The 55632-nt window shown below is 62.3% G+C and carries 59 protein-coding genes (1 of these 59 running past the window's edge); 20 read left to right on the top strand and 39 right to left on the bottom strand.

Features of this window, described 5'->3' with window-relative positions; all coding sequences use genetic code 11:
* Positions 1-1000, bottom strand: partial view of a carboxy terminal-processing peptidase gene (locus PVZ80_RS06195; protein WP_164485204.1) — the beginning only. The gene continues 1085 nt to the left of window position 1, outside the view; only the first 1000 of its 2085 coding nucleotides appear in the window; it begins with the start codon at positions 998-1000; the stop codon falls past the left edge of the window.
* A 138-nt stretch (positions 1001-1138) separates the two neighbouring features.
* Here PVZ80_RS06195 and PVZ80_RS06190 point away from each other — a divergent pair, with 138 nt between their 5' ends.
* Positions 1139-2101, top strand: coding sequence for a zinc-binding dehydrogenase (locus PVZ80_RS06190; protein ID WP_009050232.1), 963 nt, complete (start codon positions 1139-1141; stop codon positions 2099-2101).
* Between the two features lie 112 nt (positions 2102-2213).
* On the opposite strand, the gene PVZ80_RS06185 is transcribed toward PVZ80_RS06190, so the two are convergent.
* The 6 genes from PVZ80_RS06185 to PVZ80_RS06160 all read right to left on the bottom strand — a co-directional run bounded on the left by PVZ80_RS06185 (position 2214) and on the right by PVZ80_RS06160 (position 7603).
* Positions 2214-2867 carry an HAD family hydrolase gene (locus PVZ80_RS06185; RefSeq protein WP_009045076.1) on the bottom strand — a complete coding sequence of 218 codons (654 nt, stop codon included), beginning with the start codon at positions 2865-2867 and terminating at the stop codon, positions 2214-2216.
* Positions 2868-2987: 120 nt separating this feature from the next.
* On the bottom strand, positions 2988-3977 hold the full coding sequence (locus PVZ80_RS06180; RefSeq protein ID WP_016704401.1) for an ABC transporter ATP-binding protein: 990 nt from the start codon (positions 3975-3977) through the stop codon (positions 2988-2990).
* Positions 3974-4774: an ABC transporter permease gene (locus PVZ80_RS06175; RefSeq protein ID WP_009050230.1), complete on the bottom strand. Its 801-nt coding sequence runs from the start codon at positions 4772-4774 to the stop codon at positions 3974-3976. The genes PVZ80_RS06180 and PVZ80_RS06175 overlap by 4 nt, the downstream gene beginning before the upstream one ends.
* Positions 4761-5624, bottom strand: coding sequence for an ABC transporter permease (locus PVZ80_RS06170; RefSeq protein ID WP_164485203.1), 864 nt, complete (start codon positions 5622-5624; stop codon positions 4761-4763). The genes PVZ80_RS06175 and PVZ80_RS06170 overlap by 14 nt, the downstream gene beginning before the upstream one ends.
* Entirely contained in the window at positions 5603-6409 is an 807-nt protein-coding gene (locus PVZ80_RS06165; RefSeq protein WP_016704398.1) for an alkaline phosphatase family protein, read from the bottom strand. The genes PVZ80_RS06170 and PVZ80_RS06165 overlap by 22 nt, the downstream gene beginning before the upstream one ends.
* 126 nt (positions 6410-6535) lie before the next feature.
* On the bottom strand, positions 6536-7603 hold the full coding sequence (locus PVZ80_RS06160; RefSeq protein ID WP_180922271.1) for an ABC transporter substrate-binding protein: 1068 nt from the start codon (positions 7601-7603) through the stop codon (positions 6536-6538).
* A 352-nt stretch (positions 7604-7955) separates the two neighbouring features.
* Here PVZ80_RS06160 and phnR point away from each other — a divergent pair, with 352 nt between their 5' ends.
* Positions 7956-8669 (top strand): phosphonate utilization transcriptional regulator PhnR, encoded by a 714-nt coding sequence (gene phnR / locus PVZ80_RS06155; RefSeq protein ID WP_273863530.1) that lies wholly within the window; start codon positions 7956-7958, stop codon positions 8667-8669.
* Positions 8670-8727: 58 nt separating this feature from the next.
* Here phnR and PVZ80_RS06150 read toward each other — a convergent pair whose 3' ends face one another.
* The 9 genes from PVZ80_RS06150 to minC form a co-directional block, all read right to left on the bottom strand.
* Positions 8728-10074 carry an amidohydrolase gene (locus PVZ80_RS06150; protein WP_124314212.1) on the bottom strand — a complete coding sequence of 449 codons (1347 nt, stop codon included), beginning with the start codon at positions 10072-10074 and terminating at the stop codon, positions 8728-8730.
* A 107-nt stretch (positions 10075-10181) separates the two neighbouring features.
* Positions 10182-12338 (bottom strand): mechanosensitive ion channel family protein, encoded by a 2157-nt coding sequence (locus tag PVZ80_RS06145; RefSeq protein ID WP_029527109.1) that lies wholly within the window; start codon positions 12336-12338, stop codon positions 10182-10184.
* 79 nt (positions 12339-12417) lie between these two features.
* Complete coding sequence (locus PVZ80_RS06140; protein ID WP_007927853.1) at positions 12418-12594, bottom strand: hypothetical protein; 177 nt, start codon at positions 12592-12594, stop codon at positions 12418-12420.
* A 202-nt stretch (positions 12595-12796) separates the two neighbouring features.
* Positions 12797-14086: a M18 family aminopeptidase gene (locus PVZ80_RS06135; RefSeq protein WP_007928670.1), complete on the bottom strand. Its 1290-nt coding sequence runs from the start codon at positions 14084-14086 to the stop codon at positions 12797-12799.
* Positions 14087-14191: 105 nt separating this feature from the next.
* Positions 14192-15028 (bottom strand): hypothetical protein, encoded by an 837-nt coding sequence (locus tag PVZ80_RS06130; protein WP_009050223.1) that lies wholly within the window; start codon positions 15026-15028, stop codon positions 14192-14194.
* A gap of 157 nt (positions 15029-15185) precedes the next feature.
* Positions 15186-15821, bottom strand: a complete 636-nt coding sequence (locus tag PVZ80_RS06125) for an RluA family pseudouridine synthase (RefSeq protein WP_007928667.1) — start codon at positions 15819-15821, stop codon at positions 15186-15188.
* A gap of 117 nt (positions 15822-15938) precedes the next feature.
* The gene (minE, locus tag PVZ80_RS06120; RefSeq protein ID WP_007928666.1) at positions 15939-16193 is read right to left on the bottom strand and encodes a cell division topological specificity factor MinE; all 255 of its coding nucleotides are present in this window, start codon (positions 16191-16193) and stop codon (positions 15939-15941) included.
* Positions 16194-17006 carry a septum site-determining protein MinD gene (gene minD, locus PVZ80_RS06115; protein WP_009050222.1) on the bottom strand — a complete coding sequence of 271 codons (813 nt, stop codon included), beginning with the start codon at positions 17004-17006 and terminating at the stop codon, positions 16194-16196.
* Positions 17007-17174: 168 nt separating this feature from the next.
* The gene (gene minC, locus PVZ80_RS06110; protein WP_009045065.1) at positions 17175-17912 is read right to left on the bottom strand and encodes a septum site-determining protein MinC; all 738 of its coding nucleotides are present in this window, start codon (positions 17910-17912) and stop codon (positions 17175-17177) included.
* 121 nt (positions 17913-18033) lie between these two features.
* On the opposite strand from minC, the gene PVZ80_RS06105 reads away from it, so the two are divergent.
* Together PVZ80_RS06105 and PVZ80_RS06100 are read left to right on the top strand one after the other, a co-directional pair.
* The gene (locus PVZ80_RS06105) at positions 18034-18966 is read left to right on the top strand and encodes a lipid A biosynthesis lauroyl acyltransferase (RefSeq protein ID WP_009050221.1); all 933 of its coding nucleotides are present in this window, start codon (positions 18034-18036) and stop codon (positions 18964-18966) included.
* Between the two features lie 50 nt (positions 18967-19016).
* Positions 19017-20189: a patatin-like phospholipase family protein gene (locus PVZ80_RS06100; protein WP_009050220.1), complete on the top strand. Its 1173-nt coding sequence runs from the start codon at positions 19017-19019 to the stop codon at positions 20187-20189.
* Positions 20190-20279: 90 nt separating this feature from the next.
* Here PVZ80_RS06100 and PVZ80_RS06095 read toward each other — a convergent pair whose 3' ends face one another.
* The 9 genes from PVZ80_RS06095 to puuE form a co-directional block, all read right to left on the bottom strand.
* Positions 20280-21134 carry a pirin family protein gene (locus PVZ80_RS06095; protein ID WP_016704393.1) on the bottom strand — a complete coding sequence of 285 codons (855 nt, stop codon included), beginning with the start codon at positions 21132-21134 and terminating at the stop codon, positions 20280-20282.
* Positions 21135-21276: 142 nt separating this feature from the next.
* Positions 21277-22062: an outer membrane protein OmpK gene (locus PVZ80_RS06090; protein ID WP_009050218.1), complete on the bottom strand. Its 786-nt coding sequence runs from the start codon at positions 22060-22062 to the stop codon at positions 21277-21279.
* A 385-nt stretch (positions 22063-22447) separates the two neighbouring features.
* Positions 22448-23233, bottom strand: coding sequence for an outer membrane protein OmpK (locus PVZ80_RS06085; protein WP_110175708.1), 786 nt, complete (start codon positions 23231-23233; stop codon positions 22448-22450).
* Positions 23234-23378: 145 nt separating this feature from the next.
* Positions 23379-24737, bottom strand: a complete 1359-nt coding sequence (locus tag PVZ80_RS06080; RefSeq protein WP_009050216.1) for a nucleobase:cation symporter-2 family protein — start codon at positions 24735-24737, stop codon at positions 23379-23381.
* A 151-nt stretch (positions 24738-24888) separates the two neighbouring features.
* Positions 24889-26208: a urate hydroxylase PuuD gene (locus PVZ80_RS06075; RefSeq protein ID WP_273863529.1), complete on the bottom strand. Its 1320-nt coding sequence runs from the start codon at positions 26206-26208 to the stop codon at positions 24889-24891.
* Positions 26209-26259: 51 nt separating this feature from the next.
* A complete protein-coding gene (locus PVZ80_RS06070; protein ID WP_009050214.1) occupies positions 26260-26763 on the bottom strand; it encodes an ureidoglycolate lyase in 504 nt (167 codons plus the stop codon).
* A 148-nt stretch (positions 26764-26911) separates the two neighbouring features.
* The gene (gene alc, locus PVZ80_RS06065) at positions 26912-27907 is read right to left on the bottom strand and encodes an allantoicase (RefSeq protein ID WP_101283145.1); all 996 of its coding nucleotides are present in this window, start codon (positions 27905-27907) and stop codon (positions 26912-26914) included.
* 78 nt (positions 27908-27985) lie between these two features.
* Positions 27986-28501 carry a 2-oxo-4-hydroxy-4-carboxy-5-ureidoimidazoline decarboxylase gene (gene uraD, locus PVZ80_RS06060; RefSeq protein ID WP_009050212.1) on the bottom strand — a complete coding sequence of 172 codons (516 nt, stop codon included), beginning with the start codon at positions 28499-28501 and terminating at the stop codon, positions 27986-27988.
* Positions 28498-29424, bottom strand: coding sequence for an allantoinase PuuE (gene puuE / locus PVZ80_RS06055; protein WP_023966466.1), 927 nt, complete (start codon positions 29422-29424; stop codon positions 28498-28500). Before puuE ends, uraD begins: the two co-directional genes overlap by 4 nt.
* 421 nt (positions 29425-29845) lie before the next feature.
* Between puuE and uraH the strand changes: the two genes are divergently transcribed.
* Positions 29846-30199, top strand: a complete 354-nt coding sequence (gene uraH, locus PVZ80_RS06050) for a hydroxyisourate hydrolase (protein ID WP_009050210.1) — start codon at positions 29846-29848, stop codon at positions 30197-30199.
* A 183-nt stretch (positions 30200-30382) separates the two neighbouring features.
* Here the strand turns inward: uraH and PVZ80_RS06045 are convergent, their stop codons facing one another.
* The 3 genes from PVZ80_RS06045 to PVZ80_RS06035 form a co-directional block, all read right to left on the bottom strand.
* The gene (locus PVZ80_RS06045; RefSeq protein ID WP_009050209.1) at positions 30383-31009 is read right to left on the bottom strand and encodes a LysE family translocator; all 627 of its coding nucleotides are present in this window, start codon (positions 31007-31009) and stop codon (positions 30383-30385) included.
* 63 nt (positions 31010-31072) lie between these two features.
* Positions 31073-32422 (bottom strand): NCS2 family permease, encoded by a 1350-nt coding sequence (locus PVZ80_RS06040; RefSeq protein WP_009050208.1) that lies wholly within the window; start codon positions 32420-32422, stop codon positions 31073-31075.
* 328 nt (positions 32423-32750) lie between these two features.
* Positions 32751-33185 carry a MarR family transcriptional regulator gene (locus tag PVZ80_RS06035; RefSeq protein WP_009050207.1) on the bottom strand — a complete coding sequence of 145 codons (435 nt, stop codon included), beginning with the start codon at positions 33183-33185 and terminating at the stop codon, positions 32751-32753.
* An 82-nt stretch (positions 33186-33267) separates the two neighbouring features.
* Between PVZ80_RS06035 and PVZ80_RS06030 the strand changes: the two genes are divergently transcribed.
* Both PVZ80_RS06030 and PVZ80_RS06025 read left to right on the top strand, forming a co-directional pair.
* Positions 33268-34434, top strand: coding sequence for an aminotransferase-like domain-containing protein (locus PVZ80_RS06030; protein ID WP_273863528.1), 1167 nt, complete (start codon positions 33268-33270; stop codon positions 34432-34434).
* A gap of 12 nt (positions 34435-34446) precedes the next feature.
* The gene (locus PVZ80_RS06025) at positions 34447-35049 is read left to right on the top strand and encodes a glutathione S-transferase family protein (protein ID WP_023966454.1); all 603 of its coding nucleotides are present in this window, start codon (positions 34447-34449) and stop codon (positions 35047-35049) included.
* Positions 35050-35223: 174 nt separating this feature from the next.
* Here the strand turns inward: PVZ80_RS06025 and PVZ80_RS06020 are convergent, their stop codons facing one another.
* The 5 genes from PVZ80_RS06020 to PVZ80_RS06000 all read right to left on the bottom strand — a co-directional run bounded on the left by PVZ80_RS06020 (position 35224) and on the right by PVZ80_RS06000 (position 37993).
* Positions 35224-35595: a glutathione S-transferase N-terminal domain-containing protein gene (locus PVZ80_RS06020; protein WP_009050204.1), complete on the bottom strand. Its 372-nt coding sequence runs from the start codon at positions 35593-35595 to the stop codon at positions 35224-35226.
* 100 nt (positions 35596-35695) lie between these two features.
* On the bottom strand, positions 35696-36241 hold the full coding sequence (folE, locus tag PVZ80_RS06015; protein ID WP_003204506.1) for a GTP cyclohydrolase I FolE: 546 nt from the start codon (positions 36239-36241) through the stop codon (positions 35696-35698).
* A 77-nt stretch (positions 36242-36318) separates the two neighbouring features.
* The gene (locus tag PVZ80_RS06010) at positions 36319-36876 is read right to left on the bottom strand and encodes a Smr/MutS family protein (RefSeq protein ID WP_273863527.1); all 558 of its coding nucleotides are present in this window, start codon (positions 36874-36876) and stop codon (positions 36319-36321) included.
* Positions 36877-36951: 75 nt separating this feature from the next.
* Complete coding sequence (locus tag PVZ80_RS06005; protein WP_007932271.1) at positions 36952-37272, bottom strand: hypothetical protein; 321 nt, start codon at positions 37270-37272, stop codon at positions 36952-36954.
* 130 nt (positions 37273-37402) lie between these two features.
* On the bottom strand, positions 37403-37993 hold the full coding sequence (locus PVZ80_RS06000) for a cysteine hydrolase family protein (RefSeq protein WP_009050202.1): 591 nt from the start codon (positions 37991-37993) through the stop codon (positions 37403-37405).
* 237 nt (positions 37994-38230) lie between these two features.
* Here PVZ80_RS06000 and prmB point away from each other — a divergent pair, with 237 nt between their 5' ends.
* Positions 38231-39139, top strand: a complete 909-nt coding sequence (gene prmB, locus PVZ80_RS05995) for a 50S ribosomal protein L3 N(5)-glutamine methyltransferase (protein WP_009050201.1) — start codon at positions 38231-38233, stop codon at positions 39137-39139.
* A 126-nt stretch (positions 39140-39265) separates the two neighbouring features.
* On the opposite strand, the gene PVZ80_RS05990 is transcribed toward prmB, so the two are convergent.
* A complete protein-coding gene (locus tag PVZ80_RS05990) occupies positions 39266-40054 on the bottom strand; it encodes a hypothetical protein (protein ID WP_028683100.1) in 789 nt (262 codons plus the stop codon).
* A 98-nt stretch (positions 40055-40152) separates the two neighbouring features.
* Positions 40153-41106 (bottom strand): alpha/beta hydrolase, encoded by a 954-nt coding sequence (locus PVZ80_RS05985; protein WP_038634212.1) that lies wholly within the window; start codon positions 41104-41106, stop codon positions 40153-40155.
* 141 nt (positions 41107-41247) lie between these two features.
* Between PVZ80_RS05985 and aroC the strand changes: the two genes are divergently transcribed.
* From aroC to mtnC, 5 genes are all read left to right on the top strand, one after another.
* Positions 41248-42339 carry a chorismate synthase gene (gene aroC, locus PVZ80_RS05980; RefSeq protein ID WP_007932265.1) on the top strand — a complete coding sequence of 364 codons (1092 nt, stop codon included), beginning with the start codon at positions 41248-41250 and terminating at the stop codon, positions 42337-42339.
* 34 nt (positions 42340-42373) lie between these two features.
* Positions 42374-43522: an MFS transporter gene (locus PVZ80_RS05975; RefSeq protein WP_101283135.1), complete on the top strand. Its 1149-nt coding sequence runs from the start codon at positions 42374-42376 to the stop codon at positions 43520-43522.
* Positions 43519-44139: a methylthioribulose 1-phosphate dehydratase gene (locus tag PVZ80_RS05970; RefSeq protein ID WP_028683097.1), complete on the top strand. Its 621-nt coding sequence runs from the start codon at positions 43519-43521 to the stop codon at positions 44137-44139. Before PVZ80_RS05975 ends, PVZ80_RS05970 begins: the two co-directional genes overlap by 4 nt.
* 97 nt (positions 44140-44236) lie before the next feature.
* Positions 44237-44782, top strand: coding sequence for a 1,2-dihydroxy-3-keto-5-methylthiopentene dioxygenase (locus PVZ80_RS05965; protein ID WP_053269685.1), 546 nt, complete (start codon positions 44237-44239; stop codon positions 44780-44782).
* A gap of 4 nt (positions 44783-44786) precedes the next feature.
* Complete coding sequence (gene mtnC, locus PVZ80_RS05960; RefSeq protein ID WP_273863526.1) at positions 44787-45470, top strand: acireductone synthase; 684 nt, start codon at positions 44787-44789, stop codon at positions 45468-45470.
* Between the two features lie 95 nt (positions 45471-45565).
* On the opposite strand, the gene PVZ80_RS05955 is transcribed toward mtnC, so the two are convergent.
* Positions 45566-45844, bottom strand: a complete 279-nt coding sequence (locus PVZ80_RS05955) for a DUF3509 domain-containing protein (RefSeq protein ID WP_009045039.1) — start codon at positions 45842-45844, stop codon at positions 45566-45568.
* A 612-nt stretch (positions 45845-46456) separates the two neighbouring features.
* Here PVZ80_RS05955 and PVZ80_RS05950 point away from each other — a divergent pair.
* From PVZ80_RS05950 to PVZ80_RS05930, 5 genes are all read left to right on the top strand, one after another.
* Positions 46457-48289 carry a long-chain-acyl-CoA synthetase gene (locus tag PVZ80_RS05950; protein ID WP_009050193.1) on the top strand — a complete coding sequence of 611 codons (1833 nt, stop codon included), beginning with the start codon at positions 46457-46459 and terminating at the stop codon, positions 48287-48289.
* 97 nt (positions 48290-48386) lie between these two features.
* The gene (locus PVZ80_RS05945) at positions 48387-48905 is read left to right on the top strand and encodes an ankyrin repeat domain-containing protein (protein ID WP_009045037.1); all 519 of its coding nucleotides are present in this window, start codon (positions 48387-48389) and stop codon (positions 48903-48905) included.
* A gap of 114 nt (positions 48906-49019) precedes the next feature.
* Positions 49020-49550 carry a hypothetical protein gene (locus PVZ80_RS05940; protein WP_009050191.1) on the top strand — a complete coding sequence of 177 codons (531 nt, stop codon included), beginning with the start codon at positions 49020-49022 and terminating at the stop codon, positions 49548-49550.
* A 98-nt stretch (positions 49551-49648) separates the two neighbouring features.
* Positions 49649-49840 (top strand): PLDc N-terminal domain-containing protein, encoded by a 192-nt coding sequence (locus tag PVZ80_RS05935; protein WP_009050190.1) that lies wholly within the window; start codon positions 49649-49651, stop codon positions 49838-49840.
* 323 nt (positions 49841-50163) lie between these two features.
* Entirely contained in the window at positions 50164-52257 is a 2094-nt protein-coding gene (locus tag PVZ80_RS05930) for an LTA synthase family protein (RefSeq protein ID WP_009050189.1), read from the top strand.
* An 81-nt stretch (positions 52258-52338) separates the two neighbouring features.
* On the opposite strand, the gene PVZ80_RS05925 is transcribed toward PVZ80_RS05930, so the two are convergent.
* Positions 52339-52491: a DUF3309 family protein gene (locus tag PVZ80_RS05925; protein WP_009045034.1), complete on the bottom strand. Its 153-nt coding sequence runs from the start codon at positions 52489-52491 to the stop codon at positions 52339-52341.
* Between the two features lie 303 nt (positions 52492-52794).
* Here PVZ80_RS05925 and PVZ80_RS05920 point away from each other — a divergent pair, with 303 nt between their 5' ends.
* Together PVZ80_RS05920 and PVZ80_RS05915 are read left to right on the top strand one after the other, a co-directional pair.
* A complete protein-coding gene (locus tag PVZ80_RS05920; protein ID WP_009045033.1) occupies positions 52795-53610 on the top strand; it encodes an SDR family oxidoreductase in 816 nt (271 codons plus the stop codon).
* Between the two features lie 64 nt (positions 53611-53674).
* Entirely contained in the window at positions 53675-54007 is a 333-nt protein-coding gene (locus tag PVZ80_RS05915) for a YnfA family protein (RefSeq protein ID WP_007932246.1), read from the top strand.
* 51 nt (positions 54008-54058) lie between these two features.
* Here PVZ80_RS05915 and PVZ80_RS05910 read toward each other — a convergent pair whose 3' ends face one another.
* Both PVZ80_RS05910 and PVZ80_RS05905 read right to left on the bottom strand, forming a co-directional pair.
* The gene (locus tag PVZ80_RS05910; RefSeq protein ID WP_007932245.1) at positions 54059-54286 is read right to left on the bottom strand and encodes a YheU family protein; all 228 of its coding nucleotides are present in this window, start codon (positions 54284-54286) and stop codon (positions 54059-54061) included.
* A gap of 101 nt (positions 54287-54387) precedes the next feature.
* Positions 54388-55572 (bottom strand): osmoprotectant NAGGN system M42 family peptidase, encoded by a 1185-nt coding sequence (locus PVZ80_RS05905; protein WP_007932243.1) that lies wholly within the window; start codon positions 55570-55572, stop codon positions 54388-54390.
* Positions 55573-55632: the final 60 nt, after the last annotated feature.

Genomic DNA, 55632 nt, shown 5'->3' with positions numbered 1-55632 from the left:
TGCTGGTCTGGTCGTTCGGCGCGTTGCTCGCCGGGATGATTTCCAGGCGCACCACCGAGCCTTTCGGACCGCGGATCAGCTTGACCACTTCGTCCAGGCGCCAGCCGACCACGTCGACCATTTCCTTGTCGCCCTGGGCCACGCCGATGATCTTGTCCGCCGGAGCCACCTGCTTGGTCTTGTCCGCCGGGCCGGCCGGCACCAGGCGCACGACCTTGACCTGGTCGTTGTCGCTCTGCAATACGGCGCCGATGCCTTCCAGCGACAGGCTCATGTTGATGTCGAAGTTCTCCGCGTTATCCGGCGACAGATAGTTGGTGTGCGGGTCGTAGGACATGGCGAAGGTGTTGATGTACGCCTGGAAGATATCTTCGGCGCGGGTCTGGTCCAGGCGGGCGAGCTGATTCTTGTAGCGCTTGGTCAGCGTTTCCTGAATCTGCTTGGGTTCCTTGCCAGCGATCTTCATGCGCAGGACTTCGTCCTTGACGCGCTTGCGCCACAGGTCGTCGAGTTCCGCGGTGGTCTTGAGCCAAGGCGCGTCCTTGCGATCGATCAGCAAGGATTCCTTGGTAGTGAAGTCGAATTTGTCGACGCCTTTGCCCAGCTCGGCCAGGGCGAAGTCCAGACGCGCCTTGACGCGGTCCAGGTAGCGCTTGTAGATGATGAAGCCGGCGTTCAGGTCACCGCTTTTCAGGAAGTCGTCGAACTGGGTTTTCCACTTGTCGAATTCCGCGATGTCACTGGCCATGAAGTAGCTGCGCGACGGGTCCAGCAGCTTCAGGTAGCTGTCATAGATGATCGCCGAGCGCGCGTCGTCCAGCGGTGGCTTGCTGTAGTGATGACGCTTGAGCAGCTCGACGACATTGAGGCTGGCAATTACCTCGTCGCGATCCGGCTGAAGTTTGTCCCAGCTATTGGCTGCGAACGTATTGGTCGACATCGGCAGCAGACCGAGACCAATGAAAAGAGCGAGGGCGGTGCTGGGGAACAAATGCTTCATGCTGATTCGACGCGGGGGCAATTGATAACGCATATTAGGCCGTCTTTGAAGTCGCCGGTTCCACAAGGGCCGGTCGCATAATGCAAAAAGCCCGGTGCTACAGCTCCGGGCTCAGTCCAGACTCACTATGGAGGCACTGTGAAAGCATTGCAAGGCGTTGAAGGTCATGTGGAGTGGGTTGAAGAGCCAAGTCCGACGTGCGACGTAGGACAAGTGCGAATCCGCGTGGCGGCCGCAGGGTTGAACCGGGCCGACCTGTTGCAACGGGCCGGGCTCTATCCGCCGCCACCGGGCGCCAGCAAGGTGCTGGGCCTGGAGTGCTCGGGCGTGATCAGCGAGGTCGGGCCGGGTTCGGCGTGGCAGGTCGGCGATCGGGTCTGCGCGCTGCTGGCCGGGGGCGGCATGGCCGAGGAAGTGGTGGTCGACGCCCGTCATGTCCTGCCGGTGCCGGAAGGACTGTCCCTGGCGGAGGCGGCGGCGCTGCCGGAGGTGTACAGCACCGCCTGGCTGAACCTGTTCCAGCTGGCGGCCCTCAAACCGGGGGAAAAGGTGTTGCTGCACGCTGGCGCCAGCGGCGTCGGTTCGGCCGCGATCCAGTTGTGCAAGGCATTCGGCAACCCGTGCTGGGTCAGCGTCGGTTCCGCCGATCGCCTGGCCTACTGTGAGGCACTGGGCGCCCAGGGCGGCGTGGTGCGCACCGATGGCCTGGAAGGGCTGCGGGATTTCGGGCCGTTCGATGTGATCCTGGATCCGGTCGGCGCCAACTATGCGGCGCACAACGTCAAGCTGCTGGCCCTGGACGGGCGCTGGGTGCTGATCGGGCTGATGGGCGGGCGCGAGGCCCAACTGGACCTGGCGCAGATCCTCGGCAAGCGCATCCAGTTGCTGGGCTCGACCCTGCGCAGCCGCAACGAACAGTTCAAGGCCGATCTGTTCAGCGACCTCAGCCAGCATGTGTGGCCGCTGTTCGCCGAAGGACGTTTGAGCCCGCAACTGGCCATGACCTTCCCGATCAAGGACGCCGAGGCGGCCTTTGCCGAGCTGGCGACCAACCAGGTGTCGGGCAAGCTGGTGCTGCTGATCGACGAAACGTTGGTCTGATCCTGTAGCCGCTGCCGCAGGCTGCGATCGCCCACAACGTGGGCGCAAGATCTGAAGATCGCTGAAGCCCTTCGGGCTTATCGCAGCCTGCGGCAGCGGCTTACAGTGGCGCTTATTTCCACTGGTGAATCGGCCAGCCGGCCTTTTCCGCGTGTTCGCGCAGCACCGGGTCCGGGTTGACCACGTGCGGGTAATCGACCTTCAGCAGCAACGGCAAATCGTTGCGCGAATCGGAATAGAAGCTCGCGCCCTCGAGGTTTTCTTCTTCGGCATCCAGCCATTCCAGCAGGCGGGTGACCTTGCCTTCGCGGTAGGTCAGGGTGCCCAGGGTATTACCGCTGTAGACCCCGTGCAGCACCTCCAGCTCGATCCCCAGGACTTCATCGATGCCCAGGCGTTCGGCGATGGGCTGGACCAGATGAGTGCCCGAGGCCGAGATCACCAGGATCCGGTCGCCGGCCTTGCGGTGTGCGGCGATGGCCTTGCAGGCGTCGCTGAAAATGATCGGCTCGATCACGTCCTCGACCCAGGGGCCGACCAGGTGCCCGACCTCTTCCGGGGTGCGGCCGGCCATCGGCTCCAGGCTGAAGGCCATGAACTCCTCCATGGCCAGCTTGCCGTGGCTGTAGGCGTCCATCAGTTCATTGTTGCGGCGCATGAAAGACTCGCTGTCGACCCAGCCCAGGCGCCCCATCTGTTCGCTCCAGAGGGTGGCGCAGTCGCCGTGGATCAGGGTCTCGTCCAGATCAAAAATTGCCAGGGCCATTAGTGCAGTTCTCTCCGAGAACAGCTTCAAGCTATAAGCTTCAAGCTGCAAGAATTGGTTTTAGGTGCTTAGCAGTCTATCTATAACTTGAAGCTCGCTGCTTGAAGCTTATCGCTGCCGTCAAGCTACCTCACAGAGGGCCGCGGGATCGATGGAAAGGGCCAGGCGTTGACCGTCGGGGTGCAGATCGTCCGGCGAGCGGTTCAATACATCCACCACCAGCTCCACGCCACGGGCCTCGACCCGGTAGCGGATCACGTTGCCCAGCAGGCTGTGGCTGCGGATCTGCGCGTCGGGTTCGCCGTCCTTGCGCAGTTCGATGGCTTCGGGGCGTATCGCGATACGCCCGTTGATCGGCCGCTGCAACAGCTTGCTGGCGCTTTCGGCGTCCAGCAGGTTGTAGTTGCCGATGAAGCCCGCAGCGAACACATCCACCGGGGCGGTGTAGAGCGTCTCGGCGTCACCGCTCTGGACGATCTTGCCCTGGTTCATCAGGAAGATGCGGTCGGACATGGTCAGGGCTTCTTCCTGGTCGTGGGTGACGAAAATCGTGGTCAGCCCCAGTTCGCGCTGGATCTGCCGGATCTGCTCGCGCAGGTGCTTGCGGATCCGTGCGTCCAGCGCCGACAGCGGCTCGTCCAGCAGCAACAGGCGCGGGCGGGTCACCAGCGAGCGGGCCAGGGCTACGCGCTGGCACTGGCCCCCGGACAGTTGATGGGGATAACGGCTGGCGAAGTCGTGCAGCTCCACCAGGCGCAGGACTTCGAGCACGCGCTTGTGGCTCTCGTCGGCGTTGACCTTCTGCATGCGCAGGCCGAAAGCCACGTTCTGTTCCACGGTCATGTTGGGGAACAGCGCATAGCTCTGGAACACCATGCCGATCCCGCGTTTCTGCGGGCTCAGGGGCACGATGTCGTGGCCGTCGAGGAGGATCTTGCCGGCGTCCACTGGGGTCAGGCCGGCGATGCAGCGCAGCAGGGTGGACTTGCCGCAGCCGGAGGGGCCGAGCAGGGTGACGAATTCGCCCTTGTGGATTTCGCAGTTGATGTCGCTGAACACCGGGGTGCCACTGTAATTTTTCTGCAGATGTTGGACGCTGACGAAGCTCATTGGCTTTTGTCCTTGTTCAAGATGTTGGCGGCCCAGGTCAGAACCAGCACAAAGAAGAAGTAGGAAATCACCAGCGCGCTGGTGAAGTGGCCGCTGCTGTTGCGCATGTTGTTCAGGTAGACCTGTAGGGTTTCATAGCGGGTGCCCACCAGGATGTTGGCGAACACGAATTCGCCGAACAGGAACGAGAACGACAGCAACAGGGCCACCATCAGGCCCTTGCGCAGGTTCGGCAGCACCACCAGGAAAGCCGCCTGCCAGGTGCTGGCGCCCAGCAGCTGGGCAGCGTCCATCAGGTCGCGCAGGTTGATCGCCTGCAGGTTGTTGGTGATCGCCCGGTACATGAAGGGCAGGGCCACGGTGAAGTAGCAGCCGACGAGAATCCACGGCGTGCCAACCATGGCGAACGGCCCTGAACCGTAGAGTTGCAGCAGGCCCACCGAGGACACCACCGGCGGCACCGCGAACGGCAGCAGGATCAGGATGTTCATCAGCGCATCGAGCCGTGGGAAGTGGTAGTGCACCACGAACAGCAGTGGCAGGATCAGCACCACCGACAGGATCAGGGCGCCGACGCAGACCAGCAGCGACTGGCCGAAAGCGTGCAGGAAGCGCGGGTCGCTCCACAGCTGGATGTACCACTTGAAGGTAAAGCCGCTGGGCAGGATGGTCGCCGACCAACTGCTGGCGATGGAGTAGACCAGGGTCCCGGCCAGCGGCAGCAGGAGGATGGCGAACAGCAGGTACACCACGAGCCGGTGATAGAGGGCGGCGGAGCCGGGTTCAGCGCGAGACATGGTAGCTCCTCTTCAACAGCAGCTGATGGACGATGGTCACCAGGGTCATCAGCGCCACCAGGACCACGGCCAGGGCACTGGCCATGTTCGGGTCCAGGGAGATGTCGCCGGAAACCATGGCGGCGATGCGGATCGGCAGCACGTTGAAGTTGCCGGTGGTCAGCGCATAGACCGTGGCATAGGCGCCCAGGGCATTGGCCAGCAGGATGACGAAGGTCCCCAGCAGCGCCGGGGTCAGCACCGGCAGGCCGATGTGGCGCCAGAACTGCCAGCCGCTGGCGCCGAGTAAGGCCGCGGACTCGCGCCAGTCTTCGCGCAGGGCGTCGAAGGCCGGGTAGAGCAGCAGCACGCCGAGGGGGATCTGGAAGTAGGTGTAAAGGATGATCAGGCCGGTCTTGGAGTACAGGTTGAAGTCCTGAATGATCCCCGCCTGCTTGAGCATGATGGTGATGCTGCCGTTGAAGCCCAGCAGGATGATGAAGGCGAACGCCAGGGGCACGCCGGCGAAGTTGCTGGTCATGTTGGCGAAGGCGTTGACGAAGTTGCGCAGCTTCGAGTCGACCCGGCGCAGCGAGTAGCTGCCGAGAATCGCGATGACGATACCGAACAGGCTCGACCAGAAGCTGATTTCCAGGCTGTATTGGATGGCTTGCAGATAGAACCTGGAACTGAAGATCTTGTTGAAGTTGGCCAGGCCCCAGCCGAACTCTTCCGATTGCAGGCTGTTGACCAGCACCCAGAGCAGCGGGGCGATCTGGAACACGATGAAGAACAGGGCAAAGGGCAAGAGGCACAGGATCGCCAGCCATTTGCCGCGGGTGAATGCATTCACTTCAGCAACTCCCGGCATACAGGTTTGTCGTGGGGCGCGCCGAGCAATTCGCAGATGGTGCCGCACAGCTCGGTCTGATCCGGGGTGGCGACGGGGCTGAAGCTGAACGCATCGCCGAGGACGAACAGCGGCACTTCCCGCTCTTCGGGTAACAGGCCGTTGTGGGAACGGTCGTTGTTCATGCCGTGGTCGGCCGTCACCAGCACCTGGTAGCCGGCGTCGAGCCAGCCTTGCAGGTAGTCGGCGAGGAGGATGTCGGCCGAGCGTGCGCTGTTGCGGTATTGCGGGCTGTCGAGGCCATGCTTGTGCCCGGCATCGTCGATGTTCATCGGGTGCACCAGCAGAAAGTTCGGCGCATGGCGCAGCCGCAGGTGCTCGGCATCGGCGAACAGATGGGAATCGGGATAGTGGTCGTTCCAGTAGAAATGCCCGTGCTGGATCGGCAGCTTCTTGTTGTCGGTATGCCGGTCCCGGGCTGGCTCGAACGGTGAGCGGTTGTACAGCTCGCTGACCCAGTGATAGGCCGCGGCGGCGGTGCTGAGCCCGGCGGCGCTGGCATAGTGGAAAATGCTGCGCTGGTTGGACAGGCGCGAGACGTTGTTGTGTACGATACCGCTGTCCAGCGGCGGCACCCCGGTCAGGATGCATTCGTAGAGCGGTCGGGACAGGGCCGGCAGTTCACATTCCAGCTTGTACAGCGCGGCGCGTCCTGCGCCGACGTAGGCCTGAAGGTGTCCCATGGCATGGCGGGCGACCTCGTGGTTGAGGCCGTCGAGCACGACAAGGATGACGTTGTGTGGCATGGGGGAGGACTCCGCAAGACAACCAGGTGCCTGTAGGAGCGAGCTTGCTCGCGATGGCGTCTCTGCGGTTCCAGGGCAGACCGCAGTGCCTGGATCGCGAGCAAGCTCGCTCCTACAGATGCAGCATTACTGCATGTTGATGATCACTTCTTCCTGCCATTTCTGTGGCAGGGCCTTGGAGGTCTTCTCCCAGGCATCGGCGTCCTTGATCGGCGTGACTTTCTTGTACTGCTCGTTGGGCAGCAGGTTGGCCTGGACTTCGGCGGGCAGGGTCAGGTGCTCGGCGCGGATCGGACGCGCATTGCCGCGTGCCAGGTTGATCTGCCCGGCATCGCTGAAGATGTATTCACGGGTCAGCTTGGCTGCGTTCGGGTGCTTGGCGTATTTGTTGATGATAGTGGTGTAGCCGGATATCACCGAGCCGTCCGACGGGATCAGCACGATGTAGTCGTCCTTGTTGACCATCTTGTTGCGGTAGCTCAGGCCGTTGAAGTCCCAGACCACGCCGACTTCCACTTCACCCTTTTCCATGGTGGCGATGGTCGGGTTGGCCAGCGACAGGCGCCCTTGCTTGGCGATCTCGGCGAACATCAGCAGGGCGGGCTGGATGTTCTTTTCATCGCCGCCCTTGGCGATGGCCGCGGCCAGCACGCCGTTGGCGGCCTGGGCGGCGGTGCTTACGTCGCCGATGGAGACCTTGTATTTGCCTTTCTCCAGGTCGGCCCAGCTTTTCGGCGCTTCGGAACCGTGCAGCAGCTTCTTGTTGATGATGAAGGCGATGGTGCCGGTATAGGCCAGCGCCCAGTTGCCGTCCTTGTCCTTGGCCCAGTCCGGGACCTGGTCCCAGGTGCTTGGCTTGTAAGGCTGGACCACGCCCTGCTTGACCGCGATCGGGCCGAAGGCCGCGCCGACGTCGCCGATGTCGGCGCTGGCGTTGTCTTTCTCGGCGGCGAACTTGGCGATCTCCTGGGCCGAACTCATGTCGGTGTCGATGTGCTTGAGGCCGTAGTTCTTGGCCAGGTCTTCCCAGGTCCCTTTCCAGTTGGCCCAGTCGTCGGGCATGCCGACGCTGTTGACGGCGCCTTCGGCTTTCGCCGCGGCTTCCAGGGTCTTCAAGTCGGTATCAGCGGCCATGGCGGCGGTGCACAGGGCGATGGTCGAGCCTAACAGTGATGCCAGGAAAAGCTGTTTCATCCGAAGCTCCTTTGGGCGTGTTCAACGCTGTGTTTGTCTAACGTTGTTGGTCTAGGTCAGCAATACCTGAGCCAATTTAAGCCGGCTGGATGACACTTTAATGTCGGCATCAGTCCTGCAAGGCATTCGCGGGCGGCAGGTGCGGGGCTGCGAGATAAGCGTAGACCAAGGCTAAACGGCTGATATGAAAGGACTTGGCCAGCCAATTGCAGGCGTCTGGCACAGCCGTTGGGCGGCTTTGTCATCTGTCAGTCATATGCATTGCCTAGGCTCTCGGTGAAGGCTGAGTGCCTTTTTTCCTGGCACGTTTTGCCCTGAAACAGTGCTGGTCTAGTCCAGATAGGTAACGTTGATGCGCGAAGAGGCAGTCAAGGCGGTGACAGCCATTGGGCAGGTCCTGCAGGAACAGATCGATCACGGGTTGTTGGCGCCCGGTAGCAAGCTGCCGGCCGAGCGCAAGCTCAGCGAGTTGTTCGGTACTACCCGGATTACCGTGCGCGAAGCCTTGTTGCAGCTGGAGGCCCAGGGCCAGATCTATCGCGAGGAGCGACGCGGCTGGTTCGTCTCGCCACCGCGCCTGGCCTACAACCTGATGCAGCGCAGCCACTTTCACGCGATGGTCAGTGCCCAGGGACGGGTGCCGTCGACCGAGATGATCTCGGCTCGCCTGCAACCGGCTTCATCGGCGGTCTGTGCCTGGCTGCAGCTGCCGGCGCTGTCCAGCGTGATCCAGATCCGTCGGGTACGGCGCATCGACGAGCGCCTGGTGCTGTATGTGGAGCACTACCTCAATCCGCAGTACTTTCCGGGCATCCTCGAATTCGACCTGAACCAGTCGATCACCGAGCTGTACGCGCGGCACTACGACCTGCATTACGGTCGGGTGCGTTTCGAGATCGTGCCGACTTCCTTGCCGGTGGAAGCCGCGGCGGCGCTGAAGGTGTCGGCGGGCAGTCCCGGGCTGCGGATCGCCCGGGTCAATTACGACCAGCACCAACGGCTGATCGACTGCGACCTGGAGTTCTGGCGCCACGATGCGATCCATGTCGGCGTCGATGTGGTCTGAGCCCGCTCCCGTTGCAGGAGCGGGCTTGCTCGCGATGACGCCAGGAGCGTTTCAATCCTTAGGGTTTGGCCCCGGCGAACAGATAATCGGTGGTCAATGACGCCAGGGTACGCACGCCCACCAGCAGCGCCGATTCATCGACAAAGAACCCCGGGTTGTGGTTCGGCGCGGCCTTGGCCATGTCCTGGTCCCGTGGCGTCACGCCGAGGAACACGAACAGCCCCGGCGCCTCCTTGGCATAGAAGGAAAAGTCTTCCGCGCCTCCCACCAACGGGCCCTGCACCACATCGTCCTTGGCCGCCCAGCGCAGGCTCGGCAGCATTTTCTCGGTCAGGGCCGGGTCGTTGATGGTCGGGTCGTACTTCTCGATGATGCTCACCTCGGCCTTGGCGCCACCGCTTTCGGCGATCTTTTCCACGGTCTGGCGCACATCGCTGTGCAGCTTCTGGCGGATGCCATAGTCGTAGGAGCGGATGGTGCCGGTCATGTCCAGCGACTCGGGGATGATGTTGTAGCGCGTGCCGCCGTTGATGGTGCCGATGCTGACCACCGATGGGAACGACGAGATATCGGTGCGCCGGCTGACCACGGTTTGCAACCCGACGACGGTCTGGGCGCCGACCGTGATCGGGTCGATGCCGTCCCAGGGGCGGCCGGCGTGGGTCTGCTTGCCGAGGATCCTGATACGCAGGTCGTCGGAGCTGGCCAGGGTCGGGCCCGGGCGATAGGCGATGCGCCCGGCCGGAATCCCGGCCCAGACATGCAGGCCGAACACCGCGTCCGGCTTGGGCGATTTCATGACGCCTTCCTGCACCATCATCTTCGCGCCCCAGGTGTTCTTGCCGTCGGGGACGAAATCGCTCGGGCCTTCTTCGGCGGGCTGGAAATAGAACACCACGGTGCCGGGCAGGCGCTCGCGCATGTCGCTGAGGATTTTCGCCGTGCTCAGCAGGATGGCGGTGTGGGCGTCGTGGCCGCAGGCGTGCATGACGTCCACTTCCTTGTCCAGGTAGCGCCCCTTGGCCTTGGAGGCGAACGGCAGGTCCGCGACTTCCTTGACCGGTAGCGCGTCCATATCGGCGCGCAGGGCCACGGTCGGGCCGGGCAGGGCGCCCTTGAGCACCGCCACCACGCCGGTACGGGCGACGCCGGTCTTGACCTCCAGGCCCAGGGCGCGCAATTGCGTGGCCACCAGTTCGGCGGTGCGCTGTTCGGTGTTGCCGAGTTCCGGATGGGCGTGGATATCGCGACGGGTTTCCAGCAGCGCCGGCTCCAGGGCCTTGGCCTGTTCGGCGATGTGCTGGCGTGCCTGTTCCATGGCGCTGTCGTCGACGGCGTTGGCGGCCTGGCTGGACAAGGCCAGGACGCCGATCAGGCAGGCTTGGGCGATAGCGGATAACTGCATAGGGACTCTCTCCATGATTATTGTTGTGCTGCTCAGGTGGCAAAACCTGTGACCGCCCCAACCGTGGAGAGTGCGGCCGCGCCCTTGCCAGTGCGCGGCCGGACGCCTTACTCCTCTTGCTGGGGCCCGCCGCCGGCGGTGATCACTTGCACGCTCATGCGTGGCGTGGCCAGGTCCATTCCGGCTTCGTCGAGGTGGCGCTTGAGGGACAGGTTGAAGGCCCGTGACACCTCCCATTGCTTGATCGGCGCGGTCTTGAAGCGGGCGCGCAGAATCGCGTTGCCGGACTCGAAGCTTTCCACCCCCTGGAACTCCAGCGGCGACCAGATATTGCGCCGTTGCAGCGGGTCGGTGCGCATCTTCTGGCCGACATCGCGCATCAGCTTGATGGCCTCGTCTATGTCCATGTTGTACGGAATGGCCACCCGGAAGATCGCGTAGCCGAACTCCCGGGAGTAGTTCTTGATGCTCTTGATTTCGCTGAACGGGATGGTGTGCACGATGCCGTCGATGTCCCGCAGGCGCACGGTGCGGATGGTCAGGCCTTCGACGGTACCCAGGTGGCCGCCGACGTCCACGTAGTCGTCGATGGCCAGGGAGTCCTCGATGATGATGAACAGGCCGGTGATCAGGTCGGCCACCAGCGACTGGGCGCCAAAACCGATGGCCAGGCCGATCACACCGGCACCGGCCAGCAGCGGCGTGACGTTCATGCCCATGTTCGCCAGGGCGACGATCAGGGCGATGATGAAGATCGCCACGAACAGCACGTTGCGGATCAGCGGCATCATGGTCTGCGCCCGGGCATTGGCCAGGCCTTTGCGCGAACGGGTCAGGGCGTGGTGCACCGCGGTATCGCTGAGGATCCAGATCAGCCAGGCGAACAGCAAGGTGCCGCCGAGGCTGAACAGCTTGACGCTGATTTCGTGGCCGTCGCCTTCGGTGAAGCGGATCAGCGACATGCCCCAGACCCGCAGGCCGAGTTCGATGAATACCAGCCATACCATCAGGTGGGCGAGGGTGTAGAAGAAGCCTTTCAGGCGCTCGGAGTACAGGGCGTGGCGCTTGTGCCCGCGCTGGGGCTTGAGGGAATGGCGGCGCACCAGGCCGTTGATCACCATGCATAGCACCAGCAGCACGGTGCAGATCAGCGACTGGCGCAGGGCAGTGCTGGTGTCGCCGGCGGAAATGAAGGTGGCGAACAGGGAGATGGCCACCAGCACCAGCGCTGGCAGGTACCAGAAGGTGCCGATGATCTCGATGGTGTCGCTCAGGGCGCGGCGGGTCAGGCGCCGGGACAGCGGCTGGTTGCGGATCAGGTGCGCGATCGGCCGCCGGAAACGCAGGATGAACACGCCGGTGGACAAGGCCGCCATGACATTGGCGAAGGTGGCCGCGGTGTGCGCCAGGTGGCTGCCCAGGCTGGCGATCAATCGTGGGTCGCTCAAGGCCTCGCCGAAGGCGGCGAAACTGCCGATCAGCCACAATGGGCGGAACGCCTGGCGGCGCAGAATGTACAGCGCGCGGTGACGGTTCGGACCGTCCAGCACGGAAAAGGCGATCACGCAGATCGCCGAGAAACAGGTGCCGACCACCAGCGCGTAAGCCAGGACCATGGCCAGGTCCTTGCCCAGGGACGACGGCAGTTTGTAGGTCATGTACACGGTCATGATCAGCGCGATCAGCCAGGGCCCCAGTTTGCGCAGGGCGAAGCGCAGCAGGTCCCAGGTCTTGGGGTGCTGCGGCAGTTCTTCGGTGAGGCCGAAACGCTCCCGCAGGCGGTGGCTGAGCCAGATCAGCGCCGCCGCCAGCAGGCTCCAGACCATCAGGATCAGGGCGAAGGCGAAGATGATCGGCAGCCATTCGCTGGCCGGCAGCATCAGGGCCGCCAGTTCATCCTGGGCTTGATCGAATTCGTTCGACCAGCGGGTGATCGGGCTGTCGGCGCCGGAGAACTGTTTTTCGAAGCTGGACAGGGTGCCGCCGATCAGGCCGAGCACGCCTTCTTCGGCGGGCGTCTGGGCTTTTTTCGTGGCGTCGCGGAGCTTTTTCAGGTCGGTCAGCAACTGGCTGCGTTGCTGGTCGTTTTCCAGGGATTTGATGACTTCGTCCAGCGACTGTCCCAGGGGCTGCTCGGCTTGTGGCTGGGTTTTACCGCTGTTGAGCAGGCCCGGCAGACCCACCGCCTGGGCCGATGACAGCGGCAATAGTGTCAGGAGACAGAGAAACAGGCAGTAGGGCAGAGCGGAAAGACGAGCGAACACTGGGCGGTCAACCTCAGAAAAAGCGGATCGACCGAGTGTACGAGGCAGCTAATACCAATGCGAGCCTGGACGGCGCATTTTATTCGGCGAGTTTGGCGAGGATCTTGTAGATCACGGTGCCAAGGATCAGCAGCATACCGGCCCACATGCTGAAGATGCCGGCATTCTTGTCGCGGAAGTTGTAGCCGATGGCCAGCAGGATCATCCCCGAGAGAATGGGAATGAGCATGGCGTGGAACGAAGACATCGAGATCATGGCGACAGCCTTGTCGGAGGGGATACTCACCAGTCTAGGTGGCTTTGGCGGAGTTCGGGTTGATGTGCATCAGAAATGCCTCGATGCCTGGATTTTCGCGTCTTGTAGGAGCGAAGCTTGCTCGCGATGGCGGCGACGCGGAGGTACTGGACGACCGCGTCATCGTTCATCGCGAGCAAGCTTCGCTCCTACAGAAGAGAGCTTACGGCAGGTCGCGGCTGGCGTAGAACGCGCTCAGTACCTTCACCAGATGCGCCAGGTCGTGGCTGCCACACAGTTCGCGGATCGAGTGCATGGCGAAGGTCGGCAGGCCGATATCCACGGTGCGCACGCCCAGGTGGCTGGCGGTGATCGGGCCGATGGTCGAGCCGCAGCCCATGTCGCTGCGCACCACGAAGCTTTGCACCGGCACTTCCTCGGCCATGCACAGATGGCGGAAGAAACCGGCGGTTTCGCTGTTGGTGGCGTAGCGCTGGTTGCTGTTGACCTTGATCACCGGGCCGGCATTGAGTTTCGGGCCGTGGTTGGCATCGTGCTTGTCGGCGTAGTTGGGGTGCACACCGTGGGCATTGTCGGCCGAGACCAGCAGCGACTTCTGGATGGTACGCACGAATTCGTCGCCTTCGGGCAGCAGGCGGCGCAGGGTCTGCTCGAGCATCGGGCCGTCGGCACCGCAGGCCGAGCAGGAGCCGACTTCTTCGTGGTCGTTGCAGACCAGCACGCAGGTTTCCTCGGTGTCGGCGTTGAGCAAGGCTTGCAGGCCGGCGTAGCAGGACAGCAGGTTGTCCAGGCGCGCGCCGGCGATGAAGTCGCCGTGCAGGCCGATCACCGCGGCGCTTTGGGTGTCGTAGAAGCTCAGCTCGTAATCGAGCACCACATCGGCGTTCAGGCCGTGTTCGCGGGCCAACTGGTCGGTCAGCACCGCGCGGAAGTCGACCCGCTCGTCGCCGGCGAATTGCGCGAGGATCGGCGGCAACTCGGTCTGGGCATTGATGGCCCAGCCCTGGTTGGCTTCGCGATTGAGGTGAATGGCCAGGTTGGGGATGATCGCGATGGGCGCCTTGAAGTCGATCAGCTGGCTTTCGACCTTGCCGTCGCGACGGAAGGTGACGCGGCCGGCCAGCGACAGGTCGCGGTCGAACCAGGGCGCCAGCAAGGCGCCGCCGTAGACTTCCACGCCCAGTTGCCAGAAGCCCTGGCGTTGCAGCTCCGGTTGCGGCTTGACCCGCAGGCACGGGCTGTCGGTGTGCGCGCCGACCATGCGGATCCCGCCTTGCAGGGGCGAATGCCGACCCAGCTTGACGGCCACGATGGAGGAGTCATTGCGGGTGACGTAGTAGCGACCGTTGGCTTCGGTGGTCCACGGCTCGCGCTCGTCGAGACGCTGGTAGCCCGCGGCCTCCAGGCGTTGAACGAGGCTGGCGGTTGCATGGAAAGGGGTAGGGGAGGCCTTGAGGAAGTCGATCAGGCCCTGGTTCAACTCTTCGCGCATAAGTAACTCCAGACAGCAGTGGCGCGAGTTTACCGTATCGGCTCGCGGCGTTGCAGGCGCAATGCCGTTGAGGGAGACAACATTCATCGCGGCAGGGAGAACGGCTCAGCCGGTGATCAGGTTGCCTTTGAGGAACACTTCGCGGCGTTGCTTGCGGCCCACATATTCATGCTTGCTGGCCTGGTAAACCTGGTTGAATTTCTCTGCGCAAATGCCCGGCAGTTGATCGAGGTATTCCTCCACCAGCGCGTCGTACTGCGCTTCGGTGATCAGTTTGTAGACTTCGCGACGGTAGAAGAACCCCAACTGAAAACCCAGGGTTTCGCTGGGATGGGGCGTGATGGTCGCGAAGCAGTTCTCGAAGTCGATGGCCTTGAGTGGAGCCTGGGGGCTGATCATGATGTTGCCGGCCCAGAAGTCCATGTGGGTGATGTTCTTTTGCGCGAGGGAGTGCAGCAGGCCGAATGCATCGCGGATAAAGGGCTCGATCTTGTCCGGGTTGTTGCGCAACCACTGTACGCCGTCGACGTAATCGTCCAGCAGGCGGGTAAGGATGAAGTATTCCTGTACCAGTCCCAGGCGATCCCGGGTATAGCCGAATCCTTCAAGGTCGGACATCTGTACGCCGCGTCGCTGGGCTTCGACGGTGTTGATCAGCTCTTCCAGCGGCCAGTCGAAGCGGCCGTTGCGCTGGGGCTTGCCCAGGGTGACGCGAACTTTCGCCTTGAGTGTATCCAGAGGCTGCACCTTGGCGAACAGCGGTGTCTCGCCGTTCGCCAAAGGCGCGCTGGCGCGGGTCTGTTTGTGTGCGTGACGTTGGCGGATAAGTTGTTCGAGGGCTGTGCAGGCGTTTGCCGAAGGTTTTTCGCGAAGGTGCAGGGTGGTATTCAGAAAGCAGAAGGTGAAAGGGTAATCGCGTTGAAATGGCTGACTGCTGAGCACGGGGGCTTCCTGCCTTAATGTCAAATAGCCACTATTTTAATGTTTTTTTCACAAATTCATAACAAATTATTCAGATTAATCTTAATTTTTGGTCGGATTTTTCTGAGGTTGTATGCCCCTCAATCGAGGGGCGTCCCGCTACGGTGGCCGCTCTCGATCAGAACGGTGCCGGGCATTCGAAGCGCAGGCGTTCGCCACTCTGCGGATGGGTGAAGCTGAGCATGCTGGCGTGCAGGCACAGGCGTGGCCAGGCGGCCAGCGCTTGTGGATGCGCGTACAGGCCGTCGCCCAGCAGCGGGTGACCGATGGACAGCATATGCACCCGCAACTGGTGCGAGCGCCCGGTGATCGGGGTCAACTCGACACGGCACCAGTCGCCGCAACGTTCCAGCACGCGCCAGAAAGTCAGGGCGTTCTTGCCGAATTCGTGGTCCACCACGTGCCGCGGTTTGGTCGGCGGGTCGTAGCGCAGTGGCAGGTCGATGCTGCCGCTGTCCAGTTCCGGTTGGCCCCAGCACAATGCGGTGTAGGCTTTTTCGGTCTCGCGGTCGTGAAATTGCCGGGACAGTTCGCGGTGGGTATCGGGGTCGCGGGCCAGCAGGATGATGCCGGAGGTTTCCCAGTCCAGCCGGTGGACGATGCGGGCTTCCGGGTAGCCATTTTCCTGCAGGCGGGTGATCAGGCAATCCTTGTTGTCATCGGCCCGGCCAGGCACTGAGAGCAGCAGGGTAGGTTTGTCCACCACCAGGACAGCGGCGTCCTGGTGAATGATGCGGATATTCGACAGCGGCATTAAAACAGCCTCGTAACAAACGCCAACGGCGGCTCGATCAGCCCGGCTTCTACAGGAGCAGGCTTGCTCCTGTAGAAAAACCGAGGGATCGAGCCGCCGTGGCTCCAGCCTGGTCGATCAGCGATCAGGCAGGGTGATATTGAGTTCCAGGATCGAGCAGCTGCCCTGGTTTTCCAGAGCGACGTGCACGTCATCGGACCCGATATTGACGTACTTGCGGATTACTTCCACCAGTTCCTTCTGCAAGGCAGGCAAGTAATCGGGGGTAGTGCGTTGGCCGCGTTCATGCGCCACGATGATCTGTAGACGCTCTTTCGCTACCGACGCGGTGCTTACTTTTTTGCTGGCACGAAAGAAGTCAAAAAGGTTCATTTACCTACCTCCAAACAGGCGCTCGAAGAATCCCTTCTTCTCGACATTGAGGAACCGGTGTTCCTTTTCCTTGCCCAGCAAGCGATCAACGGTATCGCTGTAGGCCTGGCCGGCATCGCTCTGGTCGTCGAGAATCACCGGCACGCCCTGGTTGGAGGCCTTGAGCACTGCCTGGGATTCCGGAATCACGCCGAGAAGGCGCACGGCGAGGATTTCCTTGACGTCTTCGACGCCGAGCATTTCCCCTTTTTCGACGCGCTCCGGGTGGTAGCGGGTGATCAGCAGGTGTTCCTGGATCGGCTCTTCACCTCTTTCAGCACGGCGGGACTTGCTGGCCAAAAGACCGAGCATGCGGTCGGAGTCGCGCACCGAGGAAACTTCAGGGTTGGTCACGACAATCGCTTCGTCGGCGAAGTACATGGCCAGGTGGGCGCCTTTCTCGATACCGGCCGGGGAGTCGCAGACCACGAAATCGAAAGTCTCCTTGAGCTCCATCAGCACTTTTTCCACGCCTTCCTGGGTCAACGCGTCTTTGTCGCGGGTCTGGCTGGCGGCCAGTACGTAGAGGTTTTCCAGGCGCTTGTCTTTGATCAGGGCTTGCTGCAGGTTGGCTTCGCCATTGACCACGTTGACGAAGTCATACACCACGCGACGTTCGCAACCCATGATCAGGTCGAGGTTACGCAAGCCGACGTCGAAGTCGACGATGACAGTTTTGTGGCCGCGCAGAGCGAGGCCGGTACCGATAGCGGCGCTGGTGGTGGTCTTACCCACACCACCCTTGCCGGATGTAACCACGAGAATCTTGGCCAAGGTGTTTCACCCCTAAGGAAGAAGGACTTTTTAGCCCCTGAAAAACATCTCTATGAAAACTACTGCAGTCGGACAGCCTTGGCTGGAGGTCGGTTAACACCTGCTCCTACTTCGTTTGAGCCGTATTCGCTAGGTTTTAGAGATGCCTGGAAAATGCGGCAGTATCCGTTAAAGACGTGTGATGTTCAACACGTCACCCGACAGGCTGACCTGGACCCCGGCGCCCCACAACGGGTCGCGCCGCAGGTCCTCGGAAACCTTGTACTGGCCGGCGATGGACACCAGTTCAGCGCTCAACTGCTGACAGAAAATCCGTGCCTTGGTGTCGCCCTTGACCCCGGCCAGCGCTCGACCGCGCATCGGGCCGTATACATGGATGTTGCCATCGGCCAGAAGTTCCGCACCCGGACTGACCGACGAAGTCACTACCAGATCGCCACCCTGGGCATAGATCTGCTGTCCGCCGCGTACTGGCGAAGTGATGATGCGGGTGGGCTTGATGGTCGGCTCAGGCGGTTTTTCAGGCTTTTTCCGGGCTTCGTTTTCCTGCGGTTCCAGCGGCCGCTCGCGGGCGCCGGAGGGAGGCAGGACCGGCAGATCAACGGCGATCGCCGCGGCGATGTCTTCGATGCGGCTGGCGCGGATCGCCAGGGTGCGCAGACCATGGTGACGGCAGACGCGCATCAGGCCGGGCAGATCGACGGCGCCTTCGCTGGCCGGCAGTTTGTCCAGCGCCAGCACCAGCGGGGCGTTACTGAAGAAATTCGGGGCTTGCGCGACCTTCGCCGCCAGTTGGCGATCGAGGCCTTCGAGGTCGTTGCGGGCCAGTTCCAGCACGGTGATGGCCAGCATGCTGCCCTTCAACTGGAACACAGGATCCAGGTCTTGCGATTCGGTTTGGCTCATGGTCGGCATAAAGCGGCTTGTCACTAAAAGTGCCGAGACTTATAACGAGAACGCCCGCGGGCCGCAAGCCGGGTCGAACCGATGTAGAATGCGCGACCTTGTTGTCTGTCCGGAATCTGTAATGGATCGCCCGCGTTTTCGAGCTGCATTTCTTTATCCCCGTTTTTGGCCGCTGTGGCTGGGCCTGGGCCTGCTATGGCTGGTGGTCCAGTTGCCCTATCCGCTGCTGCTGTGGATCGGCCGTGCCCTGGGCGCGTTGATGTACCGGGTGGCCGGCGAGCGTCGGCGGATCGCCAAGCGCAACCTGGAACTGTGTTTCCCCGAGAAGTCCGCGGCCGAGCGCAAGCGCCTGCTCAAGGAAAACTTCGCCTCCACCGGCATCGCCTTTTTCGAGATGGCCATGAGCTGGTGGTGGTCCAAGCCGCGCCTGGCGCGCCTGGCCCATGTCGAAGGGCTGGAGTACCTCAAGCAGGCGCAGCTGGAAGGCAAGGGCGTGATCCTCATGGCCCTGCACTTCACCACCCTGGAAATCGGCGCGGCGTTACTGGGCCAGCAGCACACCATCGATGGCATGTATCGCGAGCACAAGAATCCGCTGTTCGATTTCATCCAGCGCCGTGGCCGCGAGCGGCACAACCTGGATTCCCTGGCCGTGGAGCGTGAAGACGTGCGCGGCATGCTCAAGCTGCTGCGTGCCGGGCGCGCTATCTGGTACGCACCGGACCAGGATTACGGCGCCAAGCAGAGCGTGTTCGTGCCGCTGTTCGGCATCCAGGCGGCGACGGTTACCGCCACCAGCAAGTTCGCCCGGCTGGGCAAGGCCCTGGTGGTGCCTTTCACTCAGCAGCGGCTGGCCGATGGCAGTGGTTATCGGCTGGTGATTCACCCGCCGCTGCAGGATTTCCCGGGAGAGACCGAAGAGGCCGATTGCCTGCGCATCAACCAGTGGATCGAAGGTGTGCTGCGCGAGTGCCCGGAGCAGTACCTGTGGGCGCATCGCCGTTTCAAGAGCCGCCCGCCAGGCGAGCCGAAGCTGTATAAGAAGCGCGGTTGAAATTATCAGGCTAGATTGAAAGCCCTTTATCAGCGCCATGGAGTGTAGCGATGAGCCCAGCGGAACCGGTCACAGGATTGATTCTTTCCGGCGGCGGGGCTCGTGCGGCATATCAGGTGGGGGTATTGGCGGCAATTGCCGAGTTGCTGCCGGCGGGGGCGAGCAATCCGTTTCCAGTGATTGTCGGGACCTCGGCCGGGGCGATCAACGCGGTCAGCCTGGCCAGCGGCGCGCTGGATTTCACAGCGGCCATCGAACGTCTTACGGCGTTCTGGCAGGGCTTTCGCAGCCATCAGGTGATCCGCAGCGACTGGCCCGGGGTGATCCGCCAGGCCACCCGGTTCGTCGGTCACAGCCTGCTCGGCCTGGGCGCGCAGGTGCCGGTGGCGCTGCTCAACAGTTCACCGCTGCGGCAGTTGTTGAACGATAAGCTGCAGCTGTCCGGCATTCGTCAGGCGATCGCGCAAAAGCACCTGCAAGCGGTGGCGGTCACGGCCTTCGGTTACGAATCGGGCCAGGCGGTGACCTTCTACCAGGGCGGCGGCACCATCGATGCCTGGCTGCGCCATCGGCGTATCGGCCTGCCCACCGAACTCACGGTTGAACACTTGCTGGCCAGTTCGGCGATTCCGTTGCTGTTCGCGCCGGTGAAAATCGACCAGGAGTTTTTCGGCGACGGCGCGGTGCGGCAATCGGCGCCCATCAGTCCGGCGTTGCACCTGGGGGCCAGCCGGGTGCTGGTGGTCGGGGTCAGCGGCAACCCTCGCGGCATCGATCCGCAGGCGCCCCAGCAACGCAGCTACACCGGGCAGCAGCCGACGCTGGCGCAGATCGGCGGCCACATGCTCAACAGTACCTTCATTGACAGCCTGGAGAGCGACATCGAACTCTTGCAGCGACTCAACCAGTTCAGTCATCTGCTGCCGTCGGGCACGCCCGTCCGCGCCCTGGGCGTGGCGCCGGTGGAGGTGCTGGTGATTGCGCCCAGCCAGCCGATCGACGAGATCGCTGCCCGGCACCGGCATGAGCTGCCGGCGGCACTGCGCCTGTTTCTGCGCGGGCCGGGGGCAACCAAGACCAGCGGTGCCGGAGTCCTGAGTTACCTGTTGTTCGAGTCGGGGTATTGCAGCGAACTGATCGAACTGGGACGCAGCGATGCCCTGGCCAAGCGCGACGAGCTGCGGCGCTTCCTGGGATTGGCGGCAGAAGTCGAGACGGCCTGAAAAAGCATCGCGAGCAAGCTCGCTCCTACAGGGAGTTCATTATCTCTGTAGGAGCGAGCTTGCTCGCGATAGCGTTTCTAAGGGCAATGCTCAGGCCGTCAGTTTGTCATCGCGAAAATCCCGCAACGCCTGCTCGATCTCTTCCCGGGTGTTCATCACGAACGGGCCGTACTGCACGATCGGCTCGCCCAGGGGCTTGCCGGCGATCAACAGCACACGGGCGCCATTGGCACTGCTCAACTGGATCTCGCCCTGGTCGGACAGGCGCACCAGCTTGCTGCTGGCGACCGGTTGCGGATGCCCGGCCAGCTCAACCTGGCCTTCATAGACATACAGCAGGGCCCGATGTCCTTCAGGCAGACGCGGGCTGATGCTGGCGCCAGCAGGCAGGCGCAGGTCGAAGTAATGGGGCTCGGTATCCGGTCGTTCGACGGCACCGGTCTGCTGCACCTGGCCGTCATCGAAGCGGCCGGCGATCACCACCACTTCCACGCCATTGGCGGTGGTCAGGCGCGGGATGTCCTGGGGTTGGATGTCCCGGTAGCCGGCCTTGTCCAGCTTGTGCTTGCCCGGCAGGTTCAGCCATAGCTGGAAGCCGCGCATCACGCCTTCTTCCTGCTCCGGCATCTCGCTGTGGATGATGCCTTTGGCAGCGGTCATCCACTGCACACCACCGCCTTCCAGCAGGCCGACGTTGCCCAGGTGATCCTCGTGGCGCATGCGGCCTTCAAGCATGTAGGTGACGGTTTCGAAACCGCGATGGGGGTGGGGCGGGAAGCCGGCGATGTAATCGTCGGGGTTTTCCGAACCGAATTCGTCGAGCATCAGGAACGGGTCGAAACGCTCGACACCCTGGCCACCGAAGACCCGGGTCAGTCTGACGCCGGCGCCGTCCGAAGCGGGCTGGCCGGTATGGACGCTGAGTACTTTGCGAAATTGAGTCATCGATGCAACTCCTGATCAGATTGGAATGAGCGACATGCTATGCCAGCTCAACTGATCGATGGTTGCGAATATCGGGGTGTTACTATCGATTTGTTCGATGTAATCCGTTCCCGCGACCCGCACGGGAACGGCGCTCACAGCATCAGAAGTGGTACTTGAGCAGCAGGCTGGCGGTGTTCTGGTCGGTGTCGAAGTACGGGGTGTCCTTGACTCCGTACTTGTTCTTCCAATAGTCGTATTCGATACCGACATACAGCTGTTTGTCGCCCAGTTTCAGCGCCTTGCCCAGGTCGTACTTGATCTGCGGGTTGATGTGCAGGTTGGCGTGGTACTCGCCTTTGGAATTCTTGTCGTTGTCCACCACCCAGTCGATGAAGCCGTCGATCAGGATGTCCGAACGGCCCACCGGAATGGTGTAGGACCAGACCGGGGTGATCTGCCAGACATTGTCGCCGGCACGGCTGCCTTCGGTCTGGCGGTTGTAGAAGTTCAACTGGAAGTAATCGAACCCGGGGATCGCCAGGTCAAAACCCGGACCGATCAGGTAGGACTCGTTATCGCCTTCGCCGAACTCATAAGTCATGGCCAGTAATACATCCTTGATCGGACCGAACTCCAACTTCTGATCAAAGATCTTGCCGAATGAAAGACGCGGGCTGAACTCGCCGTAATAAGTATTCGGACCGACGTTGCCGTCCTTTTTACCGTTGTAGAAGATCTTGTCGATAAACAGGAAGTTGTCGCCGTACTTCCAGGCATCGGCATGTTCGAACGTAACGGTCTGTTGGATTTCTGGATTGATCGCGAAGTCTTTGCCGTAGAGGTAAGTCAGGCTGTTGTTCTGCCATTGCAGCAGATCGCCGGCGGTGGCCTGGGCCCCTGCCAGCAAGGATCCGGCAAGCATCAGGCCTTTACAGATGCGGTTCATTCGGTTGCTCCCAAAAAGTAAGTGGTTCCACGTTTTTTTCTTTAAAGCCGGTGCTCTGGTGTGGCACCTTCCAGTGGCTGAAAAATCATCCGATCGGTCAGCTTTGTTGCTGATAGCAAGAGCTGAGCCAAGGCGAAAAAAAAACGCAAAAACTCCCGCGCGGCTGTACGAATACAGTCGATCGAGAGTGAATTCGGTTCTAAATCGGTACGCCTTGGTACTTTCCAGAGGCCTGGATAAGTTGGCTTTCTGGTCAGTTTTTAAATCCGGGCTTTTTTTTTCACCGGATTCAGGCGGCCGCGGAGAATACTGACTCCCACGGCCTTGCTCAAGTGCTCTGCAATAGCGCACTTGAAACAACTTTGGAGCACGTTTGCCGGCCATCCTAGAAATGCACCTTCACCAGCAGGCTGGCGGTGTTCTGGTTGGTGTCCAGGTTCGGGCTGTTCTGGATGCCGTACTTGTCTTTCCAGTAGCTGTATTCGAGGCCGACATACAGCTGCTTCTCGCCCAGGCGCAGGGCCTTGCCCAGGTCGTATTTGATCTGTGGGTTGATATGCAGGTTGGCGTGGTAGGTGCCGCGGTCGTTCCGGTCGTTGTCCACCACCCAGTCCAGGTAGCCGTCGATCAACAGGTTCGAGCGACCCAGCGGGATGCTGTAGGACCAGGAGGGGGTGATTTGCCAGACACCGTCGCCGGGGCGCGGGCCTTCGGTCTGGCGGCGGTAGAAGTTCAGGGTGAAATAGTTGAAGCCCGGAACGGCGAGGTCGAAACCGGGGCCGATCAGGTAGGCCTCGCTGTCGCCTTCGCCATATTCGTAGGTCATGGCCAGCAACACATCCTTGACCGGGCCGAAGGCCAATGAGCGGTCGAGGATCTTGCCGAACGACAGCCTGGGGCTGAACTCGCCGTAAAAGGCGTGGCGGCCTTTGTTACGGTCTTCCTGGCCGTTGTAGAAAATCTTGTCGACGAACAGGAAGGTGTCGCCGTACTTCCAGCGGTCGGCGTGTTCGAAGGTCACCGTCTGCTGGATCGACGGGTTGATCGCGAAGTTCTTGCCGTACAGGTACGTCAGGCTGTTGGTCTGCCACAGCAGCAGGTCGCCGGCCATGGCCTGGGTTGTCGCCAGCAGTGTGCCGCTGAGCAGCAGGCGTGCGTGTGCATGTCTCATCGTGTTGCTCCCTGTTTGTTTTTATTGTCAAGGCGCAGGCAGCCGCCGACTGCGACCGGGCGCGGTGCCGGGTCTGCCTGTCGTGCGTGTATTTCGGGTATCGACGGTCAAGCAGGGGCGACCGCCAGGCCGCCCCGTTCAGGCTTCAATGCTGGTGGGCGTGTCGGGGATTGCTGGCGGCCCGTTCGGTACCGCCCAGGATGTTGAACAGCAGGTTCAGGGCCAGGGCACTGAGAGTGGCCATGGCGATTCCGCTGTGGGTGATCGGGCTCATCCACAGCGGCAGGTGGGCGAAGAATTCCGGGCGGACCACCGGAATCAGGCCCATGCCTATGCTCACCGCCACCAGCAGTTGATTGCGGCGGTCGGCGATGTCGGCTTCCTGGAGGATCTTGATCCCGGTCGCCGCCACCATGCCGAACATGGCGATGGCTGCGCCACCCAGTACCGCCGGTGGAATCGAGGCCACCAGGAAAGCCGCCTTGGGCAGCAGGCTCAGGACTATCAGCAGGCCGCCGGCGACTAGGGTCACCGAGCGGCAACGCACGCCGGTCATCTGTACCAGGCCGATGTTCTGGGCGAACGAAGAGTGGGTGAAGGTGTTGAGGAAACCGGCGAAAAACGAGGCGCCGGCATCACACAGCAGGCCGCGACGCAGCATGCGCGGGGTGACTTCCTGGCCAGTGATCTTTCCCAGGGCGAGGAACATCCCGGTGGACTCGACGAAGATGATCACTACCACCAGGCACATCGAAAGGATCGGCGCCAGATGGAACTGCGGCATGCCGAAATGCAGCGGAGTGACCACCTGCACCCAGGGTGCCTGGGCCATGCCGCTGAGGTCGACCATGCCGATCAGGCCGCAGAGCACGTAGCCCAGGCCCATGCCGATCAGCACGGAAATATTCACCCAGAAACCGCGCATGAAACGGTGCACCAGCAGGATGGTGCCCAGTACCAGCGCGGCGATGGTCAGGTAGATCGGGGAACCGAATTCGGTATTGTGGCTGCCGCCGCCCGCCCAGTTCACCGCGACCGGGAACAGCGACAGGCCGATGGAGGTGATGACGGTGCCGGTGACCAGGGGCGGGAAGAAACGCACCACCTTGGACATGAAGGGCGCGATCAGCATGCCGAAGAAACCGGCGGCGATGGTCGCGCCAAAGATCCCCTGCAAACCGATGCCCGGCATGCCGGCCATGGCCACCATGCTGCCCACGGCGGCAAAGCTGGCGCCCATCATCACTGGCATGCGGATGCCCATGGGGCCGATGCCGAGGGATTGCACGATGGTGGCGATGCCGGCGACCAGCAGGTCGGCATTGATCAGGAAAGCGATTTCTTCACGACTCAGACCCGCGGCCTGTCCGATGATCAACGGCACCGCGATGGCGCCTCCGTACATCAGCAGGACATGCTGCAAACCGACCAGGATCAGTTGCAAAAGGGGCAGTCGCGCAATGGCGGGTGCGTCGGGGATGCGCGGTTCGGTTAACGCGGACATGCAACACCTCGGATCTTTTTTATTCTTGTGATTAGAAAGCTGTGTGGTTGCGAACAGCTTTTTTGCAGCAGGCCAACCGCGTGGCGGTTGATCGCGAGCAAGCTCACTCCCGTAGGAGCGAGGCTTGCCCGCGATGTTTTTCAGCGGTGACTCAGTTGGTGCGCGCCCCCTGGTTGATCCAGGCGCCGATCAGGTCACGTTCCTGCTGGGTCATCTGGGTGATGTTGCCCAGCGGCATGATCTGGCTGGCGACTGCCTGGGCCTGGATCCGTGGGGCCTGGAGCTTGATCTGCTCCGGGGTATCGAACATCACGCCGGCCGGCGCGGCACTGAACAGCGGGCTGGTGGGCTTGGCCGAGTGGCAGACGGTGCAACGTTCCTGGATCACGTTGTGCACCTTGTCGAAGCTCGGGCCCGGGGTTGCCGTGGACGCTTGCGTCGGAGCAACTTCGGGAGCCGCCGGAGCTGCCGGAGCCGCTGCGGTTTCAGGCTTGGCGCCGCCGCCGATGGCAGTTTCCGGCAGTGGCTGGTATTCGATCTTCGCTGGCGCCTTGGCCACTTCCGGACCCTTGGCCATTTGCGCGGGGCCGGTGACGTAGGCCAGGCAGATCATGCCCAGGGCTGCGACCGGCAGGGTCCAGGCGAACTTGTGGCTGTCGTGGCGGGTGTTGAAGTAGTGACGCACCAGCACCGCCAGCACCGCGATCCCGGCCAGGATCAACCAGTTGTACTGGCTGCCGTAGGTGCTCGGGAAGTGGTTGCTGATCATGATGAACAGCACGGGCAGGGTGAAGTAGTTGTTGTGGCGCGAACGCAGCAGGCCCTTGGCCGGCAGGGTCGGGTCCGGCGTGCGGTTTTCCGCGATGGCGGCCACCAGCGCGCGCTGGGCCGGCATGATGATGCGGAACACGTTGCCGACCATGATGGTGCCGATGATGGCGCCGACATGCAGATAGGCGCCGCGACCGCTGAACACCTTGCTGAAGCCATAGGCCGCGGCGATCAACAGCACAAACAGGATGAAGCCGAGCAGGGCGGGTTTCTTGCCCAGGGGCGAGTCGCAGAGGAAGTCGTAGACGAACCAGCCGGCGATCAGCGAACCGATGCCGATGGCCACGCCTTCAGGGCCGGTCAGGCCGCTGCCGGGCGCTACCAGGTAGAGCATCGGGTTGTAGTAGAACACCAGGCAGAGCAGGGCGATCCCCGACATCCAGGTGAAGTAGGCTTCCCACTTGAACCAGTGCAGGTTCTCCGGCATGGACGGTGGGGCCAGCTTGTATTTTTCCAGGTGATAGATGCCGCCACCGTGGATTGCCCAGAGGTCGCCCGACAGGCCGTCCTTGGGGTTGACGCGATTGAGGTTGTTTTCCAGCCAGACGAAGTAGAACGACGCGCCGATCCAGGCCACGCCAGTGATCATGTGAACCCAACGCACGCTCAGGTTGAGCCATTCCAACAGATGTGCTTCCACAGTCTTTACCTCTCGCCTGTCACCCTTGTTTTCGGGTGATCAGACCTTCTCTTATTGGTGGGGGGCGAGGATCAAACACTCATCCTCTTCAAAGAAATGCTCATCGCAGTTATTGCCTGTGCCACTGCGATCAACCACCAGGAAGTCATCCCGCTTTTCGATCGTCAGCACCGGGTGGTGCCAGACGCCGCGATGGTAATTAATGCCCTGCCTGCCATTGCTGACGAAGGCGCGGACCAAGCCCGATACAGGTGCATCGCCAAGTGGCGCGACCACGATCAGAAAGGGGTTGCCGAGCAGCGGAATGAAAGCCTGGCTGCCCAGCGGATGGCGCTCCAGCATGCGTACGGTCAAGGGCATGTCCAGCGCGTCGGCGCGGAAGATGCTGATGATCGCCTTGTCGTCCGGCGTGGCGGTTTCCACGGTAGCCAGACGATGGAAGCGCATGGTCGAACCGTTGTTGATCATGAAGTGATCGCTGCCGTCGGTTTCGATCACGTCACCGAAGGGGGCGAAGGCTTCTTTGGTCAGCGGTTCGATCATCAATGTGCGCATGCTGTTCTTCTTAATCTGTGAGTTCGGTTTTTCGGCAAGTCATGTTTTTTGCAGGAGCGAAGCTTGCTCGCGATGGCGTCAAACCAGACAGCAGATGTCGACCTGACAACCGCTATCGCGAGCAAGCTTCGCGCCTACAGGCTCGGCATTACTTCGCGACCTTGCCGAAGATCCGCAGGCGGCTGACGCCACCGTCCGGGAACACGTTCAGGCGGATATGGGTGATCGGGCCCAAGGCCTTGATCTGCTCGGCGAAGGTGTGTTCGGCGTGCATTTCCAGCTTCTGGCTCGGCAGCAGTTCGCGCCAGAACAGCGACTGGGTTTCGATCTGGCTGTCGGTGCCACCCTTGACGAAGGCGCCCTGGATCGAGCAGCTGTCCGGGTAGTTGCCCTTGAAGTGCAGGGTGTCGACGATGATCTTCTCGATCTCGCCCGGATGGCCCAGGGCGACGATCACCCAGTCATTGCCCGGCGTGCGGCGGCGGGCGGTTTCCCAGCCATCGCCCATGTTGATGCCGCGGCCCGGGTTGAGGATGTTGCTCATGCGGCCGAAGTGTTCATCGGAGCAGGCCAGGGCGCGGCCACCGTTGAGGGCGGCTGCCAGGTCGACCTGTTCGTTGTCGCCGACCGCCGACCAGTCGCGGTACGGGATGCCGTGCACGCGCAGACGGGCCACGCCGCCATCCGGGTAGATGTTGAAGCGCAGGTGGCTGAACGCCTGGTCGTTGCTGATCTCGTGGTAGTGATGGCTGTTGCCTTGCAGCTCGACGGCCGGCAGCACTTCCACCCACTGGGTGTTTTCGTTCGGCTCGCCTTCGGTCAGGAAGCAGGCTTCCAGGGAGGCCGATGGCGGGAAGTTGCCGGTGAAGAATGAGGTGTCGATGTCCACGCCCTTGATCTGGCCAGGCACGCCCAGGCGGATCACAGCGCTGTCGTAGCCTTCGAAGCGCTTGCGGCGCGACTCCCAGCCGTCCATCCACTTGCCGTTGTCATCGAATACGCCCTCCTTCCATACGGCCGGGGTCGGCTGGAACAGACGGTTGGCGTCCGCGAACCAGTCATCGGTCACCGAGATGATCTTGGTGCCCAGGCGGGCGTCGGCCAGGTTGACGAACTTCTCGAAAGGTACGGCGTAAGCTTTCATTCTTCTTGTCTGCCTTTAATTGAGTGGCTTGGGATGCTTGCAGGGCCCTGGGTACGTTTCGTACTCGGGCCAGGCTTGCTAGAGAGTCAGTAATCGGAACAGGGCGATCTTGTTGATCTCCGCCAGCGCGCACCGGAATTCGGTGTCCACCGAGTTGTGGATGCGGGCTTCGAACGCCGCGAGGATCTGATGCCGGTTGCTGCCTTTTACCGCCATGATGAAGGGAAACTTGAACTTGGCCTTGTAGGCGTCGTTCAGCTCGGTGAAGCGCTGGAACTCTTCGGCCGTGCATTGGTGAATACCGGCGCCAGCCTGTTCATGGGTGCTGGCTTCGGTCAGCTGCCCCTGGACGGCGGCTTTGCCGGCCAGGTCCGGGTGAGCGTTGATCAGGGCCAACTGGCTCTGGTGATCGGCGCTCAACAGGATGTCGCTCATGCGCTGGTGCAGGGTGTCGATCCGGTCGATCGATGCGTCCTGGCCCAGGTCGAAGGCCTTTTCGGCGACCCATGGCGAATGTTCGTAGATATCGGCGAAGGCTTTGACGAAGGCGTCGCGGCTCAGGGTCGAGGGTTTCAGGGTTTGGAAGGTGCTCATTTCGCAGCTCCCGGGAACGGGTGGGTTTGTTGCCAGTGGCGGGCGATATCCACGCGGCGGGTGAACCAGACCTGATCGTGACCCTTGGCGTACTCGATAAAGCGTTTCAGGGCGGCCAGGCGCGCCGGACGGCCGATCAGGCGGCAGTGCAGGCCGATGGACAGCATCTTCGGCGCCTCGGCGCCTTCGGCGTACAGCACGTCGAAGGCATCCTTGAGGTACTGGTAGAAATCGTCGCCCTTGTTGAAGCCCTGGACCTGGGTGAAGCGCATGTCGTTGGTGTCCAGGGTGTAGGGGATCACCAGGTGCGCCTTGCCGGTCGGGTTGTTGGGTTCCCAGTAGGGCAGGTCGTCGTCGTAGGTGTCGCAGTCGTAGAGGAAACCGCCTTCTTCCATCACCAGGCGCCGGGTGTTCGGGCCGGTGCGGCCGGTGTACCAGCCCAGCGGGCGTTCACCGGTGATTTCAGTGAGGATGCGGATCGCCTCGAGCATGTGCTCGCGTTCCTGGGCCTCGTCCATGTACTGGTAGTCGATCCAGCGGTAGCCGTGGCTGCAGATCTCGTGGCCGGCTTCGACCATGGCGCGGATCACGTCCGGATGGCGCTGGGCGGCCATGGCGACGGCGAAGATGGTCAGCGGAATGTCGAATTCCTTGAACAGCTTGAGGATCCGCCAGACGCCGGCGCGGCTGCCATACTCGTACAGCGATTCCATGCTCATGTTGCGCTCGCCCTGCAGGGGCTGGGCGGCGACCATTTCCGAAAGGAAGGCTTCCGACTCCTTGTCGCCGTGCAGGATATTGCGCTCGCCGCCTTCTTCGTAATTGAGCACGAACGACAGGGCGATGCGGGCATTGCCCGGCCAGTGAGGGTGAGGAGGGTTGGAGCCGTAACCGATCAGGTCGCGTGGGTAGTCAGCGCTCACTGCAGTCTTCCTTCTTATCGTGATAACGGTGGCGTGGCGGGGCCTGAGGGGGAAAGGCAGGCTGGCGTCACAGCGATGGAACGATTGTATACAACTTTTCAATCAGTTTGTAAGCCCGATTTTTTGCATTTTTCATCGATTGTGTTCATCCCTGGGTACTGCAAGAAACCTGCCTGGTTGGTCAGCTAATGGATGAAAAGTCTCCTGCTCTCATGGTCTAGCCGCTGATCAAGGGAATACGGGGACTTGCTCGAAGTACCCGGAAATGGGTGATTTTTATTGTGTACAATTTTTTTTAAAAGTGTCTTAATAAATTCCTTGCCGCATCCTTTCGTGCTCCGAAACGGTGCGGTCTCCTTATCAACTGACTTCAGGAGGCGCGAGGTCTGGACGTGTGAGCGCGCACAGACACGCAGAATCAATGGGACGTTTGACTACACACGTGTTGGATGCCGCGCATGGCTGCCCAGGCAGCGCCATCAAGGTCGAGCTGTACCGGGTCGAAGGTGCCCAGTTGGAACTGGTCGCCAGTGCCCTGACCAACAGCGATGGCCGTTGCGATGCGCCGTTGCTGCAAGGCGATGACTACCGCACCGGGGTTTACCAGCTGCAATTCCATGCCGGCGATTACTACCGTGCTCGCGGCGTGCAACTGCCTGAGCCAGCGTTTCTCGATGTGGTGGTGCTGCGTTTCGGCATCTCGGCCGAGCAGGAGCATTACCACGTACCGCTGCTGATCTCGCCCTACAGTTATTCGACCTACAGAGGAAGCTAGGACTTTCCCCCACGAAGCCTGCGCAAATAGCTTCTTTGGTCTTTCGCCCGCTCACACTGCGGGCTTTTTTTTGTCTTCGAAAATGTGCTGTGGCTGAGGACGCCATCGCGGGCAAGCCACGCGCCTACAGGATTGGCTTCTGTAGGAGCGAGCGGGCGGCGATCCGACTTGCCCGCGATGCTTTCAGCGGCTCAACAGCGACGCAGCGCCCGCGCCGCTGAACAGCCCGGCGCTGACCCGGTTGAACCAGCTCTGGCCCTTGCCGCTGCGCAGGTAGCGCGCCGCGCCATGGGCGCCCAGGCCGTAGGCCAGCTTGCACAGCAGGTCGAGCAGGGTCCAGGTGACGATCATGATCAGCAGTTGTGGCAGGAAGGGTTGTTCGGCACTGAGAAACTGCGGCAGAAACGCGGCGAAGAACAGAATGTCTTTCGGGTTGCTCGCGCCCAGCACAAAAGCGCGCCCGAACAGTGCGCGAAAGCGCGGTTTCGGTGCGGCCTGGGGCACTTCGGCGCCGAGGGAGGGCTGCCGCGATTGCTGCCAGCTTTGCCAGGCGAGATAGAACAGGTACAGCGCACCGACGATTTTCAGGGCGCTGAACAGCTGCTCCGAAGCCAGCAGCAGGGCGCCCAGGCCCAGGGCCGAGGCACTCAGCAGGCAGATCGAGGCAAACACGCCGCCGAGAAACGCCGGGTAGGACCGGCGCAAACCGTAATTCAGACTATTGCTGATCATCAGCAGGGACAGCGGGCCCGGAATCAGGATCACCACCAGTGCCGCGCCGCTGAACAGCAGCCAGGTTTCCACGCTCATTGCCTTTCTCCTTATGTGCAAAAGCCTCACCCGACGGGGTGAGGCCGTTTGAAACCGATGTGCCTACAAGAAAATGAACTTGGCGATAAAGATCGCGCACAGCACCCACAGGCTGATGGAGATTTCCTTGTACTTGCCCGTCCCGGCCTTCAAGGCTACGTAGGTGATGAAACCCAGGGCGATACCGTCGGCGACCGAGAAGGTCAGCGGCATCATGATTGCGGTGACGATCGCCGGGATGCTGTCGGTGGCCTCTTCCCAATCGATGTGGGCCATGCCGCCCATCATCAGCATCGCCACATAAATCAGCGCACCGGCGGTGGCATAAGCGGGGATCATGCCAGCCAGCGGTGCGAAAAACATGGCTGCGATAAATAGCACACCTACGGTCACTGCGGTAAGACCAGTCCGACCACCCGCGGCGACACCCGCGGCACTTTCCACGTAGCTGGTCACGGGTGGAACGCCGACCACCGCACCGAATACGCTGGAGGCGCTGTCCGCCTTCAGGGCGCGGGAGAGGTTCTCGATCTTGCCGTCGGGATTGACCAGGCCGGCGCGCTGGGCTACGCCCATCAGGGTGCCGGCGGTATCGAACATGTGCACGAAGAGGAAGGCCAGCACCACGCTGATCATGCTGACGTTGAACACTCCGGCGACGTCCATGGCCATCCAGGTCGGTGCCAGGCTCGGCGGGGCCGACATGATGCCCTCGTAGTGCACCAGGCCCAGGCCCCAGCCGGCCAGGGTCACGGTGATGATGCTGATGAGGATCGCGCCGAACACCCGGTGGTAACTGAGCACGGCAATCATCAGGAAGCAGATCGCCGCCAGCAGCGGGCCGGGTTCGCGCAGGGAGCCGAGCTTGATCAGGGTGGCCGGGCTATCGACCACGATGCCCGCGGTCTTCAAGCCGATCAGTCCGAGGAACAGGCCCACGCCGGCGCCCATGGCGAAGCGCAGGCTGGCCGGAATGCTGTTGAGCAGCCATTCGCGGATCCGCGAGAAGGTCAGGAACATGAACAGCACGCCGGACACGAACACCGCACCGAGGGCGGTTTCCCAGTTGTAGCCCATGGTTCCGACCACGGTGTAGGTGAAAAAGGCGTTCAGCCCCATGCCGGGCGCCAGGCCTACCGGCCAGTTGGCGTACAGCCCCATCAACAGGCAACCCAGGGCGGCGGCGATGCAGGTGGCGACGAAGGCCGCGCCGTGGTCGATGCCGGCGTCGGCCATGATGTTGGGGTTGACGAAAATGATGTAGGCCATGGTGATGAAGGTTGTCAGACCGGCGATCAGTTCGGTCTTCACCGTGGTGCCATGCAACCTGAGTTTGAAGATGCGCTCCAGCCAGCCACTGTTCAGCGGCGGCGAGAGTTCCAGCGTAGGGGCTTCGGATTTGCGGCTTTCCACAGCGAGTACTCCTCAAGAGTTTTATTATTTTTTCCAGAGCCGGACACGCGAGGGTGGGCAGCGGCTCTTTGAGGCATGTAAGGCTTGCGGGCTTTTATTGACCTATGGGTCAGGAACTCGCACGTGGCGAATTATGCTTTTGTATACAAAGAAAGCAAATAATGTTTTTTAGGTTGTGTGCGAAAAGTTCGCCAGAAAGGCTATATGCCTGTAGCCGCTGGCGCAGCCTGCGATCGAGCGCGCAGCGCTCGTAATGGGGCTGACGCGGGTCTTGCAGAAGCATCGGCTATGCAGGTTGACGGCCGCTGTGCGCTCGCAGGCTGTGGTGTCAGCGGTTTTCGCCCAGGGCCTTGTTCACCGCCAGCCAGCCATCCACCGCCGCCTCTCCGGCCTCGGCGAACACCCGTTGCAGCAGCTTCACCTGCTCGCGCCGCAGCGATTGCTCAAAGCGCGCACCGTCCTCGGTCAGTTCCAGCAGGCGTTTACGCTTGTCGCTCTCTGGGGCAACGCTGTTGACCAGGTGCATCTCCATCAATTGACGCAGGGGAATGTTCAGCGCCTGCTTGCTCACGCCCAGTGCCGTGAGCAGTTCCTTCACGCTCAGCCCCGGGTAGCGGGCGATGAAAAACACGATGCGCTGATGCACGCGACTCAGGCCGCGGCGCTCGAGCATTTCGTCGGCCTTGGCGGTGAACGCCTGGTAACCAAAGAAGAAAGCTTCCATGGCGGCTTGTTGCGTGGTCTGGTTTTTAAGGTCAAGCATATTGACGTATCTGCGAAAGTCGGCGTAATTTCGGTCAAGCAGTTTGACGTATTTTCCTCCGCCTTCGCTACGGGTGACCCTCATGGCCTTCTCCGAACGTGTTTCGCGTCTTAAAAGCTCACTGATCCGTGAAATCCTTGCCGCCGCGCAGCGTCCGGAAGTGATGTCGTTCGCCGGAGGGCTGCCCGCCGAAGCGATGCTGCCGAAGACCGATTGGCAGGCGATGCCGGTGTCCATGGGCCAATACGGCATGAGCGAGGGCGAGCCACAGCTGCGCGAGGCCCTGGCGGCACAGGCCTGGGCGCTGGGCGTGCCGTGCGAGGCCAGCCAGGTGCTGGTGGTCAGCGGTTCCCAGCAGACCCTCGATCTGGCGGCCAAGCTGTACATCGACAAGGGCACCGAGATCATGCTGGAAGCGCCGACCTACCTGGCGGCGTTGCAGATCTTCCAGCTGTTCGGCGCCGATTGCCTGACCGTGCCGCTTGAGGCCGATGGGCCGGACCTGGCGCAATTGCGCGCCCGCCTGGAGCAGCATCGTCCCGCGTTCATCTACCTGATCCCGACCTTCCAGAATCCTTCGGCGGTGCGCTACAGCGAGACCAAGCGCGATGCCGTGGCGGCGTTGCTCGACGAGTTCGAGGTGACCCTGATCGAGGACGAACCTTACCGCGAGCTGACTTTCGATGGCGGTAACGCCACGCCCATCGTCGGGCGCCTGCGCAAGGCCAGCTGGATCTACACCGGCACCGTGTCGAAGACGCTGCTGCCAGGGCTGCGGGTCGGTTACCTGATCGCCAGCCCGGACCTGTTTCCCCATCTGCTGCGGTTGAAGCAGTCGGCGGACCTGCACACCAACCGTGTCGGCCAATGGCAGGCGCTGCAATGGATAGGTACCGAGCAGTATCAGCAGCATCTGGGCGAGTTGCGTGATTTCTACCGAGTCCGCCGCGACGGTTTTCAGGCGGCCCTGCAACGTCATTTCGGCGATCTGGCCGATTGGCAGGTGCCCCAGGGCGGGCTGTTTTTCTGGTTGACCTTGAAACAGCCGCTGGACACCCGCACTTTGCTGAAGGCGGCGCTGGAGCAGGATGTGGCATTCATGCCGGGCGAACCCTTCTTCTCCGAGCCGGACCGCAATCCAGGTCACCTGCGGTTGAATTTCAGTCATATCGATCCGGCGCGTCTGGACGAAGGTCTCAAGCGGCTGGCCACCGTGGTACGTCAAGCACAGGCTGCACAGGCAGCCTAAGAGGAGAGGGCCATGTACAAGGTTTATGGGGATTACCGGTCCGGCAACTGCTACAAGGTCAAGCTGATGCTCAATCTGCTGGGCCAGCCTTATGAGTGGCACGCTGTGGATATCTTGAACGGGGATACGCAGACCGAGGCGTTTCTGGCGAAGAACCCCAACGGCAAGATCCCGGTACTGGAGCTGGAAGACGGCACTTGCCTGTGGGAGTCGAACGCGATTCTCAACTTCCTCGCCGATGGCAGCGAATTCCTGCCGAGCGAGCCGCGTTTACGCACGCAAGTGCTGCAATGGCAGTTTTTCGAGCAATACAGCCATGAGCCGTACATTGCCGTGGCGCGTTTCATCCAGCTTTATCTGGGCCTGCCGCAAGAGCGCCTTCACGAATACGAGAAGCTGCAAAAGCGCGGCTACAAGGCGCTGGACGTGATGGAGCACCAGTTGGCGCGCACGCCGTATCTGGTAGGCGAGCAGTATTCGATTGCCGATATCGCGCTCTATGCCTACACCCATGTCGCCCATGAAGGTGGCTTCGACCTGGCGCGCTACCCGGCGATCCAGGCCTGGATGCAACGGGTGGAAAGCCATCCGCGGCATGTCGGGATGCTCGACTGAGCTTCTGCGGGAAACAAAAAACCGACCCTTGGGTCGGTTTTTTATGGTCTGGTTCTTGTGGGGGCTGTTCTGGCGCTATCGCGGGCAAGCCTCGCTCCTCTACAGAGACTCGGTCGTAAACCTGTAGGAGCGTGGCTTGCCCGTGCTGACGTCCTTCAGAACGCCACCAACCATTCAAGCTGTTGCAAAGCGCTTGTCCAGATAATCGATGATCACCTTGGACTCGTACATCCAGGTGGTCTGGCCGTTTTCTTCGATGCGCAGGCACGGCACCTTGATCTTGCCGCCTTGCTCCAGCAGGGTCTGGCGGTCCTGCTCGTTGTTTTTCGCGTCACGCAGGGCCACGGGAACGTTCAGGCGGTGCAGGGTGCGGCGGGTTTTCACGCAGAAGGGGCAGGCGTGGAACTGGTACAGGGTCAGGCCCTTGGCGGCCTGTTCGACCTGGGCTTGGGCCGCGGCGGGGCGCTGCTGCTTGCGTGGGCGGGTGATGAAGTCGATGAAGATGATGAGCTGGCCCAGGCCGACTCGAAGCGCTTTGACGATCACGATATTGCCTCTTGCCCATGAAAGAAGGGGCGGCAGCTTACCTGATTTTTGCCAGGCGAAAAAAAACCGGCGATGAACGCCGGTTCTTTCGGGCAGCCGATTACTTGATCAGGCTGAGAAACTCGCTGCGGGTCGCCGCGTTTTCGCGGAATTCGCCCAGCATCACCGAGGTGATCATCGACGAGTTCTGCTTCTCCACACCGCGCATCATCATGCACATGTGCTTGGCCTCGATCACCACCGCGACGCCCAGGGCGCCGGTCACTTGCTGGACCGCATCGGCGATCTGGCGGCTGAGGTTTTCCTGGATCTGCAGGCGACGCGCGTACATGTCGACGATGCGCGCGACTTTCGACAGGCCCAGCACCTTGCCGCTTGGAATGTAGGCGACGTGAGCCTTGCCGATGAAAGGCAGCAGATGGTGCTCGCACAGCGAGTAGAGCTCGATGTCCTTGACCAGCACCATTTCGCTGTTATCGGAGCTGAACAAGGCACCGTTGGTGACTTCTTCCAGCGTTTGTTCATAACCGCGGCAGAGGTACTGCATGGCTTTGGCGGCACGTTTTGGCGTGTCGAGCAGGCCCTCGCGGGAGACGTCTTCGCCCAATTGGCCGAGGATCGCCGTGTAATTCTGTTCCAGGGACATGAAACTACCTGTGGGATTTTACGCAAAGGGCAAGGGTACGGTGGCGGACTCGACGCTGCAAGCGCGACGAAGCGGCTTTACTCGTCGCGACCTTCCATCATGGTGCGTTTGAGCATCACATAAACGGCCCCAGCGCCGCCGTGCCTGGCCTGGCACGAGGTGAAGCCGAGCACCTGGGGATGCTGGCGCAGCCAGGTGTTGACGTGGCTCTTGATCATCGGCCGCTTGCCGTCCAGGCGCACGGCCTTGCCGTGGGTGACGCGCACGCAGCGGATTTCGAACCTGGTGGCTTCGGCGAGGAACGCCCAGAGGGTTTCCCGGGCCTTTTCCACGTTCATGCCGTGCAGGTCGAGGCTGCCCTCGAAAGGGATCTGGCCGACCTTGAGCTTGCGCATCTGGCTTTCCTGAACCCCGTCGCGGGCCCACATCAACTCGTCTTCCGGGCCGACGTCGATCACGAACTGATCGGACAGCCCGTCGACGGCAGTGGTCTCGGTGCGCACGCTGGCAGCCTGGCGCAGCTTGGCGATCTGCGCCCGGTCAGCCTTGGGTTTGCCGGTTTCGGCGCGATCGTGCTTGATCGGCTTGACGCCTTGGATCGCGCTTTTGAACAGGGAAAAATCGTCGTCTTGCATGTCAGCCTCCGCGAAGACCGAGCAGTTTACCCAACTCGACGGGAGAGGGGCGGGACAAAACGTGTTGCCATCGATTCAGTCATGTTTCTTCATCAGGTGCGGAGCCATGTTCAAGGTCTGCGGCTGGCGCATGCGGCGCCGGCAGCGACGCCACAGCCAGACGCCGACATACAGCAGTAACAGACCGACCGCTAGAATCACCGCGGAACCTGCCGGACTTGCATTCAATTCGCCCAGCGCCGGAGGGCGCCCCAACAGGCTGGCGGCCCCGGCCATCGCCAGCAGCACACCGAAGGTCGCCAGCAACGCGGAGAATCCCGCGCCCAGGCGCAAACGCCAGTTCCGCGGGCCTTTGGGCCGCAGACGACGTGCGTCAAAACCATCGGATATCTTCATTCCGACCTTCCTCAATGGGTATCGGCCCTTCGACCGAAAGATGACCGGGTGGTTCCTGAGGCTAAGGCAATTACGGCAAATGAGAGGCTTTTACGGATGAGCGGCCCGTGGACCGCTCATTGCAGGTCGATCAGATCAGATCTTTGGTCAGGGCGAGGGTGGCGAAGTTGTCCGCCATGATGGCCATTTCGGTCTGCTGGACGTGCTCGGCGCTGAGGATGCCGCCCTTGTAGGGCAGGTCGCGGGTGGCGCAGGCGTCTTCCACCAGGGTGCAGCGAAAGCCCAGGTTCTTCGCCGCGCGCACGGTGGTGCTGACACTGGAGTGGCTCATGAAACCGCAGACGATCAGGTCCAGGGAGCCCAGGTCCTGCAGGCGCTTTTCCAGTTCGGTGCCATGGAAGGCGCTCGGCAGCAGCTTGCCGATGATGGTCTCGTCGCCCTGGGGTTCGAGGCCGGGGATGAATTCGCCGCGCTCACCCTGGGGGTCGAACAGACCGCCGACGGTGCCGAGGTGGCGCACGTGCACAACCGGGCGGCCGGCGGAGCGGGCGGCAGCGACCAGTTGCTTGATGTTGGCGACCGCGGCGTCCATGCCGGACAGGGCCAGCGGACCGCTGAGGTACTCTTTCTGGGCGTCGATGATCACAAGGGTCGCGTGGCTCAAATTAGCCGCTGCATAACCACGACCGCTGAGTTGAAACATCGTCTTTGGAACGGACATTCTGGGGCTCCTGTGAGTGGGGCTTTTGCGACATTGTCCTCTGGCGGAGCGCTTCTGTGAATCGCTACTAACGTAAGGTGCGTGGTTGCTGGCCTACAGCCGTGTCAAGGGCTATGGAGAATCGGGTCGAATGCGGGGAAAAGCGCCTGGGCGCCCCGCAGACTCAGATTTTTCATGCGTCGTCCTCAGACGTTTTGGCTGTTAGAATCGCCAGTCGTTTTTTCAGGAGTCTGTCCCGTGATCACTTCCCGCCTGCGCACCCTGCGCGACCACATCCGTTGGGCTGTCAGCCGCTTTCATGGGGAGGATCTGTTTTTCGGCCATGGGACCGACAACGCCTGGGACGAAGCCCGCCAGTTGGTACTGGGTGCCTTGCACCTGCCGTGGGAAATAGCCGACAGCTATCTGGACTGCGCGCTGGAAGATGACGAACTGGTCAATCTGCAGCGTCTGCTCAAGCGGCGCATCGAAGAGCGCGTGCCGACCGCCTACCTGCTGGGCGAGGCCTGGTTCTGTGGCCTGTCGTTCATTGTCGACGAGCGTGTGCTGATCCCGCGTTCGCCGATCGGCGAGCTGATCGAAAAACGTTTCGAACCCTGGCTGGGTGCCGAGCCTGCGCGGATTCTCGACCTGTGCACCGGTTCCGGCTGCATCGGCATTGCCTGCGCCTACGAATTCCGCCATGCGGAAGTGGTGCTGGCCGACTTGTCGTTCGAAGCCCTCGAGGTGGCGAACCAGAACATCGAGCGCCATGGCGTCGATGAGCGGGTGTTCACGGTGCAGGGCGACGGTTTCGAGGGCTTGCCGGGCCAGCGTTTCGACCTGATCGTGTCGAATCCGCCGTATGTGGATGCCGAGGACTTCGCCGACATGCCCGAGGAGTACCAGCATGAACCAGAGCTGGGCCTGGCTTGTGGCGACGATGGCCTGAACCTGGTGCGGCGCATGCTGGCCGAGGCGGCCGATCATCTGACCGAGAAGGGCCTGTTGATCGTCGAGGTCGGCAACAGCCAGGTCCATGTCGAAGCCCTGTACCCGGAAGTCGACTTCGCCTGGCTGGACTTCGAGCGCGGCGGCCATGGCGTGTTCATGCTCACCGCCGAGCAGTGCCGGCAGCACCAGGCGTTGTTCAGCTCCCGGGTCTGATCGGCGTTTCTGTAGGAGCGAGCGGGCGGCGATCCGACTTGCCCGCGATCCAGGCACCGGGGTGTGCCTGGACGGACGCTATCGCGAGCAAGCTTCGCTCCTACAGGTATCCGCGTAAGTCTGGAATCAGCGGTGGGTCGCGATCCAGATCAGCAACCCGGCCTGGAACACCGCAAAGGCCACCAGGCAGGTGATGGTAAAGCGCAGTCCGGTGTCTTCGCGCTTGTACTTGGCAACCTTTTCTTCGTGCTTGCGCAGTTTGACTTCCTGCTCTTCGAGGTTCTGCTCGGCCTGTTGCAGCATCTGCGCGGCTTCGAGGATCTCGACGAATTGCAGCTTTTCGGTGTTCCAGTTGGCCAGCAGTTCGCCGACCTGCACATTCTTGACGCTGCCCTTGAGATGCTGGGCATCGGCGTAAACCACATCGAAACCCTGGACCCGCAGGAAATGATCGCGTCGCAGGCGCGTGGCCTCGTTCAGCGCATCCTTGTTCGCCAGTTCGAAACCGTCCACGCGGTAGTGCGGCCATTTCTTCTGCGCCCAGCTTGCGCCCTGCGCCAGCAGAAAGCGGCCGATGCCACGGTTCGCCGGCTCGATCTGCAGGTTTTCCGGCTCGAAGCGCACCCGCCGAGTCGCATGATCGACCCAGACATCCAGGTGATTCTGCTCCTTGCGCACCCGTTGGCCCGGCAACTGGAGGGTCATGCGCAACAGGCTGCGCTCCTTGTTGCTGCGCTCGGCATAACCGAACTCGATAAAGCGCAGCGGCCGTCCGCCCGTGGCGCGATCGGTTTGCAGCGGGGCCAGGCGAAGCATCCGGTGATGCTCGGCGTGGACATCCGCCCACGGCAACGCCACGGCTTCGGGAGCGGGGTTTTCAACCTCGGTTTCGGGAGGGTTCTGGGTATCGGTCATAACGGCGAGATCCTGTCCAAGCGCTACTTGCCGACGGCAAGTGAACGGCCGGCAAAGGCTTATCGGCCGTTTTTTTCAGGACTGGAGGGGAAAACGCGTCAACGGGCGTGAAGTCCGTCAATAAAACCGATGATGCGGCTGCCGAGTTCCGAGGCCAGGGGCAGTTGCGGGTCCTTGTAGGAGGCCAGTTGCCGCTTGACGTCGTTGGGCACGATGCGCAGCACATGGTTCATGCCCTCGATCAGCGCCAACTGGGCATCCGGCTTGGCGGCCTTGAGCATCCGCGCGTCGTCGACGCCGACCTGGATGTCGTTGCTGCCCTGGACGATCAGGGCCGGCATTTTCAGGCGGGCGAACGCGGCGGCCGGGTCTTCTTTGAACAGGGTGATCAGGTACGGCTGCACGCTGGGGCGGAAGATCACTTCCAGCGGCGGCGGCACGTCGGTGTCGACCCGGCCGGCCTTGAGGCTGTCGAGCAGTTCGTTGCTGCGCAGCATCAGCGGCGCCGGCAGGCGATAGCTCAATTGCTGGCGCAGCACCTGGTCCACCGGGCGGGCGGTGCCGGAGATGGAAATCACTGCCGCCGCATCGACCTGGGGCGCCGCCAGGGTGGCGATCAGCGCGCCTTCGCTGTGGCCGAGCACGATCAACGGGCCCAGGCGCGGGTCGGCCTTGAGTTTTTTGCCCCAGGCCACGGCATCGGCGACGTAGGCGTCGAGGGTCAGGTTGCGTTCGTCCGGAGTAGCGGCAAGGCTCGCGGCCACGCCGCGCTTGTCGTAGCGCACGCTGGCGATGTTGTGCTTGGCCAGCACCCAGGCCAGGCGCTTGAGGCTGTCGTTGCGCCCGCCGTCGGGGTTGTTGCCATCGCGGTCGGTAGGGCCGGAGCCGGAGACGATCAGCACCACCGGCACCGGGGCGTCGGACTTGGGCAACAGCAGCGAGCCATATAACTCGCCATTGCCAGTGTCCAGGCTGATGGGACGTTGCAGCACGGCCGCGTGGACCAGGCCGGTGAACAGGGTAAGGCTCAAGAGAAGAACTCGCAGCATCATCACGCCATCATGGAGAAGGTGCCGGTTGGACTTCCCGGCACGGATAAGGTTCGAGGATGAACTAGTTGGGTAGGCTGCGTATACTGGCGCGCTCAGTAATCCAGATTGAGTTATTTCGGCTGATTTCACGGAGCGTCCCGCATGTCTGGCAATACCTACGGCAAGCTGTTCACTGTCACCACCGCCGGCGAAAGCCATGGTCCGGCGTTGGTCGCCATTGTCGACGGCTGCCCACCGGGTCTTGAGCTGTCGCTGGACGATCTGCAGCGCGACCTGGACCGGCGCAAGCCCGGCACCAGCCGCCACACCACCCAGCGCCAGGAAGCCGATGAAGTCGAAATCCTCTCCGGCGTGTTCGAAGGCAAGACCACTGGCTGCTCCATCGGCCTGTTGATCCGCAATACCGACCAGAAGTCCAAGGACTACTCGGCGATCAAGGATCTGTTCCGCCCGGCCCACGCCGATTACACCTACCACCACAAATACGGCATCCGCGACTACCGCGGCGGCGGTCGCAGCTCGGCGCGGGAAACCGCCATGCGCGTGGCGGCCGGGGCCATAGCCAAGAAGTACCTGGCCAGCCAGGGCATCGTGGTGCGGGGCTACATGAGCCAGCTGGGCCCGATCGAAATCCCGTTCAAGACCTGGGACTCGGTGGAAGACAACGCCTTCTTCAGCCCCGACCCGGACAAGGTGCCGGAGCTGGAAGCCTACATGGACCAGCTGCGTCGCGATCAGGACTCGGTGGGGGCGAAGATCACCGTGGTCGCCGAGGGCGTGATGCCGGGCCTGGGCGAGCCGATCTTCGACCGCCTGGACGCCGAGCTGGCCCACGCGCTGATGAGCATCAACGCGGTCAAGGGCGTGGAGATCGGCGCCGGTTTCGCCAGCGTTGCCCAGCGTGGCACCGAGCATCGCGACGAGCTGACCCCGCAAGGTTTCCTCAGCAACAACGCTGGCGGCATCCTTGGCGGGATTTCCTCCGGCCAGCCGATCGTCGCGCACCTGGCGCTCAAGCCGACCTCCAGCATCACCACCCCGGGTCGCTCGATCGACATCGATGGCAACCCGGTGGACGTCATCACCAAGGGCCGTCACGACCCGTGCGTCGGCATCCGCGCCACGCCGATCGCCGAAGCCATGATGGCCATCGTGCTGATGGATCACCTGCTGCGTCATCGTGGCCAGAACGCCGACGTGCGCGTCAGCACGCCGGTGCTGGGCCAGTTGTAATGGCGTCCCTGCCAGTCGCCACGGTCTGACGGCCGTGGCGGCGCTCCCGTACTGGCGGCTCTCCAGTTTCTATCTGTTCTATTTCGCCTTGCTGGGTTCGACCGCGCCATTTCTGGCGCTGTATTTCGATCACCTGGGGTTTTCCAGCGCGCGCATCGGCGAGCTGGTGGCGATTCCCATGCTCATGCGCTGCGTGGCGCCGAATATCTGGGGCTGGCTCGGCGACTACACCGGCCAGCGCCTGGCCATTGTGCGTTTTGGCGCGATCTGCACGCTGCTGAGCTTTTCGCTGATTTTCGTCAGCAAGAGCTACGCCTGGCTGGCGATGGTCATGGCCTTGCATGCGTTCTTCTGGCACGCAGTGCTGCCGCAATTCGAAGTGATCACCCTGGCGCACCTGCAAGGCCAGACCGCCCGCTACAGCCAGATCCGCCTGTGGGGTTCGATCGGCTTCATTCTCACGGTGGTGGCGCTGGGGCGGCTGTTCGAGTGGCTGAGCCTGGATATCTACCCGGCGACGCTGGTACTGATCATGGCCGGCATCGTGCTCAGCAGCGCCTGGGTGCCCAATGCCCAGCCAGCGGCCCAGGGCAGTCGCCTGGCGGCTGGAGGCTTTCTTGGCCAGCTGCGCAGCCCCGGCGTGCTGGCCTTCTATGCCTGCGTGGCCTTGATGCAAATGAGCCACGGCCCCTACTACACCTTCCTGACCCTGCACCTGGAACACCTGGGTTACAGCCGCGGCTTGATCGGCCTGCTGTGGGCGTTGGGGGTGGTCGCCGAAGTGCTGATGTTCCTGGCGATGAGCTGGATTCTCTCGCGGTTTTCGGTGCGCCGGGTGCTGCTGGCGAGTTTCCTGCTGGCGGCCCTGCGCTGGCTGCTGCTGGGCGCCTTTGCCGAGCACCTGTGGGTGCTGTTGTTTGCCCAGGTGCTGCATGCCGCGACTTTCGGCAGCTTTCATGCCGCGGCCATTCATTTCGTGCAACGCAGCTTCGGTGACCGCCAGCAGGGCCAGGGCCAGGCTCTGTACGCGGCCCTGGCCGGCACCGGCGGCGCATTGGGCGCGCTGTATTCCGGCTACAGTTGGAACGCCCTGGGCGCGACATTGACCTTTAGTATTGCAAGCCTCGCAGCGCTGGCGGCAGCCGTTATCATTGCCACACGTATGCAAGAGGAGAGGCCATGAGCCTTAGCCGCGAACAGCTGGCACAGGACATCATCGAGGTCGGGCGCTTTCTACATGCCCGCGGCTGGTCGCCGGCCACCAGCAGCAACTATTCCACGCGCCTGTCGCCAAGCGCGCTATTGCTCACGGCTTCTGGCAAGCACAAAGGCCAGTTGGGCCTGGATGACGTGCTGGCCACCGACCTGGCGGGCAACAGTCTGGAACCGGGTAAAAAGCCGTCGGCCGAAACCCTGTTGCACACCCAGCTGTACAGCTGGAACCCGCAGATCGGCGCCGTGTTGCATACCCATTCGGTGAACGCCACGGTGCTGTCGCGCCTGACCGCCGAGGACTTCATCGAGTTCGAGGGTTACGAGCTGCAAAAGGCCTTTGCCGGCATTGCCAGCCACGAGTCGCGGGTGCGGGTGCCGATTTTCGACAACGATCAGGATATTGCCCGGCTGGCGAGCAAGGTCCAGCCCTGGCTCGACGCCCATGCCGATTGCGTTGGCTACCTGATTCGCGGTCATGGCCTCTATACCTGGGGCGCGCGCATGAGTGACGCGCAGCGCCAGATCGAGGCCTTCGAGTTCCTGTTCGAGTGTGAGTTGAAGACTCGCGCCCTGTTAAACCGTTAAGGCTTTCTTCCACTGAAGTAGCCACCGCCTGATGACATGCACCGCCTGACCGGCCTGGAAAGCCTGCGGGCACTGCCGATAACGAGGAATTGCCAAGATGAGCAGCCTGTCCGTTTACCACGTATCCAGCCCGGACCTGCCGAACAAGGTGCTGACCCATTTCGACGATATCGCCGCGACCCTGGCCGAGCAGGGCGTGCGTTTCGATCGTTGGCAAGCCGCCACCAGGATCCAGCCGGGCGCCAGCCAGGAGGAAGTGATAGGCGCCTATCAGGAGCAGATCGACCGCCTGATGACCGAACGCGGCTACATCACCGTCGATGTGATCAGCCTCAATAGCGATCACCCGCAGAAGGCCGAGCTGCGCGCCAAGTTCCTCGACGAACACCGCCACGCCGAGGACGAGGTGCGCTTTTTCGTCGCCGGTCGCGGCCTGTTCAATCTGCACATCGGCGACTACGTGTACGCCGTGCTCTGCGAGAAGAACGACCTGCTTTCGGTGCCGGCCGGTACCGCGCACTGGTTCGATATGGGCGAGAACCCGTACCTGGTGGCGATCCGCATGTTCAATAACCCGCAAGGCTGGGTCGCCAACTTCACCGGTTCCGATATCGCCAGCCAGTTCCCGCTTCTGGAGGATTGAGCGGATGCCGATCAAGGCCATTCTCACCGACATCGAAGGCACCACCAGCGCGGTGAGTTTTGTCTTCGAGGTGCTGTTTCCCTACGCGGTGCAGCAGCTGCCGGACTTCGTGCGCAAGCACGCCAACCGGGCCGATGTCGCCGAGCAGTTGCAGGCGGTGCGTGAGGCCCGCGGCGAGCCGGCGGCGGATGTCGAGCGGGTGATCGAGGTCCTCCTGGGCTGGATCGCGGAAGATCGCAAGGCCACGCCACTCAAGGCCTTGCAAGGCATGGTCTGGGAACAGGGGTACCGGGCCGGGCAGCTCAAGGGCCATGTCTACCCGGATGCGGTGGCGGCGTTGCAGCACTGGCATCAGTCTGGTTATCGGTTGTACGTCTATTCGTCGGGCTCGATCCAGGCGCAGAAGCTGATTTTCGGTCGTTCCATTGCCGGGGACCTGGCGCCGCTGTTCAGCGGTTTTTTCGACACCACTTCCGGGCCCAAGCGCGAAGTGCAATCTTACCAGCGCATTACCCAGGCCATCGGTTGTGCACCTGGGCAGATTCTCTTTCTGTCCGATGTCGTCCAGGAACTGGATGCGGCCAAGTCCGCCGGCCTGGCCACCTGCGGCCTGGTGCGCGAAGGCGGGGTGTTGGCGGGGCATGCGAATGTGGCGAGCTTCGCCGAGATCGATCCGCAGCGTTTCTGAAAGCAATCAGGCCGTGTCAGCGTAAGGCTGGCACGGCCTGATTGGGGCTATCCGTCATGTCTGCGTTGTCACCGCGAATCCGCAGCGGTACGGATTTAAAGCGAGTGATACGACGGCAGGGCAAAACGGTTCTGGCTTTGCAGCAGGGAAATCTGTGGCAATTCGCTGGCCTGTTCAGCCAGGTCGCGACGCAACGCGCTGATCACCCACGACAGCTGATCGCCCGCATGCAACTGCGCATAAGAGATCGAGCGCTTGAGCTGTTTACCTTCGCTGTTACGCAGCGTCAGCAGGATGCCGCCATCGGGCCGTGGCTGAGTGGTCACTTCGTAGTTGGAGAACAGGGAAGCGAATTTTTCTTGGATCAGGCTCATGTCTATCAGCTCCATTGGTTCTTGAATGGCAAACCTGGAGTGATAGGTGCAGCGATTGTGCCAGCCTCAATTTTTTAAAAAATCTTTATAAATCATATTGTTATAAATATTCGTCATTTGTGCGTCCGTGCAATTTGCATGAATGGCCATCGTGCATCCTGCATTTTGCGAGATCGCAGGCGTGGGCGAGGGCCGGGGCGTAACGCTGTGACTGTCGGTTCACGTAAAAGATTCAACCGGCAAACCGGCCCTCAAGCGCGAGGCACCTGGCGGCGCGGGGGAGATACAAAACTTTGCAAAAACTCCGTGTACAGGCCAAGAAGCGCTGACGTATTTTTTTGCCAGCGACAGGCTGTACAAGTCAATCAGACGCTTCATCGACATGGACAGTCATGCGTCGTGATCCCTAGGGTCATGGGCGCCTGATAATAAGAAAATAGGACGTCATCCATGAACGCCATGCTCCGCATCACTGCCAATAGCGCGCCCCCTGTTTCTCTCCAGTTTGCCGTGGCGGCCCGCCCTCGGCCCCCAGCCGAATAGCCCCATCGACCCTTGTCTGCCTGCCGGTCTGGCCCGTGCAGGATCCTTTTGCGTCGAACAGGAGCCGTCATGAGCACTCGTCAGCACGACATGATCACCTGGGGCATGATGCTGCGAAAGTTGCCCTCCATCGCCCGGGCGTTGCCGCGGGTCATCAAGGGCATGCAGATAGCCAACGTCAAGCGTGCCGATCAGCCCTGCGGGCTGGGCTGGACCTTCGAGCAGGCCACGCAACGCAACCCTGACGGCCCGGCGCTGCTGTATGGCGACCGGGTGTTGAGTTATGCACAGGCCAACCAGTGGGCCAACCGGATCGCCCATTACCTGGCGAGCCAGGGCATCGGCAAGGGCGACGTGGTGGCGATCTTCGTCGAGAACCGTCCCGAGTTGCTGGTGAGCGTGCTGGCGGTGGCCAAGCTCGGCGGTATCTGCGCCATGCTCAACACCGCGCAGACCGGCAGTGTGCTGGTGCACAGCGTGAACCTGGTGAAGCCGGTGGCGATGATCGTCGGCGTCGAACTGCTGGATGCCTATTCGGCGATTCGCGACCAGGTCGCCATCGACGAGGCGCGTACCTGGTTCGTCGCCGACCCAGATGTGGCGCCCGGGCCAACGCCCGCCGGCTGCATCGACCTGATGGCCGCCAGCGCCGCCAGCGACTCGGGCAACCCCCCGAGCACCGCGCGGATCTACCTCGACGATCCGTGCTTCTATATCTACACCTCGGGCACCACCGGGCTGCCCAAGGCCGGCATTTTCAAGCATGGCCGCTGGATGCGCACCTCGGCCAGCTTCGGCATGATCGCCCTCGATATGCAGCCGGCCGACATCCTCTACTGCACCTTGCCGCTGTATCACGCCACCGGGCTGTGCGTGTGCTGGGGCTCGGCCATCAGCGGGGCCTCGGGGTTTGCCATTCGCCGCAAGTTCAGCGCCAGCCGGTTCTGGGAAGACGCCCGCCGGTTCAAGGCCACCACCATCGGCTATGTGGGCGAGCTGTGCCGTTACCTGATCGACCAGCCCGCCAGCGAGCACGACCGTGACAACAGCGTGGTGAAGATGGTTGGCAACGGTCTGCGCCCCGGCGTGTGGGGGCCGTTCAAGCAGCGTTTCGGCGTCGAGCATATCTGCGAGTTGTATGCCGCCAGCGACGGCAATATCGGCTTTACCAACGTGCTCAACTTCGACAATACCGTGGGCTTCTCCCTGGCGCCCTGGGCGCTGGTGGAGTACGCCCACGACACCTGTGCGCCGATCCGCAACGGCTCGGGTTTCATGCAGAAGGTCGCCCGGGGCGGGCAGGGCTTGCTGCTGGCGAAGATCGACGACAAGGCGCCGCTGGACGGCTATACCGAGCCGGAAAAGAACCTGAAGGTGATCCTCACCGACGTGTTCGAGAAGGGAGATCGTTACTTCAATACCGGCGACCTGCTGCGCGATATCGGTTTTGGCCATGCGCAGTTCATCGATCGCCTGGGCGATACCTATCGCTGGAAGGGCGAAAACGTCTCCACCACCGAGGTGGAGAACATCCTCCTGCAACATCCGCAGGTCGCCGAGGCGGTGGCCTATGGCGTCGAGGTGCACAACACCAACGGTCGCGCCGGGATGGCGGCGATCACTCCGGCCGAGTCCCTGGCGACCCTGGATTTCACCGAGCTGTTGCAGTTCGCCCGCGAGCATCTGCCGGGCTACGCGGTGCCACTGTTCCTGCGGGTCAAGGTGAAAATGGAGACCACCGGCACCTTCAAGTACCAGAAGACCCGGCTCAAGGAAGAAGCCTTCGACCCGTCGAAAACCGGCGGCGACCCGGTGTACGCCTGGTTGCCGGGATCGGCGACCTACGTCCAGGTGACGGAGGCGGTCCTGGCGGACATTTGCGCTGGCCGGCACCGTTATTGATTCTGGCTATGGCCGCTCTTGAGAAAAAAGGGATGACAGGGCAGGAGGCGCTTGGGGACACTAGCGGCTTTCCGATTGGCCGAAAGTGGAGTTCCCGATGTCAGACAAAAGCCGCCAGATGACCGCAGAAGAAGCCGCCGAGTTTACCGAGCAGGTCTTCAACGTCGCCCGTCAAGGCGACGCCCAGATGCTCGACAAGCTGGCGAGCAGCGGTCTGCCGGTCAACCTGCGCAATCACAAGGGTGACACCCTGCTGATGCTGGCCAGCTACTACGGGCATGTGGACGCGGTGCAGGTGCTGCTCAAGCACAAGGCCGACCCCGAGATTCGTAACGACAACGGCCAGAGCCCGATCGCCGGCGCGGCCTTCAAGGGCGACCTGGCAGTGGTCAAGGCGCTGGTGGAAGGCGGCGCCGAGGTGGAAGGTTCGTCCTTCGACGGGCGTACCGCGCTGATGATGGCGGCGATGTTCAACCGCACGGAAATCGTCGACTACCTGATCGGCAAGGGTGCCAACCCGCGAGCCACCGACGCCAACGGCGTGAGTGCACTGGACGCGGCGAAGACCATGGGCGCCGTCGACACCACCGCGCAGTTGCAGAAGTTGCTGGGCTGAGCTGAATGGCGCATGCCGCCGGGCCAAGGCCAGGCCTTGGTCGCGGCGGTAGGTTCGCGGGGCGGGTTTAGGCTATCCTGCGCGCCCGCCATTGACCCGTAACAGGATTCGCCCATGAAAACCGTCCTCGCCGAACTCATCACCAAAATCAGCTCCGGCTGCATGGGCGAAGAAGAAATCCTGCGGATCGCCGACGAGGCCGCCCAGGCCTACGCCGATCCCCAGGCCTTCCTGGCCGCCAACCCGGACATCAACTACGACGACAGCTTCCCGATCCCGCTGGGCGAATGGGTGGTGGTCGGCAGCCTGCCGGAAACCGTGCTGTTCCAGGCCGACACCTACATGGACCTGTTCGCGCAGATCGTCGCGTCTTTCGGCCCGGGCGTGGCGTTCAACATCAAGCCCAAGCAACTGGCCAAGACCGAGGCCCTGACCGCGCTCAACCGCATCCAGATCCAGATGGGCAGCATGAACCCGGAAAACGGCGGCTACGTGCTGATGAACTTCAGCCAGCTGCTGGACGACGAGCTGCAAGTGGTGCTGGTCTACGGCAACGACGTGCCGCGCGTGCTGGAGCTGTGCGCCGAAGCCGGCATCGCCGCCGCTCCGTCCCTGGAAGCGCTCAAGGTCGCGGTTCACGTCTGAGCTGCCGAGCCACGGACCTGACCGCGCGGGCGATAAAAAGGAACCCAGGCGCTGGCCGGCTATCCTAAGTGGGCAAGCCCTCACTTAGGAGCGACACCATGGGTTCCACCTTCAATACGCTGGTCGGCCTGATCATCCTCGCGCTGGACATCTGGGCGATCATCAATGTGCTAAAAAGCAGTGCCGAAACCGGGATGAAAATCCTCTGGGTGCTGCTGATCATCCTGTTGCCGGTTCTGGGCCTGATCATCTGGGCGATTGCCGGGCCGCGCGGTAACGTGAGGTTCTGAAGGCTGGCGCGGGTTCGAAAAGGGGCCGCCAGGCCCTTTTTTATGTGACCAAATATGCGCTGCACGAAATTTTCACAAAGTCTCCATGACAATTCGCCAGCGCTGTTTTTCCGCTACACCCCGTGCGATCTCCGGTTGCGATCCCTGACTCTGGCCATTGCCGGCCGGGTGAGGGCGCCTGCCAGTAATCAATGGCAATGCCGCTGCTGATCGTGCAACATTTGCGCACCGCGCCATCCCCCCCAGCCCTGAATGGCTACAAGAGGGCAAAGCGCAGCTGCATTTTTTTCGCAACTTCAACTTCCATTGGGTCCTAAAACGATATGGCAAACCCGGACGCCCTGAGTCAGCAGCGAGCCTCGAGTCGCCTGCTGCAACCGACCGTCAAATCGCATCTGGCTTATACGCTGCTCTGCGCGCTGGCCATGATGGTCATGCTGTCCTTGCTGCGCGTGGCGCTGCTGGTCTACAACCGCGAGATGATCCTCGACACACCGGCCTCGACCTTCCTTGAAGCCTTCGCCAACGGCCTGCGCTTCGACGTGCGCCTGGTGGTCTACCTCAGCATCCCGCTGCTGCTGGCCCTGTTCAGTGCCCGGGCCATGGCGGCTCGCGGTTTCTTCCGCTTCTGGCTGACCATCGTTTCGAGCATCGCGCTGTTCCTCGGCCTGATGGAGATGGACTTCTACCGCGAGTTCCACCAGCGCCTCAACGGCCTGGTCTTCCAGTATGTGAAGGAAGACCCGAAAACCGTGATGAGCATGCTCTGGTACGGCTTCCCGGTGGTGCGCTACCTGCTGGCCTGGGCGCTCGGCACCTGGCTGCTGAGCCTGGCGTTCAAGGGCGCCGACCGCGCGACCCGGCCACGCGGCCCGTTCAGCGGCGGCAGCATCGGCACCCGGCAGGTCGCCCCGTGGTACGCCCGTATCGGCGTATTCGTGGTCTGCCTGCTGGTCTGCGTGGTCGCCGCCCGCGGCACCCTGCGCCAGGGCCCGCCACTGCGCTGGGGTGACGTCTACACCACCGAATCGAACTTCGCCAACCAGCTGGGCCTCAACGGCACGCTGTCGCTGGTCGAAGCGGCCAAGAGCCGGATGGGCGAAGACCGCAGCAATATCTGGAAAGCCACCCTGCCGCAGCCCGAGGCGCAGCAAGTGGTGCGCGACCTGCTGGTGATGCCGGACGACAAGCTGGTGGACGCCGATATCGCCGCCGTGCGCCGCGACTACACGCCACCGGCCGACAAGACCCTGCCGATCAAGAACGTGGTCGTGATCCTGATGGAAAGCATGGCCGGTCACTCGGTGGGCGCCCTGGGCGCTCCGGGCAACATCACCCCGTACCTGGACCAACTGTCCAAGGAAGGCCTGCTGTTCGACCGCTTCTTCTCCAACGGCACCCATACCCACCAGGGCATGTTCGCCACCATGGCCTGCTTCCCCAACCTGCCGGGTTTCGAATACCTGATGCAGACCCCGGAAGGCAGCCACAAGCTGTCCGGCCTGCCGCAGGTGCTGAGCGCCCGCAAGTATGACGACGTGTACGTCTACAACGGCGATTTCGCCTGGGACAACCAGTCGGGCTTCTTCAGCAACCAGGGCATGACCAACTTCGTCGGTCGCAACGACTTCGTCGATCCGGTGTTCTCCGATCCGACCTGGGGCGTGTCCGACCAGGACATGTTCAACCGTGGCCTGGAAGAGTTGAAGGCGCGGGAAAACGGCAAGCCGTTCTATGCCCTGCTGCAGACCCTGTCCAACCACACCCCGTACGCCTTGCCGACGCCGTTGCCGGTGGAGAAGGTGACCGACCGTGGCAGCCTGAACGAACACCTGACCGCCATGCGTTATTCCGACTGGGCCCTGGGCCAGTTCTTCGAGAAGGCGCGCAAGGAGCCGTACTTCAAGGAGACGCTGTTCGTGATCGTGGGTGACCATGGTTTCGGCAACGAGCGCCAGATCACCGAAATGGACCTGGGCCGCTTCAACGTGCCGATGCTGATGATCGCCCCGGGCATCCAGGAGAAATTCGGCCAGCGCAACCACACCGTGGGTACCCAGGTCGATATCGTGCCGACCATCATGGGCCGCCTGGGTGGCGAAGTGCGTCATCAGTGCTGGGGCCGCGACCTGCTCAACCTGCCGCAGGGCGATACCGGCTTTGGCGTGATCAAGCCGTCGGGCAGCGAGCAGACCACCGCCATCGTCACCGCCGACCAGATCCTGGTACTGCCGCGCGAGAAGGAAATGGCGCCGAAGATCTACCAGTACGAACTGGGTGCCAATCCCCATGCCGAAGTCGTGCCGGACGCGCCGCGTACCGCCGAGTTGAAGCACAAGCTCGAAGCCTTCCTGCAAACCGCTACCAAGAGCCTGCTGGATAACACCGCAGGCGTGGTGCACGGCACGCCGGACTGATTCATCGCGCGAATGAAAAAGAGGCCCTCGGGCCTCTTTTTTTTCGACGGTTGAACAGTCCCGAGCTTGAACGAGCGATGCCTATATCCGGCCCAGTAGCACGAGAATCAGCAACACCACCAGGACCACACCGATGATGCCGGATGGGCCATAACCCCAGCTTCTGGAGTGCGGGAACACTGGAAGACCACCGATCAGCAGAAGAATAAGAATAATGATCAGGATTGTGCCCATGTCGTTGTCCTTATTGGATGATCAAAGGCGCGGCTGGATTCAAGGCAATTAATCCGCACCGCTTAATCATTCCGACTCTTTGTTTTCAAGGATGATTCCAAGTTTTTTTAATGCTTTTTGCACGCAGGGCTATTTCCTTTCGTACCTGCTACCGCTGGCCATCGAGTGGAACTTGCAACACCGCGGGAAGTCGCACCGAGGCCCCGGTTTGCCTGGGGCATTCAGCAATCTGATGGTGCGTGGGCGGCACAAAATCCTTCGCTACACTCGCCTCATCTCTCCCGGAACAACAAGGCAACTCCTATGCAAAATCGCATGATGATCACTGGCGCCGGATCCGGCCTGGGTCGCGAAATCGCTCTGCGCTGGGCGCGCGAAGGCTGGCAGTTGGCGTTGTCGGATGTCAGCGAACCCGGCCTGCAGGAAACCCTCAGGCTGGTGCGCGAAGCCGGCGGCGATGGCTTCGTGCAACGTTGCGACGTGCGTGACTACAGCCAGCTGACGGCCTTCGCCCAGGCCTGCGAGGTCAAGCTCGGCGGCATCGATGTGATCGTCAATAACGCCGGCGTGGCGTCCGGCGGCTTCTTCAGCGAGTTGTCCCTGGAAGACTGGGACTGGCAGATCGCGATCAACCTGATGGGCGTGGTCAAGGGTTGCAAGGCGTTCCTGCCGCTGCTGGAAAAGAGCAAGGGCCGGATCATCAATATCGCCTCGATGGCGGCCTTGATGCAGGGCCCGGCCATGAGCAACTACAACGTGGCCAAGGCCGGTGTGGTGGCTCTCTCCGAAAGCCTGCTGATCGAGCTGGCCCAGCAGGAAATCGGCGTGCACGTGGTATGCCCGTCGTTCTTCCAGACCAACCTGCTGGATTCGTTCCGCGGCCCGACCCCGGCGATGAAGGCCCAGGTCGGCAAGCTGCTGGAAAGCTCGCCGATCAGCGCGGCGGACATCGCCGATTACATCTACACCCAGGTCGCCGCCGGCGAATTCATGATCCTGCCCCATGAACAGGGGCGCATGGCCTGGGCCCTGAAGCAGAAGAACCCGCAACTGCTGTACGACGAAATGACCCTCATGGCCGACAAGATGCGCGCCAAGGCCAAGCAAAACGCCAGCTGAGCTTGCCGTTGACCCTGTGCGTCGTTAGGGTTGCCAGCATCTGGCATCCCTGACGAGACCTTGCATGCTCAATTACCTGTGGTTCTTCCTCGCCGCGCTGTTCGAGATCGCCGGCTGCTACGCCTTCTGGATGTGGCTGCGCCAGGGCAAAAGCGCCTGGTGGATGGTCCCGGCGCTGGCGAGCCTGATGCTCTTCGCCCTGTTGTTGACCAAGATCGAAGCGAGCTACGCCGGCCGCGCCTATGCGGCGTACGGCGGGATCTACATCATCGCCTCGATCGGCTGGCTGGGCATGGTGGAGCGGGTGCGGCCGCTGAGCTCGGACTGGCTCGGGGTGGCGCTGTGCGTGATCGGCGCGAGCATCATTCTGTTCGGGCCGCGCTTTACCAACGGTTGAGGGGCTGGCCGGGTTTTGGGCGCCGCCATGGCATTCGCTCCCGGCCGAAGATCAGTCGAACAATTCCTTGGGCACGTCGTGCTTGAGCATCAACTGGCACTGCTCGCTGTCCGGATCGAACACGATCACCGCCTGGCCCTTGGTCAGCGCCTGGCGCACGCGCAGGACGCGGGTTTCCAGCGGGGTGTCGTCGCCATTGTCGGTGCCGTCGCGGGTGACGAAGTCTTCGATCAGGCGGGTCAGGGTGTCGACTTCCAGTTGGTCATGGGGAATCAGCATAGGGGCCTCCGGCAAACAATCCCGGATCCTACTGCGCCGGGCCCCGCGCGGCTAGGCAAACCTCGCGCGGGGCCCGGCTTTTCACTTCAGGGCTTATCACCTCAGGACTTTTGCCCCACCAGGCTGTCCACCGACGGCACCCGGGTGTCGCTTTCCATTTGCGTGTCGTGCTCCAGCTGATGACTGAAGCGGTCCAGGGAGCCCTGGGCCGGCTGCGCGTCGCTGGCGAACACCGGCGGGCTGAGGATGTAGGCGCCCAGCAGCCGACTGAGGGCCGCCAGGCTGTCGATATGGGTGCGTTCATAGCCGTGGGTAGCGTCGCAACCGAAGGCCAGCAGGGCGGTGCGGATGTCGTGGCCGGCGGTGACCGCCGAATGGGCATCGCTGAAGTAGTAGCGGAACAGGTCGCGGCGCACCGGCAGCTCGTGCTCGGTGGCCAGGCGCAGCAGGTGCCGCGACAGGTGATAGTCGTAAGGCCCGCCGGAGTCCTGCATGGCCACGCTCACCGCGTGCTCGCTGGAGTGCTGGCCGGGGGCGACCGGGGCGATGTCGATGCCGACGAATTCGCTGACGTCCCAGGGCAGGGCCGCCGCCGCGCCGCTGCCGGTTTCTTCGGTGATGGTGAACAGCGGATGGCAGTCGATCATCAGCGGCTCACCGCTGTCGACTATGGCCTTGAGCGCGGCCAGCAACGCGGCGACCCCGGCCTTGTCGTCGAGGTGGCGGGCGCTGATATGGCCGCTTTCGGTGAATTCCGGCAAGGGGTCGAACGCGACGAAATCGCCGACACCGATGCCCAGCGACTCGCAGTCGGCGCGGGTGGTGCAGTAGGCGTCCAGGCGCAATTCGATGTGGTCCCAGCTGATGGGCATCTCGTCCACCGCGGTGTTGAAGGCATGCCCGGAGGCCATCAGCGGCAGCACGCTGCCGCGCACTACGCCGTTGTCGGTGAACAGGCTGACCCGGCTGCCCTCGGCGAACCGGCTGGACCAGCAGCCCACCGGGGCCAGGGTCAGGCGGCCGTTGTCTTTCACCGCGCGCACGCTGGCGCCGATGGTGTCCAAGTGCGCCGAGACGGCGCGGTCCGGGCTGTTCTTCTGGCCCTTGAGGGTGGCGCGAATGGTCCCGCGGCGAGTCAGTTCGAAGGGAATGCCCAGTTCCTCCAGGCGCTCGGCCACGTAACGCACGATGGTGTCGGTGAAGCCGGTGGGGCTGGGAATGGCGAGCATTTCCAGGAGGACTTTCTGCAGGTAGTTGAGGTCCGGTTCGGGAATCGATCGGGTCATGGAAACTCCTGGTGAAGTGGAGCCAGTGGGTGCGTCATCGCGGGCAAGCCTCGCTCCTAC

This window comes from Pseudomonas sp. B3G-3 (genome assembly GCF_028640915.1).
Taxonomy (GTDB): domain Bacteria; phylum Pseudomonadota; class Gammaproteobacteria; order Pseudomonadales; family Pseudomonadaceae; genus Aquipseudomonas; species Aquipseudomonas chlororaphis_I.
Note: the sequence above shows the minus strand (reverse complement) of the source record. Positions and strands in the feature narration are given on the sequence as shown.

Coding starts and splice junctions, on each gene's coding strand:
- uraH (WP_009050210.1), top strand. CDS start 29,846: ATGGGACGTTTGACTACACACGTGTTGGATGCCGCGCATGGCTGCCCA.
- PVZ80_RS06160 (WP_180922271.1), bottom strand. CDS start 7,603: ATGAAACAGCTTTTCCTGGCATCACTGTTAGGCTCGACCATCGCCCTG.
- folE (WP_003204506.1), bottom strand. CDS start 36,241: ATGTCCCTGGAACAGAATTACACGGCGATCCTCGGCCAATTGGGCGAA.
- PVZ80_RS06000 (WP_009050202.1), bottom strand. CDS start 37,993: ATGTCCGTTCCAAAGACGATGTTTCAACTCAGCGGTCGTGGTTATGCA.
- PVZ80_RS06045 (WP_009050209.1), bottom strand. CDS start 31,009: ATGAGCGTGGAAACCTGGCTGCTGTTCAGCGGCGCGGCACTGGTGGTG.
- PVZ80_RS05985 (WP_038634212.1), bottom strand. CDS start 41,106: ATGATGCTGCGAGTTCTTCTCTTGAGCCTTACCCTGTTCACCGGCCTG.
- PVZ80_RS05925 (WP_009045034.1), bottom strand. CDS start 52,491: ATGGGCACAATCCTGATCATTATTCTTATTCTTCTGCTGATCGGTGGT.
- PVZ80_RS06030 (WP_273863528.1), top strand. CDS start 33,268: ATGGCCTTCTCCGAACGTGTTTCGCGTCTTAAAAGCTCACTGATCCGT.
- PVZ80_RS06085 (WP_110175708.1), bottom strand. CDS start 23,233: ATGAGACATGCACACGCACGCCTGCTGCTCAGCGGCACACTGCTGGCG.
- PVZ80_RS06025 (WP_023966454.1), top strand. CDS start 34,447: ATGTACAAGGTTTATGGGGATTACCGGTCCGGCAACTGCTACAAGGTC.
- PVZ80_RS06090 (WP_009050218.1), bottom strand. CDS start 22,062: ATGAACCGCATCTGTAAAGGCCTGATGCTTGCCGGATCCTTGCTGGCA.
- PVZ80_RS06100 (WP_009050220.1), top strand. CDS start 19,017: ATGAGCCCAGCGGAACCGGTCACAGGATTGATTCTTTCCGGCGGCGGG.
- PVZ80_RS05910 (WP_007932245.1), bottom strand. CDS start 54,286: ATGCTGATTCCCCATGACCAACTGGAAGTCGACACCCTGACCCGCCTG.
- PVZ80_RS05955 (WP_009045039.1), bottom strand. CDS start 45,844: ATGAGCCTGATCCAAGAAAAATTCGCTTCCCTGTTCTCCAACTACGAA.
- PVZ80_RS05930 (WP_009050189.1), top strand. CDS start 50,164: ATGGCAAACCCGGACGCCCTGAGTCAGCAGCGAGCCTCGAGTCGCCTG.
- uraD (WP_009050212.1), bottom strand. CDS start 28,501: ATGAGCACCTTCCAAACCCTGAAACCCTCGACCCTGAGCCGCGACGCC.
- PVZ80_RS06080 (WP_009050216.1), bottom strand. CDS start 24,737: ATGTCCGCGTTAACCGAACCGCGCATCCCCGACGCACCCGCCATTGCG.
- PVZ80_RS06105 (WP_009050221.1), top strand. CDS start 18,034: ATGGATCGCCCGCGTTTTCGAGCTGCATTTCTTTATCCCCGTTTTTGG.
- PVZ80_RS06010 (WP_273863527.1), bottom strand. CDS start 36,876: ATGCAAGACGACGATTTTTCCCTGTTCAAAAGCGCGATCCAAGGCGTC.
- PVZ80_RS06070 (WP_009050214.1), bottom strand. CDS start 26,763: ATGCGCACATTGATGATCGAACCGCTGACCAAAGAAGCCTTCGCCCCC.
- alc (WP_101283145.1), bottom strand. CDS start 27,907: ATGAAAGCTTACGCCGTACCTTTCGAGAAGTTCGTCAACCTGGCCGAC.
- PVZ80_RS06005 (WP_007932271.1), bottom strand. CDS start 37,272: ATGAAGATATCCGATGGTTTTGACGCACGTCGTCTGCGGCCCAAAGGC.
- mtnC (WP_273863526.1), top strand. CDS start 44,787: ATGCCGATCAAGGCCATTCTCACCGACATCGAAGGCACCACCAGCGCG.
- PVZ80_RS05990 (WP_028683100.1), bottom strand. CDS start 40,054: ATGACCGATACCCAGAACCCTCCCGAAACCGAGGTTGAAAACCCCGCT.
- PVZ80_RS05945 (WP_009045037.1), top strand. CDS start 48,387: ATGTCAGACAAAAGCCGCCAGATGACCGCAGAAGAAGCCGCCGAGTTT.
- PVZ80_RS06180 (WP_016704401.1), bottom strand. CDS start 3,977: ATGAGCTTCGTCAGCGTCCAACATCTGCAGAAAAATTACAGTGGCACC.
- PVZ80_RS06185 (WP_009045076.1), bottom strand. CDS start 2,867: ATGGCCCTGGCAATTTTTGATCTGGACGAGACCCTGATCCACGGCGAC.
- PVZ80_RS06165 (WP_016704398.1), bottom strand. CDS start 6,409: ATGCCACACAACGTCATCCTTGTCGTGCTCGACGGCCTCAACCACGAG.
- PVZ80_RS05935 (WP_009050190.1), top strand. CDS start 49,649: ATGGGTTCCACCTTCAATACGCTGGTCGGCCTGATCATCCTCGCGCTG.
- aroC (WP_007932265.1), top strand. CDS start 41,248: ATGTCTGGCAATACCTACGGCAAGCTGTTCACTGTCACCACCGCCGGC.
- PVZ80_RS06140 (WP_007927853.1), bottom strand. CDS start 12,594: ATGATCTCGATGTCTTCGTTCCACGCCATGCTCATTCCCATTCTCTCG.
- PVZ80_RS05965 (WP_053269685.1), top strand. CDS start 44,237: ATGAGCAGCCTGTCCGTTTACCACGTATCCAGCCCGGACCTGCCGAAC.
- minC (WP_009045065.1), bottom strand. CDS start 17,912: ATGAGCCAAACCGAATCGCAAGACCTGGATCCTGTGTTCCAGTTGAAG.
- minE (WP_007928666.1), bottom strand. CDS start 16,193: ATGAACCTTTTTGACTTCTTTCGTGCCAGCAAAAAAGTAAGCACCGCG.
- PVZ80_RS05915 (WP_007932246.1), top strand. CDS start 53,675: ATGCTCAATTACCTGTGGTTCTTCCTCGCCGCGCTGTTCGAGATCGCC.
- PVZ80_RS06175 (WP_009050230.1), bottom strand. CDS start 4,774: ATGTCTCGCGCTGAACCCGGCTCCGCCGCCCTCTATCACCGGCTCGTG.
- PVZ80_RS05905 (WP_007932243.1), bottom strand. CDS start 55,572: ATGACCCGATCGATTCCCGAACCGGACCTCAACTACCTGCAGAAAGTC.
- PVZ80_RS06035 (WP_009050207.1), bottom strand. CDS start 33,185: ATGCTTGACCTTAAAAACCAGACCACGCAACAAGCCGCCATGGAAGCT.
- PVZ80_RS06135 (WP_007928670.1), bottom strand. CDS start 14,086: ATGCGCGAAGAGTTGAACCAGGGCCTGATCGACTTCCTCAAGGCCTCC.
- PVZ80_RS06125 (WP_007928667.1), bottom strand. CDS start 15,821: ATGCCGCTGTCGAATATCCGCATCATTCACCAGGACGCCGCTGTCCTG.
- phnR (WP_273863530.1), top strand. CDS start 7,956: ATGCGCGAAGAGGCAGTCAAGGCGGTGACAGCCATTGGGCAGGTCCTG.
- PVZ80_RS06150 (WP_124314212.1), bottom strand. CDS start 10,074: ATGCAGTTATCCGCTATCGCCCAAGCCTGCCTGATCGGCGTCCTGGCC.
- PVZ80_RS06095 (WP_016704393.1), bottom strand. CDS start 21,134: ATGACTCAATTTCGCAAAGTACTCAGCGTCCATACCGGCCAGCCCGCT.
- PVZ80_RS05970 (WP_028683097.1), top strand. CDS start 43,519: ATGAGCCTTAGCCGCGAACAGCTGGCACAGGACATCATCGAGGTCGGG.
- PVZ80_RS05950 (WP_009050193.1), top strand. CDS start 46,457: ATGAGCACTCGTCAGCACGACATGATCACCTGGGGCATGATGCTGCGA.
- PVZ80_RS05920 (WP_009045033.1), top strand. CDS start 52,795: ATGCAAAATCGCATGATGATCACTGGCGCCGGATCCGGCCTGGGTCGC.
- PVZ80_RS05940 (WP_009050191.1), top strand. CDS start 49,020: ATGAAAACCGTCCTCGCCGAACTCATCACCAAAATCAGCTCCGGCTGC.
- PVZ80_RS06170 (WP_164485203.1), bottom strand. CDS start 5,624: ATGCCGGGAGTTGCTGAAGTGAATGCATTCACCCGCGGCAAATGGCTG.